The sequence below is a fragment of the Acidimicrobiales bacterium genome (assembly GCA_035531755.1).
Classification (GTDB): Bacteria; Actinomycetota; Acidimicrobiia; order Acidimicrobiales; family UBA8190; genus DATKSK01.
Genome location: DATKSK010000021.1, coordinates 1 through 46,002, shown reverse-complemented (window position 1 = coordinate 46,002; position 46,002 = coordinate 1). Strand labels below are relative to the sequence as shown.

41 protein-coding genes are annotated in these 46,002 nt (G+C 73.9%); 31 read left to right on the top strand and 10 right to left on the bottom strand.

The annotated features are described in order from the left end of the window. The 5 genes from VMV22_04495 to VMV22_04475 all read left to right on the top strand — a co-directional run. Positions 1–457: hypothetical protein (locus tag VMV22_04495; protein HUY21581.1), on the top strand; the 457-nt coding region annotated here is incomplete at its 5' end. After that, positions 454–1,377 (top strand): hypothetical protein, encoded by a 924-nt coding sequence (locus tag VMV22_04490; GenBank protein HUY21580.1) that lies wholly within the window; start codon positions 454–456, stop codon positions 1,375–1,377. The genes VMV22_04495 and VMV22_04490, both read left to right, overlap by 4 nt. Before the next feature lie 2 nt (positions 1,378–1,379). Beyond that, complete coding sequence (locus tag VMV22_04485) at positions 1,380–3,218, top strand: hypothetical protein (protein ID HUY21579.1); 1,839 nt, start codon at positions 1,380–1,382, stop codon at positions 3,216–3,218. Between the two features lie 85 nt (positions 3,219–3,303). Beyond that, a complete protein-coding gene (gene fabZ / locus VMV22_04480) occupies positions 3,304–3,723 on the top strand; it encodes a 3-hydroxyacyl-ACP dehydratase FabZ (protein HUY21578.1) in 420 nt (139 codons plus the stop codon). An 11-nt stretch (positions 3,724–3,734) separates the two neighbouring features. Continuing rightward, positions 3,735–4,505 (top strand): exodeoxyribonuclease III, encoded by a 771-nt coding sequence (locus VMV22_04475; protein ID HUY21577.1) that lies wholly within the window; start codon positions 3,735–3,737, stop codon positions 4,503–4,505. Between the two features lie 19 nt (positions 4,506–4,524). On the opposite strand, the gene VMV22_04470 is transcribed toward VMV22_04475, so the two are convergent. Then, positions 4,525–6,309 carry an ATP-dependent helicase gene (locus VMV22_04470; GenBank protein HUY21576.1) on the bottom strand — a complete coding sequence of 595 codons (1,785 nt, stop codon included), beginning with the start codon at positions 6,307–6,309 and terminating at the stop codon, positions 4,525–4,527. Positions 6,310–6,387: 78 nt separating this feature from the next. Between VMV22_04470 and VMV22_04465 the strand changes: the two genes are divergently transcribed. The 8 genes from VMV22_04465 (at position 6,388) to VMV22_04430 (ending at position 19,276) form a co-directional block, all read left to right on the top strand. After that, complete coding sequence (locus VMV22_04465) at positions 6,388–7,212, top strand: alpha/beta hydrolase (protein HUY21575.1); 825 nt, start codon at positions 6,388–6,390, stop codon at positions 7,210–7,212. Then, positions 7,209–8,843, top strand: coding sequence for a UDP-N-acetylmuramoyl-tripeptide--D-alanyl-D-alanine ligase (murF, locus tag VMV22_04460; GenBank protein HUY21574.1), 1,635 nt, complete (start codon positions 7,209–7,211; stop codon positions 8,841–8,843). Before VMV22_04465 ends, murF begins: the two co-directional genes overlap by 4 nt. A gap of 22 nt (positions 8,844–8,865) precedes the next feature. Continuing rightward, positions 8,866–10,029, top strand: a complete 1,164-nt coding sequence (locus VMV22_04455) for a hypothetical protein (protein HUY21573.1) — start codon at positions 8,866–8,868, stop codon at positions 10,027–10,029. A 99-nt stretch (positions 10,030–10,128) separates the two neighbouring features. Further along, complete coding sequence (locus tag VMV22_04450) at positions 10,129–10,830, top strand: PH domain-containing protein (GenBank protein ID HUY21572.1); 702 nt, start codon at positions 10,129–10,131, stop codon at positions 10,828–10,830. Positions 10,831–11,215: 385 nt separating this feature from the next. Then, positions 11,216–12,826 carry a hypothetical protein gene (locus VMV22_04445; protein HUY21571.1) on the top strand — a complete coding sequence of 537 codons (1,611 nt, stop codon included), beginning with the start codon at positions 11,216–11,218 and terminating at the stop codon, positions 12,824–12,826. After that, on the top strand, positions 12,823–13,653 hold the full coding sequence (locus VMV22_04440; protein HUY21570.1) for a hypothetical protein: 831 nt from the start codon (positions 12,823–12,825) through the stop codon (positions 13,651–13,653). The genes VMV22_04445 and VMV22_04440 overlap by 4 nt, the downstream gene beginning before the upstream one ends. Continuing rightward, the gene (locus VMV22_04435; protein ID HUY21569.1) at positions 13,650–18,239 is read left to right on the top strand and encodes a hypothetical protein; all 4,590 of its coding nucleotides are present in this window, start codon (positions 13,650–13,652) and stop codon (positions 18,237–18,239) included. Before VMV22_04440 ends, VMV22_04435 begins: the two co-directional genes overlap by 4 nt. Next, a complete protein-coding gene (locus tag VMV22_04430; protein HUY21568.1) occupies positions 18,236–19,276 on the top strand; it encodes a Wadjet anti-phage system protein JetD domain-containing protein in 1,041 nt (346 codons plus the stop codon). The genes VMV22_04435 and VMV22_04430 overlap by 4 nt, the downstream gene beginning before the upstream one ends. 188 nt (positions 19,277–19,464) lie before the next feature. Here the strand turns inward: VMV22_04430 and VMV22_04425 are convergent, their stop codons facing one another. Then, positions 19,465–20,529, bottom strand: a complete 1,065-nt coding sequence (locus VMV22_04425; GenBank protein ID HUY21567.1) for a galactokinase family protein — start codon at positions 20,527–20,529, stop codon at positions 19,465–19,467. Between the two features lie 62 nt (positions 20,530–20,591). On the opposite strand from VMV22_04425, the gene VMV22_04420 reads away from it, so the two are divergent. Beyond that, entirely contained in the window at positions 20,592–21,515 is a 924-nt protein-coding gene (locus tag VMV22_04420) for an alpha/beta fold hydrolase (protein HUY21566.1), read from the top strand. Next, positions 21,512–22,657 (top strand): CaiB/BaiF CoA-transferase family protein, encoded by a 1,146-nt coding sequence (locus tag VMV22_04415; GenBank protein HUY21565.1) that lies wholly within the window; start codon positions 21,512–21,514, stop codon positions 22,655–22,657. The genes VMV22_04420 and VMV22_04415 overlap by 4 nt, the downstream gene beginning before the upstream one ends. 6 nt (positions 22,658–22,663) lie before the next feature. Here VMV22_04415 and VMV22_04410 read toward each other — a convergent pair whose 3' ends face one another. Continuing rightward, entirely contained in the window at positions 22,664–22,900 is a 237-nt protein-coding gene (locus tag VMV22_04410; GenBank protein ID HUY21564.1) for an Lrp/AsnC ligand binding domain-containing protein, read from the bottom strand. Positions 22,901–22,996: 96 nt separating this feature from the next. Between VMV22_04410 and VMV22_04405 the strand changes: the two genes are divergently transcribed. Further along, positions 22,997–24,424, top strand: a complete 1,428-nt coding sequence (locus tag VMV22_04405; protein ID HUY21563.1) for a hypothetical protein — start codon at positions 22,997–22,999, stop codon at positions 24,422–24,424. 147 nt (positions 24,425–24,571) lie between these two features. Here the strand turns inward: VMV22_04405 and VMV22_04400 are convergent, their stop codons facing one another. Further along, positions 24,572–26,362, bottom strand: coding sequence for a phosphoenolpyruvate carboxykinase (GTP) (locus tag VMV22_04400; protein ID HUY21562.1), 1,791 nt, complete (start codon positions 26,360–26,362; stop codon positions 24,572–24,574). Between the two features lie 142 nt (positions 26,363–26,504). Between VMV22_04400 and thiL the strand changes: the two genes are divergently transcribed. From thiL to VMV22_04385, 3 genes are read left to right on the top strand one after another with little or no spacing between them, the layout of a single operon-like run. Beyond that, positions 26,505–27,569, top strand: a complete 1,065-nt coding sequence (thiL, locus tag VMV22_04395) for a thiamine-phosphate kinase (GenBank protein ID HUY21561.1) — start codon at positions 26,505–26,507, stop codon at positions 27,567–27,569. A gap of 43 nt (positions 27,570–27,612) precedes the next feature. Further along, complete coding sequence (locus VMV22_04390) at positions 27,613–28,788, top strand: GAF domain-containing protein (protein ID HUY21560.1); 1,176 nt, start codon at positions 27,613–27,615, stop codon at positions 28,786–28,788. 58 nt (positions 28,789–28,846) lie between these two features. Continuing rightward, positions 28,847–29,494, top strand: coding sequence for a response regulator transcription factor (locus VMV22_04385; protein HUY21559.1), 648 nt, complete (start codon positions 28,847–28,849; stop codon positions 29,492–29,494). 148 nt (positions 29,495–29,642) lie between these two features. On the opposite strand, the gene VMV22_04380 is transcribed toward VMV22_04385, so the two are convergent. From VMV22_04380 to rpmB, 6 genes are all read right to left on the bottom strand, one after another. Next, the gene (locus VMV22_04380) at positions 29,643–30,230 is read right to left on the bottom strand and encodes a hypothetical protein (GenBank protein ID HUY21558.1); all 588 of its coding nucleotides are present in this window, start codon (positions 30,228–30,230) and stop codon (positions 29,643–29,645) included. A 161-nt stretch (positions 30,231–30,391) separates the two neighbouring features. Beyond that, a complete protein-coding gene (locus VMV22_04375; protein HUY21557.1) occupies positions 30,392–32,968 on the bottom strand; it encodes a GNAT family N-acetyltransferase in 2,577 nt (858 codons plus the stop codon). 94 nt (positions 32,969–33,062) lie between these two features. After that, on the bottom strand, positions 33,063–34,091 hold the full coding sequence (locus VMV22_04370; protein HUY21556.1) for a hypothetical protein: 1,029 nt from the start codon (positions 34,089–34,091) through the stop codon (positions 33,063–33,065). Beyond that, positions 34,088–34,888 carry a cytochrome b N-terminal domain-containing protein gene (locus tag VMV22_04365; protein HUY21555.1) on the bottom strand — a complete coding sequence of 267 codons (801 nt, stop codon included), beginning with the start codon at positions 34,886–34,888 and terminating at the stop codon, positions 34,088–34,090. Before VMV22_04365 ends, VMV22_04370 begins: the two co-directional genes overlap by 4 nt. Continuing rightward, positions 34,885–35,043: a hypothetical protein gene (locus VMV22_04360; protein HUY21554.1), complete on the bottom strand. Its 159-nt coding sequence runs from the start codon at positions 35,041–35,043 to the stop codon at positions 34,885–34,887. The genes VMV22_04365 and VMV22_04360 overlap by 4 nt, the downstream gene beginning before the upstream one ends. Positions 35,044–35,206: 163 nt before the next feature. Then, the gene (gene rpmB / locus VMV22_04355) at positions 35,207–35,422 is read right to left on the bottom strand and encodes a 50S ribosomal protein L28 (GenBank protein ID HUY21553.1); all 216 of its coding nucleotides are present in this window, start codon (positions 35,420–35,422) and stop codon (positions 35,207–35,209) included. A 59-nt stretch (positions 35,423–35,481) separates the two neighbouring features. Between rpmB and VMV22_04350 the strand changes: the two genes are divergently transcribed. The 12 genes from VMV22_04350 to VMV22_04295 all read left to right on the top strand — a co-directional run. Further along, complete coding sequence (locus VMV22_04350; GenBank protein ID HUY21552.1) at positions 35,482–37,218, top strand: DAK2 domain-containing protein; 1,737 nt, start codon at positions 35,482–35,484, stop codon at positions 37,216–37,218. Between the two features lie 50 nt (positions 37,219–37,268). After that, positions 37,269–39,383, top strand: coding sequence for an ATP-dependent DNA helicase RecG (recG, locus tag VMV22_04345; protein ID HUY21551.1), 2,115 nt, complete (start codon positions 37,269–37,271; stop codon positions 39,381–39,383). A 43-nt stretch (positions 39,384–39,426) separates the two neighbouring features. Next, a complete protein-coding gene (rsmD, locus tag VMV22_04340; GenBank protein HUY21550.1) occupies positions 39,427–39,963 on the top strand; it encodes a 16S rRNA (guanine(966)-N(2))-methyltransferase RsmD in 537 nt (178 codons plus the stop codon). Further along, positions 39,960–40,439, top strand: coding sequence for a pantetheine-phosphate adenylyltransferase (gene coaD, locus VMV22_04335; protein HUY21549.1), 480 nt, complete (start codon positions 39,960–39,962; stop codon positions 40,437–40,439). The genes rsmD and coaD overlap by 4 nt, the downstream gene beginning before the upstream one ends. Then, positions 40,436–41,032 (top strand): hypothetical protein, encoded by a 597-nt coding sequence (locus VMV22_04330; protein ID HUY21548.1) that lies wholly within the window; start codon positions 40,436–40,438, stop codon positions 41,030–41,032. Before coaD ends, VMV22_04330 begins: the two co-directional genes overlap by 4 nt. A gap of 6 nt (positions 41,033–41,038) precedes the next feature. Next, positions 41,039–41,581 (top strand): DUF177 domain-containing protein, encoded by a 543-nt coding sequence (locus VMV22_04325; protein HUY21547.1) that lies wholly within the window; start codon positions 41,039–41,041, stop codon positions 41,579–41,581. A 61-nt stretch (positions 41,582–41,642) separates the two neighbouring features. Beyond that, on the top strand, positions 41,643–41,822 hold the full coding sequence (rpmF, locus tag VMV22_04320) for a 50S ribosomal protein L32 (GenBank protein HUY21546.1): 180 nt from the start codon (positions 41,643–41,645) through the stop codon (positions 41,820–41,822). Between the two features lie 47 nt (positions 41,823–41,869). Continuing rightward, positions 41,870–42,838, top strand: a complete 969-nt coding sequence (gene plsX / locus VMV22_04315) for a phosphate acyltransferase PlsX (GenBank protein HUY21545.1) — start codon at positions 41,870–41,872, stop codon at positions 42,836–42,838. Positions 42,839–42,952: 114 nt separating this feature from the next. Further along, a complete protein-coding gene (locus VMV22_04310; protein ID HUY21544.1) occupies positions 42,953–43,216 on the top strand; it encodes an acyl carrier protein in 264 nt (87 codons plus the stop codon). Positions 43,217–43,285: 69 nt separating this feature from the next. Beyond that, the gene (gene rnc / locus VMV22_04305; protein HUY21543.1) at positions 43,286–44,092 is read left to right on the top strand and encodes a ribonuclease III; all 807 of its coding nucleotides are present in this window, start codon (positions 43,286–43,288) and stop codon (positions 44,090–44,092) included. Further along, complete coding sequence (gene mutM, locus VMV22_04300) at positions 44,085–44,924, top strand: bifunctional DNA-formamidopyrimidine glycosylase/DNA-(apurinic or apyrimidinic site) lyase (protein HUY21542.1); 840 nt, start codon at positions 44,085–44,087, stop codon at positions 44,922–44,924. Before rnc ends, mutM begins: the two co-directional genes overlap by 8 nt. A gap of 149 nt (positions 44,925–45,073) precedes the next feature. Further along, positions 45,074–46,002 (top strand): AAA family ATPase (locus tag VMV22_04295; protein HUY21541.1); only part of this gene is annotated, 929 nt, incomplete at its 3' end.

Sequence of the window (46,002 nt, the reverse complement as noted above, 5' to 3'; positions counted from 1 at the left end):
TCCCTCCCCGACGCCATATTCCGTCTGGTACGGAGACTGCTCGACCGTCGCGGGCGTGACCCAGGAGCAGCCGGCGATACCTTCCACGTTCACAGTGACGCCGCAGGGGAGCACATCGGCGACCATCACCGGGCTCACCCCGGTCTCCCTGGCCGTGACCCAGACCGGGGGGGGCGCCCAGGCCCCGACGGCGACCGCCACGGTGGCCGACCCCAATGCCGGCACCGACGGCTGCTCGGCCTCGAACGGCGAGGTCTACACGCTGGCGGGGATGGCCGGCTCGGGGACCGCCTACAGCGACCAGACGGCGATCCTGCCGCAGACCTACAACATCACGGTGACGGACCCCAACAACAACCAGACCACGACCCTGAGCGGCGTGGTGGTGGGCGCCAACAGTGTGGTCTACGGCGGCACGGACTACTACGGCGCCTCCCTCCCGGTGACAGTGCCATGAGCTCCGAGCCCCGCGACGGCGGCTACACGCTGGTCGAGACGGCCTTGACGGTCCTCGTCATGGCGATCGTCCTGGCGGCTGCGTTCCCGATCGTCCCCGTCTTCTTCAGGGAGAGCACCACGGTGCAGAACACCTACAACTCGTTGGACCAACTCGTCCTGGCGTCGGAGGTCGTGACCCGCTTCGTCCACGAGGCCGTCGACCCCGCCCCCGGAGGGTCGGCGTCACCGTTCCTGTCCGCCAGCGCCAACGCGGTCACGTTCTATGCCAACACCGGCAACGCCAACGGGCCCGAGAAGGTCGTGGTGTCGGTGACGTCTTCCGCCACGGGGCGCGCCTTCTCGGCTGACATCTACACGGCTCAGCCGAACACCTGTCCCTTTGCCGCCAACCCCGGCGGAACGTGCAACTACGGCAGCGCGTCGGCAACACGGTCGATCCTGCTCATCAACTACCTGACCAACGGCACGGGGGGGAGCCCGGTCTTCACCTACACCCTGCAGGGGGGTGGCACATGCGGCGGGCCGCCGCCGGGCTCGGGCGGCACCACGCTCAGGTCGGGGACGTACACCGCGGGAACGAGGTACACGACCCCGACCCTCTCGGTCAACGCCCTGACCAACCCGGTGACATCGGGCGACACCATCGTCCTCGGTTCGGGTGTCAACACCCAGGACCTGACCGCCACGGCGACCGAGCCTGTCAGCGCCACGTCGATCCCGGTGTCGACCTTCACGGCCAACGCCACGTACTCCTCGGGAGCCTCGGTCCTCGACAACGCGTGCACGTCGACGCAATTGGCACAGATCACCGCGGTCGGCATCACGTTGCAGGCCACCAAGAACCCCGGTGGGCAGCCGACGGGCTACCAGTCCCTGGCGTACCTGTTCTCGCCCAACTACAACGCGACGGTGGGATGACCATGACCACACACTCCGTGCCCCATGGACCGGCCCACGCCGGAGGCCGGTGGGGCCGCCGGCCCGGCCAGCACGGCCAGCACGGCCAGACCATGCCGCTCGTCCTCGGCATCATCCTCATCCTGTCGCTCGGGACCGTGATGCTGGTGCAGAACACCTTCCAGCAGTTCCCGATCGTCACCAAGGACCTCGTCCAGCACCAGGCCTACCGCGCCATGGTGTCGGGCCTCGACGAGTACCTCTACGCGGTGAACGCCAACTCCAACTTCGCGGCGTGCAACGCGACCTTCGTCAACGGCGCGGGTTCGCCGGTGGGCACCTCGGCGCTCACGTCGGCCTCGTCATCGTGCAGCGCACTGAGCTTCGGGACGTGGACGTCGGTCCCGGGGAGCGGGTCCGCCAACGGCCCCCCGGCATGGTTCCTGATCGACAACCCCAAGATCAACACCTCGACGGGAAACCTCAGCATCGACGTCGTGGGGGCGGCGGGCTACCCGAACACGTACAACTATCAGACCGCGGTCGTCACGCTGCAGCCGCTCAACAGCTTCCTGCTCAACGTGCTGTGGATCAACTTCAACCAGATCGACCCACCGGTCGTGGCGCAGTACGGCAACAACGGGACTCCCAAGTGCACCTACTACTGGAACCCGGCCGGCGGGGGCGTCGACAAGCTCGGGACCAACTGCGCGAACGTCGACTTCGTCACCGCCGACTCGCTCACCGGCAACCTGTTCGTGAACGACACGATCTGGCTGTGCGGCAGTCCGAGCGTGCAGAACGTCCAGACGGCCGATACCCAGCAGAAGTGGGTCCAGGACTGCTCAGGATCACCCAAGGTCTCCGGGACGTGGACCAACGGCGTGCCGATCCAGCCCATCCCGAGCGACAACTCCACGCTGGAGACGCTCGCGAAGGCGAATGGGTGCTACTACGAGGGCCCGACCACGATCGTGCTGAACGGCACGACCATGAACGTGACGAGCTACGGGACGCCCAAGGGCAAGCCGTCCGGGGCGCCGGGTACGTCGAGCTCCAACGACACCCTCAATGACGCCGCCAACACGGCCAACGCGTGCATGCCCGCGTCGCAGGGAGGCTCTGTCAGCCTGCCAGCCAACGGCGTCGTGTTCGTCGGCGGGTGCACGAACCAGGCGAACGGTAAGTGCAACGGGGCCACCGGGACCACGGCACAGCTGAACCCCCTGGCGAGCGCGGGCGAGACGGGCACCGGGGGTGTCATGGCCGGGGACGCCATCGTCCAGGGCACGATCACCAATCCGACGACGGTGGGGGCCGCCAACAACATCGTCATCGACGGCAACCTCTGCTACACCGACACGATGTCCGCCGGAAAGTGCACCCAGACGAATCCCGCCGCCCCGTCGACGAACGTCCTGGGGCTGGTGGCGCTGAACTACGTCGAGGTGAACCACCCCGTTGACAGCGGAGGCAACAACGTGAGCTCGTGCTCGTCGAGCCCGGGCGCGGGTGCGGTCACCTGCGACCTGTCGGATCCCATCATCGACGCCGTCATCCTGGCGCTGAACCACTCGTTCCTGGTGAACAACTACAACACCGGCAACAAGCTCGGCTCGATCAACATGTACGGCACCATCGACGAGGACTGGCGAGGGCCGGTCGGGACGTCGTCGGGCGGCACCATCGTGACCGGCTACGCCAAGAACTACCAGTACGACCAACGGCTCGTGTACCTGTCGCCGCCCTACTACCTGAACCCCGGCACGTCGCAGTGGGGCTTCGCCGCCTTCACGGTGGTCTCGGGCGCTTGCAAGACGCCCTCGGGGAAGTACCCCTCGGCCTGTACGGGCTACCCGTAAGCCGGGCGACCGCGCCCGCAGGGGCGAGCGAGCCCGACGGCCGGGCAGCCGCTCCTCCCGACGAGGGGCGGTAACCTCGGCGGCCGTGCCGCGACCACAGGACGTCCTGCCGCACCGGCCCCCGTTCCTGTTCGTGGACGAGGTGACCGAGCTCGAGCCGGGCCGGCGCGCCCGGGGCTCGTGGTACCTGCGCGGTGACGAGGCCTTCTTCGCCGGGCACTTCCCCGGCCGACCCACCCTCCCCGGTGTGCTGATGGTGGAGTCCCTGGCCCAGCTGGGGGGGATAGCGGTCCTCGCCGACGAGCGCTTCGCCGGGCGTCTGCCGCTGTTCGGAGGCATCGACAAGGCGCGCTTTCGCCGCCAGGTGGTGCCAGGCGAGGTCCTCGACCTCGAGGTGACGCTCGGTCGGCTGTCGGCCCGGGCGGGCACGGGGCGGGGCCGGGCGTCGGTGGGAGGCCAGCTCGCCTGCGAGGCCGACCTCCTCTTCGTCATCGTGGACGCCTGAGGTCGCCCGACGTGCGTATCGCCACCTGGAACGTCAACTCGCTGAACGCGCGCCTGGCGCGTGTGGAGGAGTGGATCGAGTACGCACGACCCGACGTGCTGTGCATGCAGGAGACCAAGCTCGCCGACGCGGCCTTTCCCACGATGGCGTTCTCCGCCCTCGGCTACGAATCGGCGTCCCACGGTGACGGCCGCTGGAACGGTGTGGCCATCGTGAGCCGCGTCGGCCTCGAGGACGTGGCCGCCGGGTTCGGGAGCCCCGTCGACGCCCAGGGCGCCCGGATCGTGGCCGCCACCTGCGGGGGCGTCCGGGTCCACAGCGTGTATGTCCCCAACGGCCGGGACGTGGGGAGCGAGCACTACGACTCCAAGCTGGTCTGGCTCGACGCGTTGCGCGAGCACCTGGCGCGTAACTGCACGCCCACCGACCCGGTGGCGGTGTGCGGGGACTTCAACGTCGCCCCCGACGACCGTGACGTCTGGGACCCGGCCGCCTTCGCGGGCTCGACCCACGTCACTGCGCCGGAGCGCGAGCGCGTGCAGGCGCTCGAGCACTGGGGCCTCGTCGACGCCTTCCGGCTCTGTTACGGCGACGACGGGCTGTTCACGTGGTGGGACTACCGCGCCGGGAACTTCCACAAGCACATGGGACTGCGGATCGACCTGGTCATGCTGAGCCGGCCGCTGGCGGCGAAGGTCACCTATGCGCTCGTGGACCGCAACGCCCGCAAGGGGAAGCAGCCCTCCGACCACGCTCCGGTGCTCGTCGACGTCGAGGTGTAGCCCCGAACCTCGGGCAGGCTCAGCCGGCGTCGGGCAACCGCGCCCGGAGCGACGCCACCCGGGACGCCAGCAGGCGGGGGTCGCCGCTCGGCCGATCGGCGTTGCTCGCCTCCTCCACCGCGGCCAGCAGCGGCGACGGCCGGCAGCGCCACGTCCGGTCCCCGGCCCGGCGGGTGCGGGCCCACGAACACCACAGCTCGTCCTCGGCCCGCGTGAGCGCGACGTACAACAGGCGACGCTCCTCGGCCTCCGCATCGGGCGTGACCGCGTACGCGATGGGGACCATGCCGTCCTCGAGGCCGACCACGGCGACCGCCGGCCACTCGAGCCCCTTGGCCCGGTGGAACGTCGACAGCTCGACGCCGTCGACCGGGTCGAGCGCCCCCTCGCCCTCGCCGCCGGCGGCGAGCCATTCGAGGAATTCGCCCACGGTGGCGTCGGGGGACTCGAGCGCGTGCTCGTCGGCCAGGCGGGCGAGGGCGGGCGGGAGGGCGCCCGGTGCCGTCGGGGCCGGTGGGCCGCCGAGGCGCCCGGGATCGTCGAGCCGCTGCGACTCCCGGCTCATCACCATCTCGGCGAGGGCGCTTCGCAACGGGCGACCGTCGGGCAGCCGCCGGAGCTCGGCGAGCACCCCGCGCCACCTGGTCGCCGTCGTGGAGCCGGTGAGGCGGACGGGGATCCCCGCCGCCGACAGCGCCCGGGCGACGGGCTCGAGGCGGGCGTTCGTCCGTGCCAGCACGGCCAGGTGGGACCACGGATGCCCCGGCCGGTGCGTCCGGCGCAGCCAGCGCCCGACGGCGGCGGCTTCGCTGTCGTCGTCGTCGAAGCCCTCGATCACGGGCCACGGACCGTCGGGCCGCGACGCCCGGCCCGGGTGGCCGCCGAGGACGGCCCGGGCGGCGGACACCACCTGGGGCGTGGACCGGTGGTTGTCGTCGAGGTGCAGGACCGCCGTGCCCGCCAGGAGCACGGGGAGGCGGTCGAGCAGCGTCGGGTCGGCGCCGTTCCAGGAGTAGATGGCCTGGCGGGGGTCGCCGACCACGAACAGATCGCGCCCGTCGCCGAGCCAGGCCATGAGCAGTCGCCACTGGGCCGGGTTGACGTCCTGGAATTCGTCGACGAACACGTGGCGGATGCGCCAGCGCTGGGCGGCCGCGGCCTCGGGGTCGTCCTCGAGCACGATCGCGCACCGCGTGACGAGGTCGTCGAGGTCGATGACGCCCCGTTTGTCCTTCTCGACGACATACCGGTCGAAGGCCTCGGCGACCTCGTGGTGGGTCAGCCCCGGCGGCGCGGCCCGCCCGGCCGCCGCCGCCGCCGACGCGTAGCGGTCCGGCCCGAGCATGCGCACCTGGGCCCAGTGCAGCTCGGCGAGCACGGCGGCGACATTCCCCGTGCCGGCGGGGGCCGGGCCCAGCGCCGCCTGCACGAGGCGGGAGGGATCGTCGATCAGCACCGCGGGCCGCACGCCCCGGTCCGCCCAGTGGCGCCGCAACTGGGCCAGGGCGACGGCGTGGAAGGTCCCGGCCGACACCCGACCCGGCACCCCCAGGCGACCGAGCCGGTCGCGCAGCTCGCCCGCGGCCTTCCGGGTGAAGGTGACCACCAGGGTGCGCTCGGCGGCCGCCGACCCGTCGAGGACGCGCCGGGCGACGCGCCGGGCCAGGACGGTGGTCTTCCCCGACCCCGCGCCCGCCAGGACGCACAGCGGCAGGTCGTCACACGTCACCGCCCGTCGCTGGGCTTCCGTGAGGCCCGCCAGGAGCCCGGGGACGTCGGGCTCGCGGGGCATGGAGCGTGTCACCGGGGCGACCGTACCGGGGGGGTGTGTCGGGGCGAGGGATGGGCGGGGGCGGCGGGTACCGGCACTAGCCTCGCCCGGGTGCTGCGGTCGCTCGGCGGTGGGGCGATGTATGGCGAGACCTGGGGAGACGGGCCGCCGTCGGTGCTCGTCCTGCACGGTTGGCGGCGGACCCACGCCGACTTCGCCGGGTCGGTGGGGCCGGCGTGGCCGGAGGGCCCGCTCCCGACCCTGGCGCCCGACCTGCCCGGGTTCGGCGCCACCCCGGCCCCCGCCGTCGCCTGGGGATCGGTGGACTACGCCGCCGCGGTGGCACGGCTCTTCGACGCGCCCCCGCAGCGCGGTGGCGAGGGGGGCGCCCGAGAGGAGCGCGGTGGCGAGGGGGGCGGTGGCGAGGGGGGCGCCCGACGCGTCGTCGTGGTCGGGCACTCGCTCGGAGGGCGCATCGCCGTCCGGCTGGCGGCGGCGCGGCCTGAGCTGGTCGGGGCGCTCGTGCTCAGTGGCGCGCCGCTGGTCGCGCGTGGCGGCCGCCGGCGTCCTCCGGTGGTGTTCCGGGTGGCCCGTGCCATGCACCGGGCACATCTCGTCGGCGACGCCCGCATGGAGCGCGCCCGGCGTCGGCACGGCTCGGCCGACTACCGCGCCGCCGAGGGTGTGATCCGCGACATCCTCGTGCGACTGGTGAACGAGCGCTACGACGACGCCTTGGCGGCGGTGCGCTGCCCGGTGGAGCTCGTGTGGGGGGACGACGACGCCGAGGCACCCCTGTCGGTGGCGCGCGCCATCGTCGACGCGCTGCCCGACGCCCGCCTCACCGTGTGCCCGGGGGCGGGTCACCTCACGCCGCTCACCGCCCCTGGCGAGCTGCGCGCCGCCGTCGAGCGGGCGCTCGCCCGACGGACGTGACCGCTCCGGCACCGGGCGCGGCCGGAGTCGTCCTGGGGGCGTCCTTCGGCGGCGACGGCCACGTGCTGCGCTCGGTGGTCGTGGCCGCCTGCGGGCTGTCGATCCTGCTCTCCGGGGTCCGGTGGCTGCGGGTGGCGCAGCGGGAGCACTATCTCGCCGACTCGGCGTCGCGCTTCGCCGTCCGGTGGGGGGCCGTCGTTCCCGTCAACACGCTCGGGCTGGCGGTGGCGGTCACCGGCGTGGTGCTGGCGTCGCGGTGGCCGGTCACCGCCCTCGCCACCGCCGTGGTGGTCGCCGTGGGCCCGGTCGGCCTGGGCCTGCGGGGCCGCACCGCACCGTTGGCGTGGACACGTCGCCTGCGGACGCTCGCCGTGGTGTGGATCGTCCTCGAGGCCGCCGCCGTCACCGTGGCCACCCTCGCCGGGCAGGGCCCCGTCGGCGCGGCGGCCGCCGCGCTGGCCGCCCCGGCCCTCGTCGACCTGGCCTGCGCCCTCGTGGCACCACTCGAACGGCGCCTGGCCGGGGCCCACGTGGCGCGGGCCGCGGCGCGCCTTCGCCGGGTCGCACCCCGGGTGGTGGCCATCACCGGCTCCTACGGCAAGACGAGCACCAAGGGGTACGTCGCCCACCTGGTCGGGGGCGCCATGACGGTCGTCGCCAGCCCCGCCAGCTTCAACAACCGGGCCGGGCTGGCCCGGGCCGTCAACGAGCACCTCGCCGACGGCACCGAGGTGTTCGTGGCCGAGATGGGGACGTACGGACCCGGTGAGATCGCCGAGCTGTGCACGTGGGTCCGGCCCGAGGTGGCCGTGATCACCGCGATCGGCCCCGTCCACCTGGAGCGATTCCGATCCGAGGAGCGCGTCCTGGGGGCGAAGGCCGAGATCCTGGCGGGCGCGCGCTGCGCCGTGCTCGTCGTCGACGACCCGCGACTCGCGGCGCTGGCCGACGCCACCGCCGCCGGGGGCACGACCGTGTGGCGCGCCTCGGGGCGCGATCCCGGGGCCGACGTGGCGGTGACCGGGGGGCCCGGCGGGCGGCGCGTGCACGTCCGGGGCGAGGAGATCGCCCGCGATGTCGAGGTGGACGTGCGCCCGGGGAACCTGGCGGCCGCCGTCGCCGTGGCCGTCGAGCTCGGCGTGCCCCCGGCCGACGTGGCCCGACGTCTGGCCACCTTGCCGGCGTCGCCGCACCGGCTGGAGCCGTCGGTGAGCCCGGGGGGGTTCGCCGTGCTCGACGACACCTACAACGCCAACCCCGCCGGCGCCCGGGCGGCGCTGGAGGCGCTGGAGCGTCTGGGACAGGGCGCGCAGCGGCGCGTCGTGGTCACGCCCGGGATGGTCGAGCTCGGTGCCCGCCAGGCCGAGGAGAATGCCCGCTTCGCGCGGGAGGCGGCCGGTGTCGCCACCGATCTCGTCGTCGTGGGCCGCACCAACCGCCGGGCGCTGCGGCGCGGCGCCCGGGCGTCCTCCGGCACGAGCGCCCCGGCGGTCGGCGAGCCCGCCGGTTCCCGGCCCGCCCGGGTGGTGGTGGTCCGGACGCGCGACCAGGCCATCGGGTGGGTGCGTGCCCACCTCGGGCGGGGCGACGTCGTGCTGTACGAGAACGACCTGCCCGACCACTACCCTTGAGCGCGCCCGGACCGCCCCCCGCGTGGCGTCCCGCGATTTCACCGAGCTCGGGAGCAGACCGTTGAACGCCACCACCGCCCACGCCGCCGTCGCCTTCGGGGGACCGTCGCCCGAACACGACGTGAGCATCCTGACGGGGCTGCAGGCGGCGCACGAGCTCGCCGGCGCCGGGCGCGACGTCACCGGCCTGTACTGGACGAAGACGGGGGAGTGGTTCCGCGTCGACGCCGGGCTCGAAGCCGTCGACTTCGTGGAGGGCGTCCCCCGCGCCGCCGAGGGCCTGCGCCTGGTGGCCGGGGGGGAAGGTGCGGGCTTCGTGCCGGCGGGCGGCCGGTTGGGCCGGCCCCGGCCCCTGATGGTGGACGTGGTGGTCAACTGCTGCCACGGCGGCCCGGGCGAAGACGGGTCGCTCCAGGCCGCCCTCGACCTGGCGGGTCTGGCCTACACGGGCCCGGGGGTGGCCGCCGCCGCACTGGGCATGGACAAGCTGGCGTTCGCCGGCGTCGTGGGGGCCGCCGGCCTGCCGGCGCTCCCGCGCGCGCTGCTGGGGGCCGACGGCGCTGATGTCGGCTTCCCCGGGCCCTACATCCTGAAGCCGCGCTACGGCGGGTCGTCGATCGGCATCGAGGTCGTCGAGGACCTGGGGACGGCCGTCGGCCGTCTCGGCGCCAACCCCCACCTGCGTCGGGGGGCCGTGGTCGAGCCGTACCGCCCGGACCTCTTCGACCTCAACCTGGCCGTGCGGGCCTGGCCCCGGCCCGCCCTGTCAGCGGTGGAGCGGCCGCTGCGCACGACCCCGGCGTCGGAGATCCTCGGCTACGCCGACAAGTACGTGGGCGGCGAGGGGATGGCCAGCGCGCCGCGCCAGGTCCCGGCCGACGTGCCCGGGCCGCTGGTGTCGGCGCTGCACGACGTGGCGCGGCGCGTGATGGCGCTCACCGACGTGCGCGGTGTGGCGCGCATCGACTTCCTGTCGGACGGCGACACGCTGTTCGTCAACGAGGTCAACACGATCCCCGGTTCCCTGGCGCGCTACCTGTGGGTCGACCCGCCGGTGCCGTTCCTCGGGCTCCTCGACGCGCTGATCACCGAGGCCCTCGAGCGCCCGGCGGTGCACCACTCCGCGGCGGGCGCCGACGGCACCGTCCTGCGCAGCGCCGGGGGCATCGCGGGCAAGCTCGCCTGAGCGGGCGCCGCCTACAGGGCGCCGCGCCGATGCACCGTCGGGCCGCCGGCGCCCGGGATTCCCGCTGTCTTCCCAGGCACGGGGATACGCTGGGCGGGCATGCCATTTCCCCGCCGGCTGCTCACCGACGACGAAGACGTGATCGTCGAGCTCCGGCCGCACTGGGCGTTCCTGGGCTGGCCGCTGGTCGTCGCCGTCGCCGTCGTGGTCCTCGCCATCGCGGTCGTGGCCTCCTTCCCGCACGCCCCGGTGGGGGTGCTGTACCTGCTCCTGGTGTCGGTGTCGGTGTCGGCGCTGTGGCTGGCGGGGCGGCTCGTGCGCTGGTTCGCCACCAATCTGGTCGTCACCACGAGCCGGATCGTGCAGCGCTCGGGCGTCCTCTCGCGCAACGGGCTCGAGCTGCGGCTCGAGCGGGTGAACCAGCTCTCGTACCACCAGTCGATCGCCGCCAGGCTGTTCCGCAGCGGCGAGCTCCTGGTGGAGATGGGCGGGGAGACGGGCGTGATCGTCTTCGACCACGTGCCGCGGCCCGCGGCGGTGCAGGCGGTCATCACCGAGCAGATCGACGCCGTCCACCGCCGGCCCGGGCCGACCCCGGCCGGCACCACGCGCCGGACGTGGGACGACGCCGGCCCCGGGTCGGGAGACACGCCGCCTTCGGGCACGACGCGAGTCGCGCCCGTTCGGGGCGAGGCGTCGATCGCCGACCTGCTGGTGGAGCTCGACGAGCTGCGGCGTCGGGGCATCGTGACCGACGCCGAGTTCGCCACCAAGAAGGCGGAGCTGCTCGACCGGCTCTGACGACGGTGAGGTCAACACCGCATGATGGTGAGGTCAACACCGCATGATGAGGACGTCGAGCAGGTCACGCCGTGGACCGTCACCGACACGATGAAGAGGGAGGGCAGGGGCCGCCAGGCCGACTTGCACGCCTTGCACCCGGGCACGGGCCCCGAGGCGGACCCTCGAAGGTCCCGGTCGAAGTGACGTGGCTGCCCCCGATCGCCGTGGGCATCGGAGAGGTCATATCCGTGGTCGGCCCCAACCGCCACACCGGCCACTCGACGGGTCGGGGTGCAACGCCGGCACGCCCGGCCCCGACTGCGGCGACACAGCGCCCTGGCACACTGGGGCGTGGTCCAGCGACGCCGCGCGCCCGCTGGTGCCGGTGGGCGGAGGAGCGACGATGAGGGCAGGCGACACGCAGGACCAGGAGGAGGGCCGCGCCACGGACGCCGCCGCCAGCGAAGACCTCGGTGTCGAGGTGTCGGCCCTCGGCGACCCTCTCGGTTCGCCGCTGTTGCGGATCCCCACCGACGACACCGCCGTCGTCCGGAGGACGAAGTCGGTGTCGGCAACCCGCCCCCTCCACGACCTCGACCGCAACAAGGAGTCCTACGGGGGCGGGTTCTGGGACGACTACGACCTCATGAGCCTGGGCCTTGCCGTCATCGACCAGGTGGCCCTGGCCATGGGGGTCTCGGCCGGGATGCTCTACGACGACGCGCGCACGTACCTCGAATCCGAGGCTGCCCGCCAGTGCCCGGGGGCGCCGCTCGAGCAGCACGCCGCGGTGGCCGCCCGCGTCCTTCGCGCCCTCGTCGGCGAAGACCCCCATGAGTACACCTACGTCGACCACGCCGGCGACGCCCCGGTCCGGCGCGTGCACAGCTACCAGTTGCTCTACGAGCAGTGGAACGCGGACGACACGACGCATCTGCGTGCCAGCGCGCAGGCCGTCAACGTGCTCGTGAACGCCCTCGACATGGACCCCGAGAGCGCGGCCATCGCGTCGGACTTCCAGATCCAGGAGCTGGTGCGCCGCGGCGCGCTCGACTCTGCCGTCGCCGTGGCCCAGACGAAGCGCTACGTCACCATCCAGTACATGGAGTACATCCGCGGTGTGGTCCGCGATACCCTCGTGGACCCCGACGCCTTCGACTGGGACGAGGAGGTCCCCGCCATCCTCGCCCGAGCCCTCGATCACGTCGAGGAGCGCCTCGCCAGCGAACGGGCGCTGGTCTCCGCCATCGAGGGGCACCGCGCCGCCGCCACGGACACAGCCCTGCGCCAGACGGCGAACCGGCTCGTGACCCTCCTGCGCGAAAGTGGGCAGCGCCACAGCGAGCTCCAGCGCCACCTGCTGCGTGCCCGGGGAGAGCTGCGCCGCGCCCAGGACGAGCGATTCGCCCGCTCCCCGGGGAGCTGCCAGCGCGCCGAGGTCGAAGCGGACCTGGTCCTGCCCGCGCTCGGCGCCCCCACTCGGCGGGTCGCCCCGTGGTGCGAGGGGCTCCTGGCGCGCGTCGGGGGGCTGCACCAGCCCGCGCTCGCCTCGGGTGCCGTCCTCCTCGACGAGCTCTTCGAGGCGCCGCGTGATCCGGCGACGGGGGAACCGCTGCCCGATCCCACCTTCGCCGAGACCGCCGCCATCGTCTGGTGGGAGCCGTACTGGGGCCTGGCCGACGCGCTCATCGCCTCGCTCACCGCGCCCACTCGGCTCGGCACGCTCATCGAGCGCGCGCTGTCGGTCGCCGAAGAGCACCTCGACGTCCAGGGCTCACCCCTCGATCGGTCCGGCCTGGTGGCCGCGGTCTGCCACGTGGCCCACGAACACATCGCCACGCCCTTCGCCGGGGCCGAGCGCGACACTGCGGTCGTCGTGGCCATCCCCACCGGCACCCGCCTCGCCACTGCTGGCATCGACGCCGACGACCTGCTCCTCGCACCGGTCGTCCTCGGTCCGACCCCGCCCGAAACGCCCGAAGCCACCCTCACGACCATGGAGGTGTCCTCATGACCCCGGCCGTCTCGAGCGACGACCTGGCGGACGCCGGGCGCCTCCTCGGGTACTGCGCGCGCCCCAAGGAGCGCCCGGCCCGCGACGCGCGGTACCAGCGACTCGTCCAGCGCTACGACGAGGACGCGGAGTTCGCCGAGGTCTGCGACTCCGTGGCGGCCGGGGCGGGGCTCACCCTCATCGTCGACGGCGACGTCGGGGTCATCGCCACTGCAGGTGGCGACTCGCCGCTGCGCATGCCGCTCTCCCAGTTCATGGCCCGGACCAACCCGACCGGGGGCCGGGCGCTGTCGGGGGTCGTGCTCTTGTGCGTGGTGAAGGTCTGCTACCCCCAACCACAGCACCTCGACGACCCGCTGCGTGTCGCGCGGGTGAGCGCGGCCGGGGTGACCGAGTACCTCGAGCGCCTCGTCGCCAGGTTCGCCGATGAGGCAGGCGACCCCGACGCCGATCGCCCCGAAGAGCGCGAGCTGTGGCGCGAGTGGGCAGCGCTGCGACGCGGCCGCGCCGCGGCGCAGCGGGCCTCGGCCAAGGACCGCGTCGGGCTGGTGAAGAAGGTGTGCCGGTTCCTCGAGGACGAGGGGCTGCTCCTGAGGGCCTCCGACGACGATGACGGGACCTGGCGGGCCACGCCGCGGATGCGGCTGGTGGCGCGGAGCATCGTCGAGGACTCGGACCTCTTCCGCGCCCTGCTCGAGGCGGTGCGCGACGAGCCCGCCGACGAGATCGTCGCCGCCGACACGGCCGCAGTCGACGCCGACGGCGCGTCCGACGAGCCGCTCGACCCCGCCGACCTCGGCTCCCTTGCCCCCGCGGAGACCCGATGACCCTCATGATCCCCGACGCCACCCCGCTCGAGGCCGAACCGCCGGGCCTGGCCCTGCGCCGCCTCCACCTGCGCTCGGTCGGCCCCGACGAAGCGCGCTCCGACCCTCTGGACCTCGCGCTCACCACGCCGGAGGGAGCAGCGTCGGCCCGCAGCCTCCTGGCGCTGACCAACACCGGTGGCAAGACGACGCTCATCACCCTGGCCTGCTCGGTCCTGGTCACGGCGGCCAAGCACCAGGTGGGCAAGGCCAACATCGGCGAATACGTCCAGAGCGGCGACACCGCGCACGTGGTCCTGGAGTGGGAGGCCACCGGCGTGGGCCGTTTCGTCACCGGGGCGGTCTACGAGTGGCCCAATCGCACCCGCCCGGGCGGCGTGGCGCCGATATCAGACCTCAAGCGCGCCTGGTACACCTTCCGCTCCGAGGAGCTGGGCATCGACGACCTGCCCTTCAACACCGACGCGCGCACACGCCGGACCCTCGAGGACTTCCGGGCCCGCACCGAGGAGGTCTTCGCCGCGCGGCCCAGCGCGCGGTTCATCTGGACCTCCCAGCAAGGCGAGTGGGCACGGGTCCTCGACGAGCAGACACCGCTGGACCCTGAGCTGTTCCGCTACCAGATGCGGATGAACGACCAGGAGGGCGGGGCCGGCGCCTTGGTGAAGCGCTTCACCTCGGGCGAAGAGGTCGTACGCTTCTTCGTCGAGGTCCTCAACGACATCGACGCCATCGGCGCGTTCACCACGACCCTGCGCGAGTACGCCGCCTCGTCGGCCCAACGCCGTGACTGGGAGGTCGAGGCCGTGTTCTGTGGTGCGATGGTCGAGCACCTCGAAGCCCTGGGATCGGCCGACCGGCGCCTGCGCGACGCACGCACTGCCGAGCGAGACACCGGATACCGGGGGGCGGAGCTCGCGGCGGCGCTCACCGGTCGCGCCGACAACGAGGACCGGGCGGCAAAGGCCATCGAAGAACGCGTCGAGACCCAGGGCGCCGAGGTCACCGCCCTCACCGCCACCGTTCGGCGCAACGAGGATGTCCGCTCCCAGCTGCGCCTCGAACTGGCCCGCTTCGAGGTCGCGGCTGCCGAGGAGCGGCTCGCGACGGTGGGCGCACAGCTCGAGGCCGCCGCCGCCGAGCGTGACGCCTGGCAAGCGGTCGGGCCGGTCCAGCGCCTCGCCAACGCACACGCCGTGGCCGACGCGGCGCGACGGGACTACGAGAGCGCGGAGGGCGAGCTGGCCCCCCTGCGCGCCCGGGTCGATGCGGTCGGGGCGGCGTTGGCCGCCAAGCACGCGGCGCTGGCCGCCGAAGCCGACGAGCGGGTGACGGCGGCCGAGGCCGATGTCGCCCGCCACGCCGAGGAGGCCGAGCGCGCCGAGCGGGCCCGCACCGCCGCGCTCGAGGCACGCGGCGCGGCCCGCCAGGAGCTGAGCGCCATCACCGCGGCGGAGACGGCGGCCCGCACCGCCCTCGGCGCCCTGGTCAGCGCCGGCGACGCCAAGCGTTCCGAACGCGCCGCCGATGCCGAGGCGCGGTGGGAGCGCACGGTTGGGCTGCTGCGCGAACGCGAGGCGAGCGCGGGGGAGCAACTCGACGCCGCCGACATCGAGCTGGCCGCCCTCGCACCGCGCCTCGAGACGGCCCGGGCCACCCTCGACGAGGCCCGCCGCCGCCGCGACACCCTCACGGAGCGCAAGACGCGCTACCTCGACGACATCGGCCGGCTCAATGCCGACGAGGCCGTGCGGGCCGAGGCCGGCGGTGAGATCACCGACGTCGCCATGGCCTCGCGGGTGGCCGAAGGGTGCGCGACACGTGCCGCCGAGGCCGAGCGCGAAGCGGCGGACCGGGACGCCGAGGTCCAGGCCATCGACCGCGAGCTCGCGCCCCTCGAGTCCGGGGACATGCTCGTCACCGTCGACGACATCGAAACCCTGTGCCGGGCGCTCACGGACGGGGGCATCGGCGCGGTCACCGGGTGGCACTGGCTCGCCCACCACGACGACCCCACCCTCGCCCGTCGGGTCATCGAGGCGCACCCCGAGCTGGCGAACGGCATCGTGGTCACCGACCCTGCCCGACTGGCCGAGGCTCTCGCCCTGCTCGAAGGCCGGGCAGAACGTCCCCGCCTGGCTGTCGTGGTGAGTGCGGGCGAGCTCGCGCAGATCGCCGCCGACAGGGACCGGGAAGCGGCCCACGACCGCACGTCGAGCCCTACCCGCGGCGTCGTCGAGCCCCATCGCGCCCTGTGGGACCCGGCGTGGGCGCAGCGCACGGCCGACGAACTGCGAGACCGACGGAGGGTTGCTGCCGACCGCGCCGGGCACGCCCGAGCGGCGGCCACCTCGGAGCGCCGGGTCGCGGCCGAGCTCACCAGCTTCGTCGGGCGCTGGAACGCCGAGCCCCACGATGCACTGGTCCAACAGATCCACCTGGAAGAGGCCGCGGTCGCCGACGCGGACGCAGAGGTCGCCCGACTCCGTGCGGCCACGGGCGACGCCGAGGGGCGCCGGGCCGGCGCCACCCGTAGCCTGCGGGAGGTCGGTGCAGAGATGACCGACGCCATTGCCCGCGGCGAGCGGGCCCGCGCCGCTGCCGTTCGGGAAGCCGCCGCGACCACCGCCGGCGCGCGCCGCGCCGGGGTGGTCGACGCTCAAGAACGCGCCCAGCGGGACGAGCGCGCCGCGACCGACGCCGGGCGCGATGCCCGTGCCGCTGCAGCACGGGCCCAGGAGACCGCCGCGACGGCGCGCGCCGAGGGCCGCGCCGCCCGCAGGGACCAGGCCGAGGTCGGCATCGAGCCCGCGAGCGCTGTCCCGGCCACGCCGCTCCCCGAGCTCACCGCCACGCTGCGCGCTCTGCGCGAGGAGCTGACGGAGGCCGAGCGAGGGTCGGACCACGCGGACCGGCTCGACCGGACCAGCCGCGAGGTGGCAGACGCCCGCGCCGTGGTCGACACCATCGACGCCACCGCTCGCGCCACCGCGTCGGAGTATCTGGGGATGTTCGAGGCATCCAACGCCACCTTGCTCGCCCACAGGGTTGCCGACGCCGAGGAGGAGCACCGTCGCCAGCTCGCCGTCAAGGCCCGCGCCGATCAGGACCACGCCGATGCGGTGCGCACCCTGGCCGAGCGCTCCCCCGAGGACCGCCAGGTGCACGTCACACTGCCGACCGAGTGGGTGCCGGCCGATGCGCAACGCGCCGGCGACCTCCTCGAACGGGTCAACGACCTGCTCGCCGTCGATCGCGAGCGCCTGAGCCGGCTCGCGTCGACCCTCGATCGCTCCAAGGCCGACCTGGCCGACGCCCGGCGTGCTGCGGAGGACTTCCTCTTCGTCGCCACCTCGTGGCTCGGCCCGGCCGACGACACGATCACGGCCCCCGCCTTCGTCGGCGGGAAGGACGACGCCACCGCGGCGCTCTCGGTCTGCGCCGCCGACTGGCAGGCGGCGGGCCGGGAGCTGGCCATGGCCACCGAGGCGCGCAGCGCGGCCCACTCCAAGGTCCGCACCACGGCCGCCTCGCGTCAGTACGGCGCGCTGGTCTCGACGCTGCGTGACCGCTGCCAGAGCGCGGAGATCGACGACGTCGCCCCCCAGGCCGATACCTGGGCCCGCGACGCCCGCATCCGGGCCGCCGGCCTCGCTGCCGACCTGGCCGACCTCGACCGTCACCGTGCGATCCTCGTGGGTCAGCTCGAGTCGATGTGCGACGCCCAGCTCCGAATGCTGCGCGAGGTCACGCGCTGCTCACAGATGCCCGAAGGACTGGGCGAGCTGTCGGGGAAGCCTGCCTTCCGGATCGACTTCGATCGGGCGCCGGCCCCCGACGTCCACGGCAAGCTGGCCGCCCGGGTGGACGAGTGGGCGCAGTACCTGGCCGCCGACCCCAAGCGCCGCCCCGAGCCCACCCGGTGGCTGGCCGACGCCCTTCGCGACACGGTCCGCTCCGGTGCCGGCGGCGGGTGGCGGGTGCAGGTGCTCAAGCCGTCGGTCGACTTCGCCCTGGCGTATCGCAGCCCCGACCGCATCGAGCGCGAGTACTCCGGTGGCCAGGAGCTCACACTGGCGGTGCTCCTGTACTGCACGCTGGCCAGGGTGCGGGCCCAGAACCGTACGAGCCGGGCGCGCCCGCCGGGGGTGCTCATCGCGGACAACCCCTTCGGCGCGGCGTCGAACCCCGCCCTCATCCGGATGCAGCAGGCGCTCGCCGCACGCGCCGGGATCCAGCTGGTGTGTGCAACGGGTCTGGACGACCCGGCGGTCCTCACCTCCTTCGAGGGGCCTCGGGCCCGGGTGCTGCGGCTGCGCAACGACCGGGACCAGCGCCGCGGCCTGCACTACCTGCGGGTCGATGACCCCGAGCTCCTCTCGGCCGTACGCGCCTCGGTCCTGGGCGACCACGGAGAGCAGACCGACAACGCCTTCCTGAGCGCGACCGGCTACACCGTCGCCGCCGACCTCCCGACGGTGGTGCCGGCCGCTCCCCCCGACGGACAGGGCGCCGACGTGCGGCCGACGGCAAACGGCGCCGAGGCGCCGGAGGGCACACCGCCGGAGACGGGCACCTCCGGGTGACGGTGGTCACCTCGCGCACCGAGCGCCTGCGGGCCCGGATCGACGCTGCCGGCCGGGTGAAGCTCCCTCTCGGCGCCCTGCTCCGGTCGTGGTCCGAGGCCGCCCCCGAGCTGCGGGGCCGCGCTGATCAGTTCGAGCTGCTCGTCGCCTCGCTCGACGACCTCGCCGCCATCGGGCACCTCACGCTCCCCGCCGCGGCCTCGTGGGACCGCAGCACCACGCCGGCCCTGCCTTTCTTCGTCACCGTCCCCGGGGCGCGCCGTGCCCGGCGCCCGGGCACGTGGCGGAGCCACCCCTGGTGCCCCGAGCTCGCCTGGGTGGCGTCCCTGACGACACTGACCGAGCGCCTGGTCACCGACCTCCTCGCCGTCGACGACTGGTTGGGAGGCGGAGGGCCCGAAGGCGACGAGCCGCTGCCGCTCCGCATGCGGTCATCGGAGATCTTCGGCGACGAGAAGCGCCTCGACGACCTGACGAAGTCCGCCCTCTTCGGCCCCGGGCGTCTGAGCCTCGAGCTCCTCGGCGCCAGGCGCTATCCACCACCCCTCGCCATGCGCCGCGTCGGGGACGGGCCCGAGGTCTTCGTGGTCGAGAACTCCGACCCGTTCTGGGCTGCTTCCACGATCCTCGAGCGCATCGCCGGCCCCATCGGCCGGGTGGCGTTCGGGTCAGGGGCATCGGTCGAGTCCTCGATCGCCGCCCTCGCCTGGGAGGACCGGCATCCGGCCGCCATCTGGTACTGGGGCGACCTGGATCCCGAAGGGCTGAGGATCGCGTCCGGCGCGGCGGCCACCGCCCTCGGAGCGGGCCTCGTGCGCTTGCGCCCGGCGGACCCGCTGTGGTCGGCAATGGTGGGCTGCCCGGTCGCCACCGCCGGCGAGGTCGACTGGGGCCCGGTGGACGAGTCCTGGCTCGGCCCGACGACGTGGGAGGCCACTGCGCCCGTGCGCGCCGTCCACGGCTGTGTCCGCCAGGAGGCGGTCCCCGTCGCCGCCCTCGAGGCCGCCCTCGTCGCCCTGAGCGCTGCCGTCCGATGAGGCACGCCACTCCCGACCGCCCACCATCGGCCGTCCGCCCCCGCTGCGCCTCGAGCCGTCCGCGCTCGATGGCCGTCCGGAGTGTGTGCACGCGCTGTTCTCCTGTTCGCGAGCACCACGACGAGGTACTCGTGCGTCGTGTCGGCGTTTCCATCACCCCAGCTCGACAATTCGAGCCCCGACGCTGGTCAGAGGCCTGAGACCACGTTCGCACCGCCCGTGGCGCGCACCCGCCACGCCGGCGTGGGCAGGGCGCCGACGTCGACGGCGCCGGGCTCGGTGAGCGCCACGACGCACCCGCCGAACCCGGCCCCGGTCAACCGGGCCCCGAACACGCCCGGTTGCGCCCCGAGCCACGCCACCAGCGCGTCGAGCGCGGGCGTCGACACGTCGAAGTCGTGCGCCAGGCTGTGGTGGCTGGCGGTCATGAGCCGTCCCGCCTCGGCCAGGTCCCCGGTTCGCAGGGCGCCGACCACGGACCGGACGCGCTCGCACTCACTGGCCACGTGGCGCGCCCGGCGGCGCAGCACCGGGTCCGGGATGCCGGCGGCCTCGGTCGGCCCGAGGCGCCCGAGCGGCCCGAGCCGGCGGGCGGCGGCCTCGCACTCGGCCCGGCGCGCCGCGTAGGCGGAGCGGTCGAGCGTGCGCGTCTCGCCGGAGTGCACCACCACGACCTCGGCGCCGGCCGGGATGGCGACGTGTTCGGTCGACAGGTCGGCGAAATCGATCAACAGGGCGTGGCCGGGACGCGCCGCGCTGACGACGAGCTGGTCCATGAGCCCCGCGGGCACGCCGGTGGCGGCCTGCTCGGCCCGCTGGCAGAGGCGCGCCACGGTCACCGGCTCGGCCTCGAGCCCGAGCGCCAGCGCGGTGGCCACCTCGAGCGCCGCGCTCGACGACAGCCCGGCCCCGATGGGAAGGGTCGTCGCCACCCGCCCCCGCCCGCCGGACGCGGGGTGCACCGCCGCCACCACGGCGGCGACGTAGCGCGCCCAGCGCGGTTCCACCGCCCGGAGCAGCGCGGGGTCGAACGGCACGTGCACGTCGACGTCGGCGGGCTCGGGCTCGTCGGCCGACCACAGCACCACGCGGTCCCCGCCGTCGGGGACGAAGGTCACCGTGGTCCCGAGGTCGACGGCCATGGGGAGGGCGACGCCCTCGTTGTAGTCCGTGTGGTCACCGATGAGGTTCACCCGGCCGGGGCTGTGGGCGCGTACCGGGACACCGGGCACCGGCTCGGGGGGATGGGCCATCGGGGCCAGAGCATGGCACGACCGGTTTGACCCCCACCCACCCCCGGGGCCAGCATCCGGGCATGGACCGGGTGGCCGTCGGCGACGTCGAGCTCTGCTACGAGCTGCTCGGCGCGGCCGGGGACCCCGTCGTCGTGCTCATCGCCGGCCTCGGGCGCCAGCTCATCGGGTGGGACGACGACTTCTGCGCGCTGATCGTGGCCGAAGGATTCCGCGTGCTGCGCTTCGACAACCGCGACGCCGGCCGGTCGACGTCGATGGCGGCGGGGCCCGGGCCCGACCTCGGGGCCATCCGGCGCGGCGACCGGGACGCCGTGGCGTACACCCTCGACGACATGGCCGGCGACACCGCCGGCCTGCTCGGCGCCCTCGGCATCGGCGACGCCCACGTGGTGGGCACGTCGATGGGGGGCATGATCGCCCAGGCGCTCGCCATCGGGCACCCGGCCCGGGTGCGCAGCCTGTGCTCGATCATGTCCACGACCGGCGCGCCCGGAGTGGGCCTGCCCACCGACGAGGCCATGGCGGTGGTGATGCGGCGACCGCCGGCCGACCGCCACGCCTACGTCACCACCGAGCTCGCCAACACCCGGGTGATCGGGTCACGCGGGGCGCTCGTGGACGAGGCCTGGCGGCGCGGGCGCTTCGAGCGCTTCTACGACCGGGGCCTCAACCCGGCGGGGGTGGGGCGCCAGATCATGGCCATCGTGGCGTCAGGCGACCGCACCGCGGCGCTGGCCGGCGTACGGGCGCCGACGCTCGTGGTCCACGGCGACGTGGACACGCTGGTGGCGCTCGACGGGGGCGAGGCCACGGCGCGCGCCGTCCCGGGTGCGCAGCTGCTCGTGGTCCCGGACATGGGCCACGAGATCCCGCCGGCCACGTGGCCCGGGGTGGTGGCGGCCGTCGTCGCCAACGCCCGGCGGGCGCCGGCCCCGGCGGGCGAGCCGGCGGCGGTGCCGGGCACGCGAGCGGTGGCGCCGTGAGCGGCCCGCTCGAGGGCGTGCGGGTGGTGGAGCTCGCCGGCATCGGCCCGGGCCCTTACACCTGCATGCTGCTCGCCGACGCCGGTGCCGACGTGCTGCGCGTCGACCGGGCGACCGGCACCCCGCCGGTGGCCACGGCGGGCCCGCACTGGGACCTGCTCAACCGCAGCCGGCGGTCGGTGGCGGTGAACCTGAAGCACCCCGACGGGGTGGCCCTCGTGCTCGACCTCGTCGCCCAGGCCGACGGGCTGGTCGAGGGATGGCGGCCGGGGGTGGCCGAGCGCCTGGGGGTGGGCCCCGAGCCGTGCCTGGCGCGCAACCCCCGCCTGGTCTACGGGCGGATGACGGGGTGGGGCCAGGACGGCCCGCTCGCCTCCACGGCCGGGCACGACATCAACTACATCGCCCTGGCGGGGGCCCTGTGGCCGATCGGGCGGGCGGGGGAGCGCCCGGTGCCACCGCTCAACCTGGTGGGCGACTTCGGCGGCGGCGGGATGCTGCTCGCCTTCGGGATGTGCGCCGCGCTGGTGGAGGCGCAGCGCTCGGGGCGCGGCCAGGTCGTGGACGCCGCCATGGTCGACGGTGCGGCGTCGCTCATGACCATGACGTACGCCTTCCGCCAGCTCGGGCTGTGGACCGAGGGGCGCGGCGTCAACGTGCTCGACAGCGGCGCCCCGTACTACGAGGTCTACGACACCGCCGACGGGCGATGGTTCGCCGTGGGCGCCATCGAGCCCCAGTTCTACGCCGAGCTGCTCCGGGTGCTCGGGCTCGACGGCGAGGACCTGCCCGCCCAGAACGACCGGGAGCAGTGGCCCGCGATGAAGGAGCGGTTCGCGGCGGTCTTCCGGACGAGGACGCGCGACGAGTGGGCCGACGCCTTCGCAGGGACAGACGCCTGCGGCGCGCCGGTGCTCTCGCCGTGGGAGGCGCACACCCATCCCCACAACGTGCAGCGCGGCACCTTCGTGGAGGTGGAGGGCGTGGTGCAGCCCGGACCCGTACCCCGCTTCAGCCGGACACCGGCCGAGGTCCACCGGCCGCCGCCCGTCGCCGGGCAGGACACCGACGACGCCCTGCGGGCGTGGGGGATCGATCAGGAACGGCTGGGGGCCCTGCGCGCCGCCGGCGCCGTCGACTGAGCAGGCTCAGAGGTTCACGACGGGGCAGGTCACCGTGCGGGTGATCCCCTCGATGAGCTGGATGTGGCTCACCACCATGCGCCCGAGGTCGTCGACCGACGCCGCCTGGGTGCGCACGATCACGTCGTAGGGCCCGGTCACGTCCTCGGCCGACACGACCCCGTCGATGCCACGCACCTGCTGCGCGACGTACGCGGCCTTGCCGACCTCGGTCTGGATCAGCACGTATGCGGTCACCGCCATGGCGGCCTCCTCCGTCGAGCCGGCCCCACGGACCCCCGGGCCTGGTGTCATCGTAGTGGCGACGGGACCGCCGCCACCGGGTCGTAGTCTGGCCGGGTGCCAGGTCGAGGGCGTGAGGCGTCGGCCCGCATCGCGCGCCAGGTGCGTGATGCCCTCGCTGCCCTCCTCGACCAGCGGACGCCGTTCGGCCGCCTGGCCCTGGCGCACGTCGTCCTCACCGCCGGGGACACCCTGGTCGCCATCTCGCTCGCCGGGTCGTTGTTCTTCAACATCTCCCCGGACGCCGCCAAGGGCAAGGTGATCCTCTACCTCCTGCTCACCATGGCGCCCTTCGCGGTGGTGGCGCCGCTGCTGGGCCCGGTCATCGACCGCAGCCGCGGGGCCCGGCGGGCCACGGTGGCGGTGTCGGCCGCCGCCCGGGCGGTGATGTCGCTGTTCATGGCGGGCGCGCTGGGCAGCCTCCTGCTGTTCCCCGAGGCGTTCGCCATGCTGGTGCTGTCCAAGGTGTACCTCGTCACGAAGGGGTCGCTCGTCCCCCTCATGGTCGGCGCCCCGTGGGCGGTCGGCGCCGGTGGGGACGGGCCCGGCGCTCCCGACGGCACCGGCGTGCCCCCCGCCGACGGCAACCAGCTGGCCACGGCCAACGCCCGGCTGGGGCTCCTGGCCTCGCTGGCGGGGTTCGCGGCGGCCATCCCCGGCGTCGCCGTGCTCCAGCTCTTCGGCGGCCCCTGGGTGCTGCGCTTGGACATGGTGGTCTTCGTGGCGGGCACCGTGGCGGCACTGCGCCTGCCCGTCGGCCGCACCCTGCGCCGCGCCTGGGGCGACGGGCCGTACCCCACCACCGGCAGGCCCGCGGTCGCCGCATCGGTGACGGCGCCAGCCACCCACGCCACCGACGCCCACGCCCCGGAGCACGACGAGGACACGCCGATCGGGGCACTGGGGCCGCGGGTGAACACCCACCCCGAGGTCATCCTGGCGCTGTCGGCGATGTCCATCCTGCGCGGCCTGGTGGGGTTCCTCACCTTCCTGCTGGCGTTCTCGTTGCGACGGATGCACATCGCGGACGACAAGGCGTGGTTGGGCCTCATGCTGGCGGCGTCGACGGCCGGCGCCCTCGTCGGCGTGATCCTCGTGCCGAGGGCCCGACGCGTCCTGACCGAGCCGCAGATGCTCGCCCTCTCCATCTGGCTGGTGGCGCTGGCGGGCGCGGTGGCGGGCCTCGTCGGGGGCATCGTCATCCAGGTCCTGCTGGCGTTCGTGATCGGCCTGGCCTCGGCCGCGGCCAAGCCGGCGTTCGACGCGCTGGTGCAGCGCTACGTCCCGACCAGCGGACAGGGCAGGGCATTCGCGCGCTTCGAGACGCGTTTGCAACTCGTGTGGGTCCTCGGGGCCCTGCTGCCCGTGGTGACCAACCTGCCGCTCGGGGCCGGCGACATCGTGATCGCCGCCGTGGCGGCCGTGTCGGGCCTGTCGTACCTGACCAGTCGACGTGCCCTGCGCCACCGGTGGGTGGCGCCCTGAGCGCCTGAGCCGGCGCCGTACCGCCTTCCTGGGTCAGGCGACCAGCATCAGGCGACCAGCGTCAGACGATCCGGTTCAGGCGACCCGCGTCAGCGCCCCGGTTCAGGAGACCTGGTCAGGCACCCCGGTTCAGGCCAGAGGGGCACGTCAGCCCAGCCGGTTCTCGAGTGCGTCGAGTTGCTCGGCCAGCTCGGCCGGCAGGCGGTCGCCGAAGCGGGCGTAGTGCTCGCGGATGAGGGGGACCTCGGCGCGCCACTCGTCGGCGTCGACGCGCAGCAACTCGGCCAGGTCCGCCCCCGACATGTCGAGTCCCTCGGTGTCGAGGGCATCGGTCGACGGCACGTTGCCGAGGGGCGTGGTCGCGGCCCCGGCGCGCCCGGTGGTGCGCTCCACGATCCAGGCCAGCACCCGCGAGTTCTCGCCGTATCCCGGCCACAGGAAGCGGCCGTCGGCGTCCTTGCGGAACCAGTTGACGTAGTAGATACGCGGCAGCGCGCTCTCGTCGGCCGACTTGCCGATGCGCAGCCAGTGGGCGAAGTAGTCGGCCATGTTGTACCCGCAGAACGGGAGCATGGCGAAGGGGTCGCGCCGGAGGTTGCCCACCGCCCCCGCCGCCGCGGCGGTGGTCTCCGACGACAGGATCGAGCCGAGGAAGACCCCGTGGGCCCAATCGAAGGACTCGGTGACCAACGGCACGGCCGACCGGCGCCGCCCACCGAAGAGGATGGCGGAGATGGGCACGCCCCGCGGGTCCTCCCACTCCGGCGCGCAGGCCGGGTTCTGGCTGGCGGGCACCGTGAAGCGGGCGTTGGGATGGGCGGCGGGCGTGGCGGCGTCGGGGGTCCAGTCGTGGCCGGTCCAGTCGGTGAGGTGCGCGGGCGGCGTCGTCGACATGCCCTCCCACCACACATCGCGGTCGTCGGTGAGGGCGGTGTTGGTGAAGATGCAGTTGCTGTGCAGCGTCTCGATGGCGTTGGGGTTGGTCTCGGTGCTCGTGCCGGGGGCCACCCCGAAGAAGCCGGCCTCGGGGTTGATGGCGTAGAGGCGGCCGTCGTCGCCGAACTTCATCCAGCAGATGTCGTCGCCGATGGTCTCGACCTTCCACCCCGGGACGGTGGGGACCAGCATGGCGAGGTTCGTCTTACCGCACGCCGAAGGGAAGGCGCCGGTCACATAGCGGACGTCGCCCTCAGGCGAGGTCAGCTTGAGGATGAGCATGTGCTCGGCCAGCCAGCCGTCGTCGCGAGCCATCGCCGACGCGATGCGAAGGGCGAAGCACTTCTTCCCCAGCAGCGCGTTGCCGCCATAGCCCGAGCCGTAGGACCAGATCTCGCGCGTCTCGGGGAAGTGGACGATGTACTTGCGCTCGGCGTCGCAGGGCCACGCCACGTCGGCCTGGCCCGGTTCGAGCGGGCTGCCCACGGAGTGCAGGCAGGGCACGAAATCGCCGTCGTCGCCGAGGACCTTGAGGGCGTCGGCGCCCATGCGCGTCATGATCCGCATCGACACGGCGACGTAGGGGGAGTCGGTGATCTCCACCCCGATGTGGGCGATGGGCGAGCCGAGCGGGCCCATCGAGAAGGGCACCACGTACATGGTGCGCCCCCGCATCGAACCCCGGAACAGGTCGGTGAGGGTGGCCCGCATCTCGTCGGGGTCGCGCCAGTTGTTGGTCGGCCCGGCGTCCTCCTCGTTCTTCGAACAGATGAAGGTGCGGTCCTCCACCCGGGCCACGTCCCCCGGGTCCGAGCCGGCCCAGAAGCTCCGGGGCCGCTTGGCCTCCGACAGCCGGGTGAAGGTGCCGCTGTCGACGAGCAGCTGGCACATCCGCTCGTACTCGGCGTCACTGCCGTCGCACCACTCCACCCTGTCGGCCGCCGTGAGGGCGGCGACCTCCTCGACCCAGGCGAGGAGCTTTCGGTTGGCGGTCGGCGGCATTGTCGGGGTGTGTCCTCTCTGCCCGGCTGCCCGCACCTCCTCGCGGGAGTGGGTCGGGCTTCCGAAGGGCTTGGCTGGGCGTCTGGGCGCGACGAGTTGCGGTCCGCCGGCTGTTCGAGCACACCAATGCTAGGCATTGAACATGCCCAGCCCCAACTCTGGCGCCACGCCACGTGGCGGGCCGGGGACGGGGGGAGGAGAAGGCGGTGAGTTCGCCGCCATCGAGGCCCTGCGACGGCGACTGCCGGGGCCGCCGGCGGGGGAGGTGTGGATCGGCGACGACGCCGCCGTGCTGGGCCCGGCCGAGGGCCGGCTCCTCCTGACGACGGACATGGCGGTGGCGGGCGTCCACGCCGACCTGGAAGTCCTGAGCCTCGCCGACCTGGGGTGGCGGGCGGTGGCGGCGGCGGTGAGCGACATCGCGGCCATGGGTGGCCGGGCGGGCCATGCCGTCGTGGCCGTGGCCGGGCCGCCCACCACGGACCTCGGCCTGCTCTACGACGGGATCGCCGGCTGCGCCCGGGCCCACGGCTGCCCGATCGTGGGGGGCGACCTGTCCACCGCGGAGGAGGTCGTGGTGGCCGTGGCGGTGATCGGCCACGTGGCGACCACCCCCGGTCCCGTCCGGCGCGCCGGGGCCGGCGCCGACGACACCCTCTTCGTGACCGGGCCGCTCGGGGCGGCCGCCGCCGGCCTGCGGGTGCTGCGGGCGCGGGCATCGGGGGTCCGAGCCGGCGCCGCTCGAGCCGCTCGGACAGCTGGGACCGGCACGGCGGGCGCACCCCGCCCCGGCGACGAGGAGGCGCTCGTCGCCGCCCATCGCCGCCCCCGGGCGCGGCTGGCCGAGGGGGAGGTGGCGCGGCTGGCGGGGGCCACGGCCATGGTCGACGTGTCCGACGGGTTGCTGGCCGACCTCGGCCACGTGGCCGACGCGTCGGCGGTCGGGTTCCGCCTCGACGAGGTGCCCGTCGCCGCCGGGGCCACGTCCGAGGAGGCGCTGGGAGGCGGCGAGGACTACCAGCTCGTCGTGGCCACGCCCGACCCGGGCGGTCTGCTGGCCGCGTTCGCGGCGGCGGGTCTGGGGCTCCCGGTCCGGATCGGCAGGTGCACCGCCGATCGCGACGAGCGCATCCTCGGGGGCGCCCCCGTGCCTGCGCTCGGGTGGGAGCACGCCTGGAGGCCGCCGTCGGCGCCCGAGGTCGTCTGATCAGCCGTACCGGTGGCGCCACAGGAGGCGTAGGCTCCTCCACGTGCCATTCCACCGGGTCCGTGACCCGGAGCGGCTGCAGGCGCTCATCGACGCCATGTTGCTGGTCGCGGAGGACCTCGACGTGACCGTGGTCCTGCGCACCATCACGCAGACGGCCGTGGACCTGGTCGGTGCGTCCTACGGCGCGCTGGGGGTTCTCGACGCCGAGGGCACCGGGCTCGGCGAGTTCGTCACGGTGGGCATGACGCCCGAGGACGCCGCCGCCATCGGCACCCTGCCGGAGGGCCTCGGGATCCTCGGGCTGCTCATCAAGGACCCCCGGCTCCTGCGCCTCGACGACCTGGAGGCGCACCCCGAGCGCGCCGGGTTCCCCCCGGGCCACCCGCCCATGCGGTCCTTCCTGGGGGCGCCGATCACCGCGGGGGGCCGAGCCTTCGGCAACCTCTATCTGTGCGACAAGCAGGGGGCGGACTCCTTCACCGAGGACGACGAGGGCGTCGTGGGGGCGCTCGGGCTGGCGGCAGGGCTGGCCATCGACAAGGCGCGCCTCTATGGCCGGCTGCGCGAGCTGACGCTGACCGAGGAGCGCGAGCGCATCGCCCGGGACCTGCACGCCAGCGTCATCCAGCGTCTGTTCACCGTCGGCCTCTCCCTGCAGGGGACGATGCGCCTGGAGGGGAAGCCGGCCGTCGCCGCCCGGCTCCAGGAGGCCCTCGACGGCCTGGACGACACGATCCGCCAGATCCGGTCGACGATCTTCGCCATGAACCGGACGCGGCGGATCACCGGGGCCGCCGTTCGCCAGGAGATCCTCGGGCTCGTCGACGATGCCGCCGCGGGGTTGGACCTCGAGACCAGGGTGGACCTCGACGGCCCCATCGACGACCTCGAACCCGAGACGGTCGAGCACCTCCTGGTGTCGTTGCGCGAGGCGATCGGCAACGTGGCCCGTCACGCCCGCGCCGGCGTGCTCGAGGTCGACGTCCAGGTGGACGACACCACGCTCGTCCTGCGGGTGGTGGACGACGGCATGGGCTTCGCCCGGCCGGCGGCCGGCGGCCGGGGGATCCCCATGCTCGAGGAGCGGGCCAAGCTGCTCGGGGGGTCGTGCGAGGTGCGTCCCCGGTCCGAGGGGGGCACCGAGGTCGTGTGGCGGGTCCGGCGCTCGATGCCGCCGGTGCCCGGGGTGCCGCTGCCGCCGCCGGCGGTGTCCTGATCCCGTGCCCGTGTGCTAGGCAGAATCTCGGCGTGAACGCCAGGAAGGTGGGCGAGGCGTGACCACCAGAGTGTTCCTTCTCGACGACCACGAAGTGGTCCGGCGAGGGCTCCGTGAGCTCTTCGACAGCGAGGACGACCTGACGGTCGTGGGCGAGGGCGCCACGGCCCAGGAGGCGCTCGCCCGCGTCCCGTCGACCAAGCCGGATGTGGCCGTGCTCGACGTCCGGCTCCCCGACGGCGACGGGGTCGAGGTGTGCCGGGACCTGCGCTCGGCCATGCCGGACCTGAAGTGCCTCATGCTCACCTCGTTCGCCGACGACGAGGCGCTGTTCTCGGCCATCCTCGCCGGGGCCAGCGGCTACGTCCTGAAGCAGATCAAGGGGAGCGACCTCGTGTCCGCGGTGCGCCGCGTGGCCGCCGGCGAGTCGCTGCTCGACCCTTCGCTCACCCGGCAGGTCATGGAGCGCCTGCGCGGCGAGAACGTGGAGGACGAGCGGCTGGCGCGCCTCACCGCCCAGGAGCGCAACATCCTCGAGCTGATCGCCGACGGCAAGACCAACCGGCAGATCGCCGACGAGCTCTACCTCGCCGAGAAGACGGTGAAGAACTACGTGTCCAACCTGTTGTCGAAGATGGGCTTCGCGCGCCGGACCGAGGCCGCGGTCTACGCCGCCCGTCTCGCCGAGCGCAAGCACAAGTCCTGACCGCGGGCGCCGGTGCGGGCTCGTCCGCCCGCCGCCCGCAGCGCCTGCCCGTGTGCGTCGGTCCACGGACGCGCGACCGGCGGGGCGCCGGATGCGACGCCCCGCCGGTCGTTCGTCCTCGGGCCCGGTGTGGGCCCGGGTGCTCAGGTCACGCGGTGACGAGCACCTTGTCCGCCGCATGCGCCTTCGGGAACTCGGCGTCCTCGGGCACCCGCCGCAGGTGGAACATCCCGAGCAGCGTCAGCACGAGCATGATGCCCGCCAGGACGAAGGACACGATGGCGCCCACCAGGGCGACCTGGCCGATCGTCCAGAAGGCGTAGGCCTCGAGCAGCAGGCCCCGCAGGGTCGTGCCCTTGAAGATGGTGTTCACCTCGCCGGCGAGGGTCGTGTTCGTGGGGTCGGCTTGCGCCGCTGCGCTCGCCTTGGCGTACACGCCGCCGTACGGCATCTCGCTCAGGTGCACGGCGATGAAGTGGTTGGCGTAGGCCTCGGCCTGCTGCCCGGTCAGCAGCTGCTGTCCGGCGTACTGGTTCAGGTACGGGCCGATCTTCGGGCTCGCCAGTGCCGCGTTGCCGAGCGGCGGGAACGTGATCTGCTGCTGGGCCAGCTGGTCGTGGACGTTGCTGTTGGCGTAGCTGTAGCCCCACAGGCCCAGCCCACCTGCGGCGAGAAGAACGACGACCAGGACCGCGCCGCCCGCTGTGAGGATCATGTCGAACGTCTTGCGCCGCATGGTCGACTCCTTTTCCTTGTCCTCCCCGGCGCTCGGCCGGGGCCCGGTCCGGTGTTCCCGGTCCGTTGGGTCCACGATGCCGGACGCGGTGGACTGCCCGGCAGAGCCGAAGGTCCCCCGACCGGGTCCGAAAGTCCCTGGTGGAGGGCCGTGGGTGGGGGTCAGCGGAGACGGCGGCGGTCGTCGGCGGGCTCGGGGGCGGTGCGCAGGCGGAACCGGGCGTCGGCGACCGTAACGCCTGCGGGCGTGGCGACGACGGGGTGGCAGTCCGCCTCGGCGAGCTCCGGCAGGTCCTCGGCCATGCGCCCCAGCCGGAGCAGCAGGTCGACGAGGGCGTCGACGTCCACGGGGGGGCTCCCCCGGTAGCCCGTCAGGAGGGCCGAACCCCGCAGCCCGAGCACGAGCTCGCGGGCGTCGACGTCGGTGAGCGGCGCCAGCCGGGTGGCGGTGTCGCCCAGGAGCTCGACGGCGGTGCCGCCGAGCCCGAAGAGGATGAGGGGGCCGAACGCCGGGTCCTGCACGAAGCCCGCGATGGTCTGCACCCCGGGTGCGACCCCCGGTTGCGTCCCGGCGCCGGCCGGGGCCGTGGGGACGCCGTAGGCGCGCAACAGCGCCCGGGCGTGCGCGCCGGTCACCCAGGTACCGTCCCCGGCCCCGTCGGCCCCGTCGGCCCCGTCGGCCCCGGGCGCGTCGGGCGCGTCGGGCGCGTCGGTGGCGAAGGTCTCGATGACGCGCCGTGCCGCGTTGGGGTCGACGTCGTCGAGCACGGGCTCCGTCCCGGGCGGGCGTGACCGCCACTCCTCGTACCCGGCGGACAGTGCCAGGGCACGCGCCGCTGTCTCGGGATAGGTGAAGCACGGCACCGGGCGCCGCGCGCCGAGGAGCGCGCTCCTGGCCTCGGTCGTCCCGAGGACGCTCGCCACCACGGTGACGGCGTCGCAGGCCTCGTCCGTCGCACGGGCCACGGCGACGGCCACGTCGTGGACGCGCGTCACCACCGGCGGTGTGAAGATGACGAGCACGGCGTCGACCTCGCCGCTGCGGGCGAGCGTCGTGATCGCCCGCCGGTAGTCGTCGGCCGTCGCCGAGGCCACGAGGTCGACGGGGTTGGCGACCCCGGCGCCGGCGGGGAGCAGGGTGCGCAGGGCGTCCTGCCCCGCCGCCGACAGCTCGGGAACCGCGAGCCCGTGGCCCACGCAGGCGTCGGCGGCGAGCACGCCCGGTCCGCCGCTGTTGCCCACGATGCCCACCCGCCGCCCGCGCGGCCGGGGCTGGAGCGCCAGCACGGCAGCCACGTCGAAGAGCTCCTCGGTGGTGTCGGCCCGGATCACCCCGGTCCGCCGGAACAGGGCCTCCACGGCCTGGTCGGGGCCGGCCAGCGCGGCGGTACGGGAGGCGGCCCCCCGCACCGCCGGTGCGCTGCGCCCGGCCTTCACGGCCACGATGGGCTTGGTCCGGCTCAGGCGCCCGGCGATCCGGGCGAACCGCCGGGGGTTGCCGAAGGACTCCAGGTAGAGCAGCACCACCTCGGTGGCGGGGTCCTGCTCCCACCACAGCAGGGCGTCGTTCCCGCTCACGTCGGCCTTGTTGCCGAGGGACACGAAGCTCGACAGCCCGAGCCCCCGGGCGCCGGCCTCCGCCAGGATGGCGAGGCCCAGGCCGCCGGACTGCGACGCAATGCCGACGGGCCCGCGCCCCGGCGGGGCCGGGGCGAAGGTGGCGTTCATCGAGACGTGGGGATCGGTGTTGAGCACGCCGAAGCAGTTGGGCCCGACCACGCGCATGCCGTTGGCGTGGGCCAGGCCCGCCAGCTCGCGTTGGCGCGCCGCCCCGTCGGCGCCGGTCTCGGCGAACCCGGCGCTGATGACGACCAGGGCGCCGACGCCCTTGCGACCGCATGCCTCCACCACCGATCGCACGGCGTCCGCCGGCACGGCCACCACGGCCAGGTCGACGGGACCCGGGGTGTCCTCGATGCCCGGCCAGGCGCGTCTGTCGGCCACCGACGTCGCCGAGGGGTTCACGGGGTAGACGGGCCCGGTGAACCCGCCGGCCAGCAGGTTGGCGACCAGGAGGTGGCCGAGGGCCTCGGGGTGGCGCGACGCCCCCACCACGGCGATGGAGCCGGGCCGCAGCAGGCGATCCATGGAGCGCACCACCGCCTGCCGGTCGCGTTCGTCGGCGGCCTCCCGGGCCGCGGCGGTCGGCGCGATGTCGAGCACGACGCGCATCACGTCGGAGGACCGGGTGAACTGCCGGGCGAACCCGGCGTCGCGGAAGACCCCGAGCATGCGGAAGTTCTCCGACAGCGTGTCGGCGACGAAGCGTCGCACGCCCCGGGCCCTCGCCGCGCTGGCCAGGTGTTCGAGCAGGATGGTCCCGAGGCCCCGGCCCTGGAAGGCGTCGTCGACGACGAAGGCGACCTCGGCCGCGTCGCTGCCCGGTGACCGGTCGTAGCGGGCCACGGCCACGATGTCTCCCGCCCGCACGGCCACGAGCGCCAGGCGGTCGACGCCGTCGACGGTGGTGAAGCGCTCGACCTCGGCCTCCGACAGGCGGGGGTGGGGGCCGAAGAAGCGCAGGATCACGCTCTCGGGCGACAACCGGGCGTGGAACGCCCGCAGGCCCTCGGCGTCGTCGGGCCGGATGGCACGGACGTGCGCAGTGGTGCCGTCGGCGAGCAGGACGTCGGTGTCCGTGCCGAGGCTGCTGGTCATGCGCGTGCCGTCGGCTGCCACGCAGGCATTGTGCCCGTCGGCGCCCGGGCGCGCCCGGGCCCGTATGGCGGGGTGCCCCGTGCCGGCGGCGCGGGGTCGGCGGCGTGCCGAACGCTCAGGGAGCGCGCGGGGCCCCGGTGGACAGCGACTGCTGCTCGGCCGCCAGCCGGCGGTAGTGGTCGCGCCAGATCAGCCGGTACACCGGGACGACGCGGGGGATCGAGCGCAGGCCCGGGATGAAGGGCACGAGGAGCAGCCCCAGGGTGAGCAGCATCATGAGGGCCCACACCAGGGCGTCGGCGTTCGCCGAGGTCGAGAAGGGCGACACCTGGTACCACATGGTGTAGAGCCACAGCCACGCCTGGCCCGGGAAGTTGCCGGTCTCGTTCATCATCCCCCACTGGTCGCCCGACAGGTGCTGGGCTTGCCCCTTGGCGGCGAGGAACGACCCGTCGGCGATGAACAGGAGGGGCTTCGTGTAGTCGGTGCCGTAGAACTGCGGCGACGACAGGAGGTCGGCGTCGAGACTGCCGGTCCGGGCCATCCCGAGCAGGCCCGTCATCATGGTCGCCACCGGCCCGTAGCGCCCGGGACGCAGCGACACCGTGGCGCCGTTGACGGCCACGTGGGCCACGGCGGCGGTGTAGGCCGTGGTCCAGGCCTGCTGCTGGTCGGCGGGGGCCGCCGTGTACCGGGCGATCGCGGCGTGCAGGGTGGGGTCGCTGGCCGCGGCGATGCGTAGCGGCGACAGCACGAAGTCGTCGGCCGTGTTCACCGGGATGTGCACACCCGCCCAGCGCTGCAGTCCGATCGGGAAGATCTTCTGGCCCTCGCCCGGTGCCCAGGGGTTGTAGGGCGGTCCGTAGCCGGCGGTGCCGCTCGACCCGTCGAGCTCGGTCACCGCGGTGGCGAGGAAGTCGCCGGGCGTGGCCTGGGACCACTGCCGGATGGTGACGGGGTGATCGTCGGGCGACGAGAACACCACCGCCAGCACCACCGCCAGCAGCGCCATCACCACCAGCGCGATGACGAACTCCTTGGCGAGGTCGTACCGGATCTTCGGGCCGTCCCAAGGGGTGTGGTCAGGTTGGCGCGACGCCTCTGTCAGCGTGCGCGACCCGAGTGTGCCGGTCGCCGCGCTCACCGGTCACCGCCGTCGGCGACGGCCGTCGCCGTGCCCGCCACCGCCGGTCGCTCGCCGGCGCTGTGGCGCCCGGTGCGCGACCCGCGTGCCGGCAGCGGTCGCACGACGCCACGGTGCCGGACCATGAGCAGGTGCAGTCCCACGATCGCCGCCACGGCCACCGGGAGGAGCAGCACGTGCCACAGCAGCATCTGGCCGAAGTTCAACACGTTGAAGAAGGCCCCCACGCCCACGGAATTGAGGCCGTCCTTCGCCTGCGTCGAGATCCACTGCGAGTCGAAGTTCTGCTGCGACAGGTAGCCGGTGAAGGCGGCGCCGATGGACATGACGAAGCACAGGACCCCGGTCATCCAGGTGAGGGCCCGGTTGCCGCGCCACGCGGCCATGAAGAACTTGCCCCACAGGTGCAGGACCATGAAGAAGAAGAACAGCTCCACGCTCCACAGGTGGATGCTGTTGAAGAAGAGACCGGTGGTCGACAGGTGCCACCACGACGGGCCCTTCAAGATGAGCACCGCGCCCGAGACCAGGATCACCACGAAGGCCGCCAGCGTGAGGACGCCGAAGATGTAGACCCACGACGCCACGTAGCTCGGCTGGCGGTCGGGGAGGAGTTTGCCGGGGGGCAGGGCGCGCATGGCGGCCCCCCGGAGACGCGCGCTCCACATCCGCTCGTCGCCGGGCAGCGGGCGAGCGTCGTCGACGACCGGCTCGGCGAGGCCGGCGACGGCCGAGTCACCGGCCTCGTCGACGACCGGCTCGGGGCCCGCCGGCGCGGGGCGGATCGTGTCGCTCATCGGTGCTTCCGCCCGGCGCGGAAGGGGACCGCCACGGCCAGTGCGAAGACGATGACCATGAGCAGGATCACCACGGCGTTGGCCACGCTGAGCTGGATGAACCCCCAGTGCAGGTAGTGGCCCGGATGCGAGAGGTCGACGAGGGCGGCGATCACGTGGACAGCATCATGACCGCGCTGGACCGGCTGTAGGGGCCAAAGCCCCTAATCGACCGAATTGCGACGGCGCGGAGCAACGACGACGGCCGGGGACGTGCGGGCCCACCTGGGACGTTGCCGGCGCCCGGCCCGGGGCCGGGCGCGCCGGGAGGTGGCGTGCTCAGGAGGGCTGGGCGCCGACGCGGCGAGGCGGCTTCGTGACCTTGCCGGCGCGGATGCACGAGGTGCACACATGGAGGCGGCGGGGTGTGCCGTTCACCAGAGCCCGGACCCGCTGGATGTTGGGGTTCCACCGCCGCTTGGTGCGGCGGTGCGAGTGGCTGAGGCTCATGCCGAACGACGGGTGCTTGCCACACACTTCACACACGGCAGCCACGACGCGCTCGCTCCTCGGGGGGGTAATCCGGACGGGCGCAAAGGTTAGCATCCTCGGCCATGGAGACCTTGAGCCGGCTCGGGGCGGGCCACCTGGCGTCGACGATGGCCGCCTACCGCCACGCCCTGCGGCTCCACCAGGACGCGCTCAACGCCCTGAACGTCTACCCCGTCCCCGACGGGGACACGGGCACCAACATGGCCCTCACGGTGGAGTCGGTGGTGGCGGAGCTCTCGCACGTGGACGGCCTGGTCCACCTGGAGTCGCCCACGGTCGGCGCCCCGTCCGACCCGCCCGTCCCGGCCGACGAGGATCCTCCCATGGCCGCGGTGTGCCAGGCCATCGCCCATGGATCGCTCATGGGGGCCCGGGGCAACTCGGGTGTCATCCTGTCCCAGCTGCTGCGCGGCCTCACCGGAGCGCTCGCCGTCGACGACACCGCCATCGGCGGCACGGAGCTGGCCCGGGCGCTCGCCGCCGCCAGCGACGCCGCCCGCCAGGCGGTGCTGCGCCCCGTGGAGGGCACCATCCTGACCGTCGCCCGGGCGGCGGCCGAGGGCGCCGGGCAGTCGGCGCACGGTGGGGCGTCCCTGCTGGCCGTGGTGGAGGCGGCCCGGGCGGCGGCGGCCGAGGCGCTGGCGCGCACGCCCGAACAGCTCCCCGTCCTGGCCCAGGCGGGGGTGGTCGACGCCGGCGGGGCGGGATACCTGCTCTTGCTGGACGCCGCCCTGAACGTGCTCGACGGCCGGGCGCTGCCCCCGGCGCCACCCGTGCGGGCCATGGCCCGTTCCCTGGCCGCCGACGCCCTGCCGCAGGCGGGGTTCGGGGAGGAGGTGCCGGGCGCCGAGGACGGCCTGCGCTACGAGGTCATGTACTTCCTGGAGGCGCCCGACCACACCATCCCCGCCTTCAAAGAGGTGTGGGCGGGCCTCGGCGACTCCATCGTCGTCGTCGGCGGCGAGGGCCTGTGGAACTGCCACATCCACACCAACGACGTGGGCGCGTCCATCGAGGCCGCCATCGACGCCGGGCGGCCGCGCGACATCAGGGTCACCGACCTCGCCGAGCAGGTCGACGAGGAGCGCTGGGTCCGGGAGGGGGCCCGCTCCGCCGCGGCCGCGGCCGACACGGGACCGCCGCCGCGCACCGCCGTCGTGGCCATCGCCAACGGGGAGGGGATCGGCCGGATCTTCCGGTCGCTCGGCGTCCACTTCCTCGTGCCCGGCGGCCAGTCGATGAACCCGTCCACGGCCCAGATCCTCGCGGTGGTCGAGGCGGCCCCCTCCGAGGAGGTGGTGCTGCTGCCGAACAACGACAACATCCGGCCCGTGGCGATGCAGGTGTGCGAGCTCGCCACCAAGACGGTGCGGGTGGTGCCCACGAGCGGCATCGTCGAGGGGTTCGCGGCGCTGTTGGAGTACGACCCCGAGGCCGGCGCGCAGGACAACGCCGTCGCCATGGCGGAGTCGGCGCGCCGTGTGGTGGCGGGCGAGGTGACCCAGGCCGTGCGCGACGCGGCGGGGCCCGCCGGGCCCATCCGCACCGGCGACTGGATGGGCCTGTCGCGTGACGGCATCGAGGTGGTGGGTGACTCCATCGCCGAGGCCACCTGCGGGCTGCTCGGCAAGCTGCTGCGCGACCACCACGAGCTCGTCACGCTCATCGAGGGCGACGGCGCCGGGGCCGGGGAGACGCGCCGTGTCACCGAGTGGCTGGCCGAGCACCGTCCCGACGTCGCCGTCGAGGTCCACCACGGCGGCCAGCCGCTGTACCCGTACCTGCTCAGCATCGAGTGACCACGGCCGCGCCCGCCGGACAGACTCTGGGGCGCCTGGACGCGATCGCGGTGCGCGAGGTCAAGCGGGTGGGGGAGAAGCGGGCCGACGCCCTGTCGACGCTCGGCATCGCGACCGTGCTCGACCTCATCACCCACTACCCGCGCCGCTACATCGACCGGACCCGCCAGGCCGACGTGGCGGGCATGCGCATCGGCGAGGAGTCCCTGGTGCTGGCGGGCGTGACCGCGGTGCGCGCACGCCGCACCCGCAACGGCCGCGCCCTGGTGGAGCTCGACGTGGACGACGGCACCGGGACGCTGCGCATCACGTTCTTCAACCAGGCGTGGCGGGCCAAGCAGCTGCCGGTGGGCACCGAGGCGCTGTTCTTCGGGAAGCTCGACACCTACCGAGGGAAGCGCCAGATCACGAACCCCGTGGTCGACCTGGTGGGGAACCGCACCGGCCGGATCGTCCCCATCTACCCGACCTCGGAGAAGGCCGGCATCGCCGGCTGGGAGTTCGGCGAGTGGGTGGAGGAGGCGCTGCGCCGGGCGGGCCCGTTCCACGACCCCGTCCCGGCGGCCTGGCGCGTGGAGCTCGGCCTCATGGACCGCGGCGGCGCCTTCCACTGCATCCACGCCCCGGCGACCTTCGCCGAGCTCGAGCGCGCCCGGCGCCGGCTGGCCTTCGACGAGCTGCTGCGCCTGCAGCTGGAGGTCGTGATGCGCCGCCACGCCCTCGAGCGCGACGCCCGCGGCATCCGGCACGCGGTGGCGCCCCCGCCCGGTGGCCCCGACCTGGTGGGGGCGTTCGTCGCCCAGCTTCCCTTCCCGCTGACCGACGCCCAGCGACGGGCCGTGGCCGGGATCGGCGCCGACCTGGCGGGTGCCCTGCCCATGCACCGGCTCCTGCAGGGCGACGTCGGCTCGGGGAAGACCGTGGTGGCCTTGTGGGCCCTGCTGGTCGCGGTGCAGGGCGGCCACCAGGGCGCCCTCATGGCGCCCACCGAGGTCCTCGCCGAGCAGCACTTCCTCGGCGTGCGCGCCCTGCTCGCCGACCTGGCCGTGCCCGATCCCGGGCGCCTGGGCGGCCGGCGGCCGCTGGCGGTGGCGTTGCTCACCAGTCGCACCCCGGCCCGCGAGCGGGCCGCGCTCCACGAGGGTCTGCGGGCCGGGACCGTCGACCTGGTCGTCGGCACCCATGCGCTGCTGACCGACGAGGTCCGCTTCTCGAGCCTGGGGGTCGTCGTGATCGACGAGCAGCACCGCTTCGGCGTCGAACAGCGCGACGCCCTGCGGGCCAAGGGCCGCGACGCCTCGGGCGGCGAGGGGGCCGACCCCGACCTGCTCGTCATGACCGCCACCCCCATCCCCCGCACCGCCGCCATGGTGGTCTTCGGCGACCTCGACGTCACCGAGCTCGACGAGCTCCCGGCGGGACGGACGCCCGTGCGCACCGTGTGGGCGCGGGCGACGGCCGACCAGGACGCCGCCTGGCGGCTGGTCCGCGACGAGGTGGCCGCCGGCCACCGCGCCTACGTCGTGTGCCCGTTGGTCGAGGGCTCCGAGCGCGTCCAGGCCACGTCGGCCACCGAGGAGCGCGAGCGCCTCGAGGCGACGGTGCTGGCCGGACTGCGCATCGGCCTGCTGCACGGGCAGTTGAAAGCGTCGGACAAAGAAGGCGTCATGGAGCGCTTCCGCCGCGGGGACATCGAGGTCCTGGTGGCGACGACCGTGATCGAAGTGGGCGTGGACGTCCCCGAGGCGACGGTCATGGTGGTGCGCGACGCCGACCGTTTCGGCATCGCCCAGCTCCATCAGCTGCGCGGCCGGGTCGGGCGCTCCGAGCGGCCGTCGTGGTGCTACCTGCTCGCCGAGACCTCCTCGCCCGAGGCCGCCACGCGCCTCGAGGCGCTCGAGCGCAGCACCGACGGCTTCGAGCTGGCCGACGTCGACCTCGAGCTCCGGGGTGAGGGCACCATCCTCGGCACCCGCCAGAAGGGCCGCAGCGACCTGAAGCTGGCCTCGCTGCGGCGCGGCGACCGCCCCCTGGTGGAGGCCGCCCGGCGGGTGGCGGAGTCGATGCTGGCCGACGACCCCGACCTCCGGGGCGACGCCGGCCTGGCCGACGAGGTCCGGTTGTTCGTGGACGAGGACGAGGCCACCTACCTGCGCAAGAGCTGACGGCGCCCCGGGCACCGCAGGGCCCCGCCGCTACGCTGCCGCCGTGCGCGTGATCGCCGGCGACCACCGGGGTCGGCCCCTCAAGACGGCGGCGGGCACGACCACCCGCCCCACCGCCGACCGGGTGCGGGAGGCGATCTTCGACGTCCTCGGCAGCCTCCTCGACCTCGACGGGACGGCGGTCGTCGACCTGTTCGCCGGCAGCGGCGCCCTGGGCATCGAGGCGCTGTCGCGCGGGGCGGCGTCGGCGGTGTTCGTGGAGAGCGCCCCCGCGGCGCTGCGGGCCATCGAGGGCAACCTGGCGACGTTGGGCCTCGGCGGCCGGGCTCGCGTCGTGCGGGAGGACGCCCTGCGCTTCTTGGAGCGGCCCCACCGATTCGACCTCGCGCTGTGCGACCCGCCCTACGAGTTCTCGGCGTGGGACACCCTGCTCGCCCGCCTCCACGCCACCCTGGCCGTGCTCGAGACCCGGCAGCCCGTCGAGGCCCCCGGGGGCTGGGAGACCGTCAAGCACAAGCGGTACGGCGGTACGCTCGTCACCGTGGTCCGATCCCTCGGAGCCCAGAAAGGCACCCGGTGACCATCGCCCTCTTCCCCGGATCGTTCGACCCGTTCCACAACGGCCACCTCGAGGTGGTGGAGCGGGCCGGGCATCTCTTCGACGAGGTCGTGGTGGCGACCCTGCGCAACCCCCAGAAGGCGGAGCCCCTGTTCAGCCTGGTGGAGCGGGAAGAGATGCTCTCCGACGCGCTCGGCCACCTCGACAACGTGCGGATCGTGTCGGTCTCCACCCTGGTGGTGAACGTGGCGCGCGACATCGGCGCCACCGCCATCATCCGCGGCCTGCGGGCCGTGTCGGACTTCGAGAACGAACTGCAGATGGCGCAGATGAACCGGCAGCTGTCGGGCATCGACACGCTGTTCATCCCCACCAGTTCGACGGTGTCGTTCGTGGCGTCGCGCCTGCTGCGGGAGGTGGCGCGCTACGGCGGGGACGTCTCCGCCTTCGTGCCGAAGGCGGTGGCGGTCCGGCTCGAGAAGAAATTCGACGCGTGAGCGACGACGCCTTCCTCGAGGACCGGGTCGACGACGCGCCACCCGTGCGCGGTGACAGCGCCGAGGGCCTGCTCCAGCACGCGCTCGACACGGTGTCCACGGCGCGGACCATGCCCCTGTCGGCCTCGGTGCTGGTGGACCGCCAGGAGCTGCTCGACCTCCTGCAGAGTGCGCTCGACTGCCTCCCCGACGAACTGCGCCAGGCCCGGTGGCTCCTGCGCGAGCGCGACGAGTTCCTGGCCTCGCGCCAGCGCGAGGCGGACGTCCTCCTCGACGACGTGCGGGCCCAGGCCGAGCGCATGGTGCAGCGCACCGAGATCGTCCGCCAGGCCAACCAGGTGGCCCAGCGCATACTCGACGACGCGCGCGAGGAGGCCCGTCGCCTGCGCCACGAGGCCGAGGATTACTGCGACCAGCGGCTGGCCTCGTTCGAGATCGTCCTCGAGCGCACCTTGAAGACGGTGCAGTCGGGGCGCGAGAAGCTGCAGGCCGTGCCGCCACCGCTCCCCGAGGACGGCGAGGCGCGCCGGGGCGGTCCGGAGGCCTCCCCCCTCCAGGGAGAGGCGGGGTTCTTCGACCAGGACGAAGGCTGAGCGGCCGTGCCGGGCCGGCCCTTCGTCGTCCACGTCGCCGCGCTGCGCCGCGAGGTCGGCGAGCGCTGGCACGAGGAGCGCCGGGGCCCCGTCGAGGGCCTCGACTGCTCGGGCAGCGCGGTGCCCGAGGGCGCGTCGCTCCTGGCCGATGTCGTGGTCGAGGCCGTGCTGGGCGGTGTCTCGGTGGCCGGCACGGTGGTGGCGCCCTGGGTGGGGGAGTGCCGTCGCTGCCTGGCGCCGGCATCGGGCCAGCTCCGGCTGGCCGTGCGCGAGCTCTACACCGAGGGCGGTGACGGCGAGGACACGTACCCTCTCGAGGGCGACGAGGTCGACCTCGAGCCGCTGGTGCACGACGCCGTGCTGCTCGAGCTGCCGTCGGCGCCGCTGTGCCGTCCCGACTGTCGCGGGCTGTGCCCGGAGTGCGGCGCCGACCGCAACGAGGAGCCGTGCCACTGCGAGCCGCGACGCGACCCCCGCTGGGGCGCGCTCGACGTCCTGCGGGTGCCCGGCGGCGGCGCCGGGCCCGGGGGGCCGGCCGGCGACGGGTAGCGAATCCGGCCTCCGGCGCCAGCGGCTATCGTGGACGGCTCCGGACCCGAGGTGAGCGTCGATGGCCGTCCCGAAGAAGAAGACCTCCAAGGCGAAGAGCCGGAGCAGGCGGGCATCCAACTGGGTCCTGCGCCCGCCGGCGCGCAGCGTGTGCCCCCAGTGCCACACCGCCAAGGTCCCGCACCTCGTCTGCCCCACGTGCGGGTGGTACAAGGGCCGGCAGGCGATCGAGATCGACTAGTGGCCCGGCCTCGGCCGCGGCCCGAGGCGCCCGCCGGCGGGCTGCCGGTGGCGGTGGACGCCATGGGCGGCGACAACGCGCCGAACGACATCGTCGCCGGGGCGCGGCGTGCCGTGGACGAGCTCGGCGTGCCCGTCGTCCTCGTCGGCCCCCCGGAGCAGATCGGCGACACGGGCGGCATCGAGGTCATCCCCGCCTCCGAGGTCATCGCCATGGACGACGACCCCGGGTCGTCGGTGCGCCGGAAGAAGGACAGCTCCCTGGTGCGCGCGGCCGAGGCGGTGCGCGACGGCCGGGCCCTGGCGATGGTGAGCGCGGGGAACACCGGGGCCGCCATGGCCAGCGCCCTGCTGCGCATGGGGCGCCTGAAGGGTGTCGTGCGCCCGGCCATCGCCACGCCCATCCCCCAGGTCGGATCGCACCCCGCCGTCCTGCTCGACGCCGGGGCCAACGCCGAGTGCACCGAGGCCATGCTCGTGCAGTTCGCCCAGATGGGGGCGGCGTACTCCTCGGCGCGCTACGGCGTGGAGGACCCGACCGTGGCGCTCCTGTCCATCGGCGAGGAGAAGTCGAAGGGCACGCCCCTGGTGAAGGACACCCACGCCCTGCTGGAGCGGACCCCCGGCATCCGCTTCGTCGGCAACGTCGAAGGCCGCGACCTGCTGCACGCCCCGGCCGACGTGGTGGTGACCGACGGGTTCACGGGGAACGTGGCGCTCAAGACCCTCGAGGGCTCGCTGCGGTTCTTCATGGACGCCCTGCTCGAGGCGTTCGCCGCCGACGAGGACACCAAGCGGGCGGCGGAGGTGATGCTGCCACGCCTCGCCCCCCTGGCGGCGGAGTTCGATCCCGACAGCATCGGCGGGGCCATGCTCCTGGGCGTGGACGGCGTGTGCGTGATCAGCCACGGCTCGTCCGGCGAGCGGGCCATCGTCTCCGCGGTGCGCGTGGCCCACGACGTCGCCACCGCGGGCCTGGTCGAGCGTCTGGCCCGGGCGGTCGCCCCGCCGCCATAGACCCCTTCTCACCTGGGCTTTCATCGGCCGCGGGCGACCGACCGGATAGGATGTCGAGGACATCTCACCCGAGGGGACGCCGTGCCAGCAGAGACTCACGTGGAGAAGGGCCCGATGGAACGCCACGAGGTGTTCGAGCTGGTCCGGGACCAATTGGCCGACATCTTGGAGATCGAGCCCGGTGCCATCAGCGAGTCGTCGTCCTTCGCCGAGGACCTCGACGCCGACTCCCTCGCCCTGATCGAGCTGGTCGAGGCGCTCGAGGAGGAGCTGGGCGAGCGCACCGTCGGCTTCCGCATCGAGGACGAGGACCTCGAGGACCTCCGGACCGTGCGCGACGCCGTCGACTACGTGGTCGCCAAGCTAGGGGCGGGCTGACAGACGGTCGACGGCCCCGCCGGTCTGGGTGGCGCCACGGGCGCCGGGCCGGGCGCCCGTGGCGCCCTGGTGGGTTCCGAGCCCGCGGGCGCGGCGCCGGGGCCCGACGACGCCGGTACGGGGCTCGCCGCCCTGGCGGCGCGCCTCGGGTCGACGTTCCACGACGGGCAGCTGCTCGCCCAGGCGCTGTCGCACCGCTCGTGGTGTGCCGAGGCCGGGGGGGTGCCGTCGAACGAGCGGCTCGAATTCCTGGGTGACGCCGTGCTCGGCCTGGTCGTGGCCGAGCACTGTTTCCGCACCTTCCCGCAGCTGCCCGAGGGCGCCCTGGCCAAGGTGCGCGCCGCTGTCGTGAACACCGGCGTGCTGGCAGAGGTGGCCGCCGAGCTCGACATCGGCCCCGCCCTCCTGCTGGGCCGGGGCGAGGACGCCTCGGGGGGGCGCGCCAAGCCGTCGATCCTCGCCAACGCGGTGGAGGCCGTCATCGGGGCGCTCTATCTGGACAGGGGGTACGCGGCCGCGGCGGGGCTGGTGCTCGACCTCCTCCACGACCGTATCGACGAGTCGGCCGCCGGCCCGGGCGCCGAGGACTTCAAGACCCGTCTCCAGGAGCTCGTGCTGCGGCGGATGGGGCAGCTGCCCCGTTACGAGGTGGAGGGGACCGGCCCCGACCACGCCCGCCGCTACCGCGCCCGCCTGTTCGTGGCCGGGCGGGATCTCGGCACCGGCGAGGGGCGGTCGAAGAAGGACGCCGAGCAGGCCGCCGCCCGTCTGGCCTGGACGGTGCTGGTCGACGACGACGTCCCCGCCGTCGGCCCCGAGCCGGTGGGCCACGAGGACCACCGGGCGGCCGACCTGGGGGTGGGCAGCGATGCCTGAGCTCCCGGAGGTCGAGACCATCCGGCGGGACCTCGACAAGGAGGTCGTGGGGCGGCGCATCAAGTCGGTGGAGGTGAAGGGCAAGCGGTCGATCCGCCGCCACAAGACCGGCCCGGAGTTCCGGGGCCGGCTCGAAGGCAAGCGCGTGGCCTCGATCCGCCGGGCCGGCAAGTACCTGCTCATCGGCCTCGACGGCGACGACGTGCTGGTGGTGCACCTCGGCATGAGCGGCCAGCTGCTGCGGGCCAAGGGCCCCAAGGACCCGCTCGGCCGGCACACGCACGTGATCATCACCTTCACCCAGGGCGGCCAGCTGCGCTTCGTCGACCCCCGCACCTTCGGGGAGATGTTCGTCACCACCGCCGACGAGCTCACCGCCCAGGTGCCCGAGCTCGCGCACCTGGGTTTCGACCCCCTCGAGAACGTCATGAGCTGGGCCCGCTTCGGCCAGCTCCTGGCCGATCGCCCCACGGCGCTCAAGACGCTGCTCATGGACCAGAAGTTCGTGGCGGGGATCGGCAACATCTACTCCGACGAGATCCTGTTCGCCGCCGGGCTGCGCTACGACCGCTGGTCGAATTCCCTGAGTGCCCAGGAGATCCGGCGCCTGTACCGGGCGATGGTGGAGACGCTGTCGGAGGCCGTGAAGTACCGGGGCTCGTCGCTCGCCGACGAGCAGTACCGCGACCTCTACGGCGAGACCGGGGACTACCAGGGCCAGCACCAGGTGTACGACCGCGAGGGGCAGGCGTGCCGGCGCTGCCGCAACCCCGTGGTGCGCGTGAAGGTGAACAGCCGCTCCGCGTTCCTCTGCGAGCACTGCCAGATCTGACCCGGGCAGATCCGACCCGGGCAGATCCGACCCGGGCCCGGTCCGGGGGGCGCGCCTGACCTGGGGGTCGGCCCGCCGCCCCACCGATCGGCGCGCGCCGCTCGCGGGTATCACCGCGTGCCGGGGGGCGACGGGTAGGGTGACGCCCGGTGTTCCTGAAGTCGCTCACCCTCAAGGGCTTCAAGTCCTTCGCGGACCCGTCGACGCTGCTCCTCGAGCCCGGTGTCACCGTCGTCGTGGGCCCGAACGGCAGCGGCAAGTCCAACGTCGTCGACGCCGTGGCATGGGTCCTCGGCGCCCAAGGCCCGCGCACCGTGCGATCGTCGAAGATGGAGGACGTCATCTTCGCGGGCAGCGCGGACCGCCCCGCGCTGGGACGCTCCGAGGTGTCGCTCACCATCGACAACCGATCCGGCCGCCTCCCCGGCGGGTTGGCGGAGATGACCATCACCCGGACGCTGTTCCGGTCGGGGGAGAGCGAGTACGCCATCAACGGGCAGCCGTGCCGGCTCCTCGACATCCAGGAGCTGCTCTCGGACTCCGGCGTCGGGCGCCAACAGCACGTCATCGTGAGCCAAGGGCAGCTCGGCGCCATCCTCGACTCGCGCCCCGAGGACCGGCGTGCCGTGATCGAGGAGGCGGCCGGCGTCCTGAAGCACCGCCGGCGCCGCGAGCGCGCCGAGCGCCGGCTGGCCGCCACCGAGGAGAACCTCGACCGCCTCGGGGACCTGCTGCGCGAGGTGCGCCGACAGATCCGGCCCCTCGAGAAACAAGCGGCCTCGGCCCGCTCCCACGCGTCGCTGGCGGAGGAGCTGCGGGCGCTGCGCCTGCACCTCGTCGGTCGCGAGCTCGCCGGTCTCGACGCGCGTCGCCAGGCCGCGACCGACGAGCGAGGACGCCTGGCCGAGAGCGAGACCGAGCTCGTCGGTGCCATCGGTGAGCTCGACGCCGCGGCCGAGGCCACCGCAGCCGAGCTCGCCACCCAGCGCGAAGAGGACCTCGTGGTGGCGCTCACCCGCGTGCAGGGGCTGTCGGAGCGATGCCGCGGGTTGAGCGGTGTCGTGACCGAACGGCGCCG

Coding starts and splice junctions, on each gene's coding strand:
- VMV22_04490 (HUY21580.1), top strand. CDS start 454: ATGAGCTCCGAGCCCCGCGACGGCGGCTACACGCTGGTCGAGACGGCC.
- VMV22_04485 (HUY21579.1), top strand. CDS start 1,380: ATGACCACACACTCCGTGCCCCATGGACCGGCCCACGCCGGAGGCCGG.
- VMV22_04450 (HUY21572.1), top strand. CDS start 10,129: ATGCCATTTCCCCGCCGGCTGCTCACCGACGACGAAGACGTGATCGTC.
- VMV22_04445 (HUY21571.1), top strand. CDS start 11,216: ATGAGGGCAGGCGACACGCAGGACCAGGAGGAGGGCCGCGCCACGGAC.
- VMV22_04440 (HUY21570.1), top strand. CDS start 12,823: ATGACCCCGGCCGTCTCGAGCGACGACCTGGCGGACGCCGGGCGCCTC.
- VMV22_04435 (HUY21569.1), top strand. CDS start 13,650: ATGACCCTCATGATCCCCGACGCCACCCCGCTCGAGGCCGAACCGCCG.
- VMV22_04425 (HUY21567.1), bottom strand. CDS start 20,529: ATGGCCCATCCCCCCGAGCCGGTGCCCGGTGTCCCGGTACGCGCCCAC.
- VMV22_04420 (HUY21566.1), top strand. CDS start 20,592: ATGGACCGGGTGGCCGTCGGCGACGTCGAGCTCTGCTACGAGCTGCTC.
- VMV22_04410 (HUY21564.1), bottom strand. CDS start 22,900: ATGGCGGTGACCGCATACGTGCTGATCCAGACCGAGGTCGGCAAGGCC.
- VMV22_04400 (HUY21562.1), bottom strand. CDS start 26,362: ATGCCGCCGACCGCCAACCGAAAGCTCCTCGCCTGGGTCGAGGAGGTC.
- thiL (HUY21561.1), top strand. CDS start 26,505: ATGCCCAGCCCCAACTCTGGCGCCACGCCACGTGGCGGGCCGGGGACG.
- VMV22_04380 (HUY21558.1), bottom strand. CDS start 30,230: ATGCGGCGCAAGACGTTCGACATGATCCTCACAGCGGGCGGCGCGGTC.
- VMV22_04365 (HUY21555.1), bottom strand. CDS start 34,888: ATGAGCGACACGATCCGCCCCGCGCCGGCGGGCCCCGAGCCGGTCGTC.
- VMV22_04350 (HUY21552.1), top strand. CDS start 35,482: ATGGAGACCTTGAGCCGGCTCGGGGCGGGCCACCTGGCGTCGACGATG.
- rpmF (HUY21546.1), top strand. CDS start 41,643: ATGGCCGTCCCGAAGAAGAAGACCTCCAAGGCGAAGAGCCGGAGCAGG.
- VMV22_04310 (HUY21544.1), top strand. CDS start 42,953: ATGGAACGCCACGAGGTGTTCGAGCTGGTCCGGGACCAATTGGCCGAC.
- mutM (HUY21542.1), top strand. CDS start 44,085: ATGCCTGAGCTCCCGGAGGTCGAGACCATCCGGCGGGACCTCGACAAG.